Raw genomic sequence first — 57,671 nt, 5'->3', positions numbered from 1 at the left:
TGCAACCCGCGAGTTGGAGAGTGGCTGCGGTCAGCACCGAGCCGCCCACATTGTGCGGTGCGATCAGCGTGTAGTGGGTCTCGGCGGTCGCGGCGAGCTTGCGGGTCTCCAGGATGCCGCCGATGTGTCCGACGTCCGGCTGGATGATGTCGGCCGCCTGCGACTCGAAGAGCTCACGGAACTCGATCCGGTCATGAATTCGTTCACCGGTCGCGATCGGCAGATCGACCTTGTCGGCGACCTTGCTCAGCGCCTTGAGGTTCTCCGGCGGCACCGGTTCCTCCAGCCAGGCCGGCCGGAACGGCGCCATCTCGTGGGCGATCCGTACGGCGGTCGCCGGGCTGAACCGGCCGTGCATCTCCAGCATCAGCTCGGTGTCGGGGCCGATGGCGTCCCGCACGGCCTCGATCAGCGACACCGCGTACCGGGTCTCCTGCTGACCCAGCTCGAAGTGGCCGGTCCCGAACGGGTCGATCTTCAGGGCGCGGTAGCCGCGCTCGACGACTGCCCGGGCCGCCTTGTGGTACGCCTCCGGGGTGCGCTCGGTCGTGTACCAGCCGTTCGCGTACGCCTTGACCCGGTCGGTGACCTTTCCGCCGAGCAGCTGCCAGACGGGGACGCCGAGCGCCTTGCCCTTGATGTCCCAGCAGGCCATCTCGACGACCGCGATGCCGGACATCACGATCTCTCCGGCCCGCCCGTAGTCGCCGTACTTCATCCGGCGTACGAGGTCCTCCACGGCGAACGGGTCGGAACCGGCGATGTGATTGGCCTCCGCCTCGCGCAGGTAGCCGAGCAGTGCGTCGGTGCGGCCGAGCATCCGGGTCTCGCCGACACCGGTGAGACCTTCGTCCGTATGGACCTGGACGTAGGTGAGGTTGCGCCAGGGGGTGCCGACGACATGTGTGCTGATTCCGGTGATGCGCACGGGAGTTGCCCCTCGACGTGTTCGATATTTCGTCACTCGTTCGAAATTCTGGCGTGACCGTAATGACGCGGCGGGCCGAGTGTCAATGGGGCCGTCGGGTCCCGGTGCCGTTCCCGGTCGTGAGAGTGCTCCCGGCCGGACGGTCCGGCCGGGACACCCGGGGCGGCCCGTGTGTCGCTCTGCCGGGCGGGCGGTGTCGCTCAAACCTCCGTATAAAGGGCCCTGAGGACGAGACAGGGTGACGGGACGGCAGCGAAGGAGGCCCGGGATGGCGCGGGAGCGGGCCGGGCAGGGCGGGCAGGGCGGCCAGGGCGGGCAGGACAGGGATGCGGGACCGGCCGGGGGTGACGCCGGGCGGGCCGCCGCTCGGACCCTTCGGGAGGACCGCGGGCCCGTTCGGTACGGGCCGCCCGCGCCCGATCCCGGGCTGCCCGTGCTGCGGGAACTGGCCGACGTGCTCGCCGCCGCGGCCGGGCGCAGCGAGACCGAACCGACCGGCGGCGGTGAGGCGCTGCGCGAGGCGGCCGCCGCCTACTGGACCCGGCGCGGACTGCGCTGCGGACCGCAGGACATCGCCGCCGCCCCCGGCGCCTCACCCCTGCTGCTCGCGCTGATCGCCGCACACGGCGGCGATGTCCTCATGCCGCGCCCCTGCCCCGCCACCTGGATCCCGCAGGCCCGGCTGCTGGGCCGGCCCGCCTACCATGTGCCGACCCCGGCCGAGTGCGGTGGCGTGCCCGATCCGTACGCGCTCCTCGAGACCGTACGCAGAGTGCGCGCCGAGGGCGGCAGACCCCGGCTCCTGCTGATCTCCGTCGTCGACGACCCGACGGCCACGGTGGCCCCGCCGGAGCTCGTGCGCGAGGCGTGCGAGGCCGCGGTCGCCGAGGGGATGCACATTGTCAGCGACGAGACCTGGCGCGACACCCTGCACCGGCCGCACGACACCGTCCTGCTCAGCCCCGCCGAGATGTGCCCCGAGGACGTCACCGTCGTCTGTGATCTGGCCGGTGCGCTGACCCCGTCCACCTGGCCGGTCGCGGTCGCCAGATTCCCGGGCACCGAACGCGCGGCGGCGCGCCACGCCCGTACCCTCGACATCCTCACCGCGCTCGGCGCCCACGTCGTGGGCCCGGTCGCAGCCGCGGCCGCCCATGCGCTGCGCGAACCGGAGCCCGTCACGGCCCGGGTCCGCCGGGCTGCCGAGCTGCAGGCGCAGGTCGCGGCCGCGGCCCACCGGGCGGTGCTCGCCTCGGGGGCGCTGGCCAGACCCCCGCAGGCCGGCCGTCACCTCTACGCCGACCTCGGCCCTCTCCGGTCCCGGCTCGCCACCCGCGGTGTCACGGACTCCCTGGAACTGGAGGAGTACCTCACCGAACGCCTCGGCGCGCCCGCCCCGGGAGGCCACCGCTTCGGCGACGAACTGGGTGCGCTGCGGGTGCGGCTGGGTACCGGACCACTGCTGGGCTCGACCCCGGAGCAGCAGATGGAGTCCCTCACTGCGGTGGAGCCCCTTGAATTGCCGCATGTCGCCCGAGCGCTGAGCATTTTCGCAACAGCTCTCGGCGAACTCCGCTGACGACGGCGTATCCGATGGCCTGTGCGGCGACGCACACGCGGCGACGCACCCGCGATGCCCTACTCGACGACGCACTCCGAGACGGGAGTCCTTCGATGACGGAACGGACCGAGCGCTCCCTCGCCGGGCCTGCGCGCCCGGCTCCCCTCGGCCGGATCGTGTCACCACGCCCCCTCGGCGAGGTGCGGGTCTGGCCGGACACGTTCGCCGACCGGCTCACCGCCCCGCTCCCGAGTGTCAGGGGCATGACGAAACTCGCCCGTGAGCGCGCCGTGCGGCCCAGCGCGGAGGGGCTGGGCGGCATCCACCGGCTGCCGTACGCCCCCGAACCGCTACCCGCTGCCGACGCGGGTTCGACCACCGTGACCTGGGTCGGACATGCCAGCTGGATCGTCCGGACCGGCGGGCTGACCATCCTCACCGACCCTGTCTGGTCCCGCCGTATCTTCGGCACACCTGCCAGGATCACGCCCGTCGGCGTCCGCTGGGAGGATCTGCCGACCGTCGACGCGGTGGTCATCAGCCACAACCACTACGACCATCTGGACGCCCCCACCCTGCGCAGACTGCCTGAGGACACCCCGCTGTTCGTCCCCGCGGGACTCGGTCGCTGGTTCCGTCGCCGCCGCTTCTCCTGCGTCACCGAGCTCGACTGGTGGGAATCGGCGGTGCTGAACGGCGTCCGCTTCGATTTCGTGCCCTCCCACCACTGGTCCAAGCGGACCCTCACCGACACCTGCCGCTCCCTGTGGGGCGGCTGGATCATCAACGGCATCGGCGGTGGCGACGGGCAGCGGGTCTACTTCGCCGGGGACAGCGGCTACGGGCACTGGTTCACGGAGATCGGCCGCCGCCACCCCGGGATCGATCTGGCCCTGCTGCCGATCGGGGCGTACGAACCGCGCTGGTGGCTCGGCGACGTACACACCGATCCGGAGGAGGCCGTGCAGGCGTACGAGGATCTCGGAGCCCGCGCGATGGCGCCGATGCACTGGGCGACGTTCCTGCTCTCCGCAGAGCCGGTACTCGAACCGCTCATCCGGGTCCGTACCGCCTGGCAGCTGGCCGGCCACCCGCGTGAACACCTCTGGGACCTGCCGATCGGTGGCACCCGGGTGCTGCACGGGGCCCGCACCCCGCACCCACCGCAGGCGCCGCGCGGTATCAGTGGCTGAACCGGGCCCGCGCCCTGCGCCACACCGCGGGCGCCCCGCTGATCAGCAGCGTCAGTCCGACCGCCGCGACCACGCCCTGCCACGGCTCGGGGAACAGCGAACCGCCCAGAATGCCGATCAGCTGATACGTCGCCGCCCACGCCAGGCAGGCCGGCACATCCCCCCGGGCGAACCGGCGCATCGGCATCCGGCCCAGCAGACACGCCAGCATCACCGGAATCCGTCCGGCCGGCACCAGCCGCGACAGCACGAGCACCACCGAACCGTGCTCGTCCAGCTTCGCCTGCGCCTGCGCCAGCCGCTCCGGCGCCGCCCGGCCGCTGATCGCCTGCAGCCACTTCGAACCGTTCCTGGAGCCCACCCCGCGCTGCCCCAGCCAGTACAGACAGATGTCTCCGAGGAACGCCGCCGACGACGCCACCGCGAACACCACCAGCAGCGCGAACGGGTCCGTCTGATGGAACGCCACCACGGCCGCCGAACTCACCAGTGCCCCGGTCGGCACCACCGGCACCAGAGCACCCAGTGCCACCAGCAGGAACAGGGACGGATAGCCGACGGCCTGCTGCGTCGACTCAGGGGGCAGCTGCCCCACGACCTCCTGGATCACCTGGCGGCCTCCGGCCGCACATGCTCCCCGTGGGCCAGCCGGTGCACTGTCACGTCCGGTGCCAGCAGAGCCGCCTGACGAACGAACTCGTCACCCGGTGAGTGGAACTCGTGGGGCCGGACCCCGTCCATTCCGATCGGCCAGTACGTGCCGTAGTGCACCGGCACGGCCGAGCGCGGCGCCAGCCGGGCCAGGGCCTGGGCTGCGCGGCCCGCGTCCAGATGGCTGTGGCCGAGATACGGGCCCCAGCCGCCGACCGGCAGCAGCGCCACATCCACCGGGCCGACCGCCTCCGCCATCTCGTCGAACAGCCCGGTGTCCCCGGCGAAGTACGTGCGCGCCTCGCCCTCGACGACATAGCCCAGCGCGGGCGAGCGGTGCGGGCCCACCGGCAGCCGCCGCCCGTCGTGGTGTGCGGGGACGGCCCGTATCCGCACGCTCCCGACCCGCACCTCGTCCCCGACTGCCACCTCGGTGATCCGCAGCCCGCGCACCCGGCGCAGCATCCGCAGCCCCGGTACGGAACGGACGGCGCCGAGCGGCACGATCAGCCTGCTGCCGGGGGCGAGGCGGGCCAGCGAGGGCAGATGCAGATGGTCGGAGTGCAGATGGGAGATGAGGACGACATCGGCGACGGTGGCCTCGGGACCCGGGAGTGCGCCGCGGCGGCGGCGCAGGTGGGCGAGGCGGCGTACGAAGAGGGGGTCGGTCAGGACACGGACTCCGGAGTCCTCGATGGTGCAGGTGGCATGACCCCACCAAGTGACTTCCACCGGCACCGTCTGCCTCCTCGCCCGTGGTTCTCGCTGTCCGGCCCTGGCCATGAGCGTAATGCCGGAGCGGGGCAGGGGGCCCGGGTACGTCCGGCTGCCGCTGTGCCCGGCGACAGGAGATCTCAGTCCGTGAGCCCCAGCGCCCCCGCCGCCTGGATCGCCAGCCAGACCTCCGCCAGCGCTCCCGTCGACGCCAGATCGCGGTCGGTCAGCGCGCCGAATCTGCGCAGCCGGTAGGCGAGGGTGTTCGGGTGGATGTGGAGGGCGGCAGCCGCCGTCTCCGTGCGGCGGTCGCGCTCCATCCAGGTGCGGGCGGAGACCAGCAGCTGCGAGTCGTGCGCCTCGTCGTAACGCAGCACCGCACCGAGGACATGCTCGACCAGCGCCGTCAGCATCGCCGGGTCGTCGGGAAGCCAGCGGCCCATCGAATCGTCCCCGTAACGGATCACCGGGCGGCCCGACTCGACGGCCTTGGAGACCGCCCAGAGCGCCTCGCGCTGCGCCACCCGCAGCGCGGCGCCCGGCAGGAACGGGCGGCTCATCCCCGCCGCCACGTCCGGCAGCTCACCGATCCGGTCGGCCAGCTGCGGCGCGCCCAGCACATAGCGGTCCTCGCCCCAGGTGAGCAGGAGATGCGGATGGTCCTCGAGACACCGCAGGAGTGCCTCGTCCGTGGTCCGCCGGACCACGATCAGCACGGTGTCGCCCTCGATCGCGTGCCGGGCGAGCCTGCGCCGTGCCGCTTCCGGATCGAGGACCTCCTGCAGCAGCTCGGCGAGGGTCTCTGCGCCCTCCCGGCGCAGCGTCTCGCGTTCGTTGCGGACCATCGCCACCCGCAGCGCCGCCACCGTGGCGATGTGCTGGACGACGGCGAGCCCGGCCGGCTGGGCGCCCTCCCGTTCGTACGCGACGAGGAACCCCGCCGGCCCGCCGGGCGCCGGCACGGGCAGCACGAACCCGCCGGGCACGGTCGGCGGGGCATCGACGGAGGCGGGCAGGACGCCCGGATCGGGCACGGGCACGCCGGGCAGCAGGGGGCGCCCCTGCGGCGTACAGAGGTAGACGTCGTAACCCGAGAGGCGTACAGAGGTAGACGTCGTAACCCGAGAGGCGTTCGAGGCGGCGCAGCAGCGTAGGCGTGTCGAGGTCCTCGGCGACCAGCCAGCGCAGTGAACCGAAGACCTGCAGCTGGGCGCCGAGCCGGTGCCGGGCATCCTCCTGGACCGACGCGGCGACCTCCTGGGACACCGCGATGAACGGGACGGCGAGCGGCACCTCGAGGACCGGGACGGCCCGCTCCTCGGCCGCGCGGAAGAAGGCGTCGTGCAAGGGGGGCATGTGCAGCTGTGCCGAGAGGGCCAGCGCGGACACCCCGGCGTCGTCGAGCCGCTCCAGATACGCGCGCTGTCCGGCGGCGTTGCGCGGGATCGCCAGGCCCGTCGTCATGATCACCTCGGCGCCGAGCAACCAAGGCGTCGGATCGGCCAGTTCGCTCGCGTGCGCCCAGGAGACCGAGCGGCCCAGACCGCTGCTGCCCGCCTTCACGGTGAGCTGGAGCGCGGGGTAGGAAAGAAGATCCTCAACGGTGAGTTTGTCGCTGGCCACAGACAACAGCGCATCCCTTTGTGACTTTCACAATTGCCGCGGACGGTCCGGGACCACAGACTGAGGGATCAGTCCCCGCGTATGAACAGTAGGTGGAGCGTCCGTGACTTCCTCGATCACCGAAGTCGAGACCAACGGGGTCGAGCGGATACCCGAAGCGGACCGCACCGCCCGTCCCCTCGACCTCTTCCGGCTCGCCTTCGGCGGCGCCAACACCTTCGCCACCTGTGTGCTCGGTGCGTTCCCCATCCTGTTCGGGCTCTCCTTCTGGCAGGGCCTGGCGGCGACCGTGCTGGGTCTGCTCGTCGGCGCCCTGCTGCTCGCCCCGATGGCGCTCTTCGGCCCGGCCAACGGCACCAACAACGCCGTCTCCTCCTCCGCCCACCTGGGCGTGCACGGCAGGATCGTCGGCTCGTTCCTCTCGCTGCTCACCGCGGTCGCGTTCTTCTCGATCTCCGTGTGGTCCTCCGGTGACGCACTCGTCGGCGGAGCCCACCGACTCGCCGGTCTCCCCGAGTCCGATGCGAGCTACGGCGTCGCCTACGCGATCTTCGCCGGGCTGGTGCTCGTCGTCTGTGTCTACGGCTTCCGGTTCATGCTGCTGGTCAACAAGATCGCGGTCATCGCGGCCTCGGCGCTCTTCGTCCTCGGCGCCTTTGCCTTCGCCGGAGACTTCGACCCGGGGTACGCGGGAGCCTTCGCTTCGACCGCCGACCCGCTCTTCTGGCCGGCCTTCATCGGCTCCGCGCTGATCGTCCTGTCCAACCCGGTCTCGTTCGGCGCCTTCCTCGGCGACTGGTCCCGCTACATCCCGACCGCTACGCCGCGCCGCCGGGTCATGGGCGCCGCGTTCCTGGCCCAGATCGCCACCCTGCTGCCGTTCCTCTTCGGCCTGGCCACCGCCTCGATCATCGCCGCCAAGGCCGCGAAGTACGTGGACCCGGCCGCCCCCAACTACGTCGGCGGACTGCTCGCCATCTCGCCCGGCTGGTACTTCCTGCCGCTCTGCCTGATCGCCCTGATCGGTGGCCTCTCCACCGGCACGACCGCGCTGTACGGCACCGGGCTCGACGTCTCCAGCGTGTTCACGCGCTTCAGCCGGGTCCAGTCGACGTTCTTCATCGGGGCCCTGTCGATCGCCTTCATCTTCGTCGGCCGGTTCGCGCTCAACCTCGCGCAGTCCATCTCCACCTTCGCCACCCTGATCATCACGTGCACGGCCCCGTGGATGATCGTCATGGCTCTCGGCTACCTCACCCGGCGCGGCTGGTACGACGCGGACGCCCTCCAGGTCTTCAACCGCCGCCAGACTGGTGGACGCTACTGGTTCAACCACGGCTGGAACTGGCGCGGCATGTCCACCTGGGTCATCTCCGCCGTCGTGGCGCTGCTCTTCACCAACCTGCCCGGTCAGTTCGTCGGCCCGCTCGGCAACCTTGCGAACGGCGCGGACATCTCCCTGCCGGTCGGCCTCGCCCTGGCAGCCGTGCTGTACCTCACCCTGCTCACCGTGTTCCCGGAGCCGCGCGGGGTGTACGGGCCGGGCGGACCCCGGTTCGTCCGGGCGTCGGACACCGAGGTCCCGCCGATCACCGGCGGTACGGACGAGCCTCTCGCCGCCGAACCCGCCGCCGCTCACTGAGCGCCCGCCCCACCCGTAACCAGGAGCCACCCATGAGCACGCCCGAGAGCACCCCCGTCCAGGAGATCCAGGCCGCCGCCGATGCGCTCGTCGCCGCCTTCGCCGAGGGGCGCCTCGACGACTACTTCGGTGCCTTCGCCCCCGATGCCACCTTCGTCTTCCACTCCACGCCGCAGCGGCTCGCCTCCACGGCCGAGTACCGCGCGCTGTGGCAGCAGTGGGTGGACGAGGACGACTTCCGGATCCTGGGCTGCACCTCCACGGGACAGCTGATCCAGCACCTCGGCTCCACCGCCGTCTTCAGCCACGACGTCGAGACCAGGATCGCAGCCCGGGCCGGTGAGGAGACCGTCCACGAGCGGGAGACGATCGTCTTCGCCCGCGCCGAGGACGGCAGCTGGCCCGCCGTCCACGAGCACCTGTCCGCCCGTACCGCGTGCTGACGGCACCGCCCGGCCAGACGTTCGCCCGCACCACCGGGTGACCACGAGCACCACCCGTACCGCCGACCGACCACGAGAGAGACCGGTTCCATGAGCACCACGTTCCGCAATTACATCGACGGCGCCTTCGCCGACGCCTCGGACGGCCGCACGCTCGATGTCGTGGACCCCAGCACCGGCGATGTCTATGCCACCTCCCCGCTCTCCGGTGCCGCGGACGTCGACGCGGCGATGGCGGCCGCCGCTGCCGCGTTCCCCGTCTGGCGCGACACCACCCCCTCCGTACGCCAGCTGGCCCTGCTGAAGATCGCCGACGCGATGGAGGCGCGGGCCGACGAGCTGGTGGCGGCGGAGAGCCGGGACACCGGCAAGCCGCTCCACCTCACCCGCAGCGAGGAACTGGCCCCGGCCATCGACCAGGTCCGTTTCTTCGCGGGTGCGGCGCGGATGCTCGAAGGCCGCTCGGCCGGCGAGTACATGGAGGGGATGACCTCGATCATTCGCCGCGAGCCCGTCGGTGTCTGTGCACAGGTCGCGCCGTGGAACTACCCGCTGCTGATGGCGGTCTGGAAGTTCGCCCCGGCGCTTGCGGCGGGCAACGCCGTGGTCCTCAAGCCCTCGGACACCACCCCGGCCTCCACCGTGCTGATCGCCGAGATCATCGGCGGCGTACTGGAGGCGCTGGAGCTGCCCCGCGGCATCTTCAACGTCATCTGCGGCGACCGTGAGACCGGCCGGCTGATGGTCGAGCACCCGACTCCGGCGATGGCCTCCATCACCGGTTCCGTCCGGGCCGGCATCCAGGTCGCGCAGAGCGCGGCCAAGGACGTCAAGCGGGTCCACCTGGAGCTCGGCGGCAAGGCCCCGGCCGTCGTCTTCGAGGACGCGGACCTGGAGAAGGCGGTCGAGGACCTGATCGTCGGCGGCTTCTTCAATGCGGGCCAGGACTGTACGGCCGCGACCCGCGTCCTCGTCCACGAGTCGGTCCACGACGAGTTCGTCGCCGCGCTCGCCAAGGCCGCCGCCGACACGAAGACGGGGCAGCCGGACGACGAGGACGTGCTGTACGGCCCGCTCAACAACGCCAACCAGCTGAAGCAGGTCAGCGGCTTCATCGAGCGGCTCCCGGAGCACGCCAGGGTCGAGGCGGGCGGCCACCGGGTCGGCGACAAGGGCTACTTCTACGCCCCGACCGTCGTCTCCGGCCTGCGCCAGGACGACGAGATCATCCAGAACGAGGTCTTCGGCCCCGTCATGACCGTCCAGTCGTTCACCGACGAGGCCCAGGCGGTCGCGTACGCCAACGGCGTCGACTACGCCCTCGCCTCCTCCGTATGGACCAAGGACCACGCGCGCGCGATGCGGATGTCCAAGAACCTCGACTTCGGCTGCGTGTGGATCAACACGCACATGGCGCTCGTCGCCGAGATGCCGCACGGCGGCTACAAGCAGTCGGGCTACGGCAAGGACCTCTCCGCTTACGGCTTCGAGGACTACACGCGCATCAAGCACGTCATGACGTCGCTCTGACGCCCGCCCCTCCCGCGCCCCCGCTCCGGGTTTCCCCCGGCACGGGGGCGGCGGCGCGCTCCCGTCCGTACGCCTCCCGTCCTGACATGCGCCTTTTTGTACGGGAGTCGGAGAGGTAGGGTCGCCGGTACGCCTAGCACGGGGGGGAACGCCCATGGGGGACGTACGGGTGGCGGCCATCGCCAGTCTCACGCCGCTCGAAGAACTCGACAGCGACCCGTTCCTCGTGGACACCCGCAGCCAGCACGCCATGTGCGCCCAGTGGGCCGCCGACAAGGGCTATGTCGTCACGCGGCAACTGCGGTTCTACGGTCTGCGCCCCGACCACCATGCACTGTGGGCGGATGTCGAGGGCGGCGACATCGAACTGTTCGTGGCCCCCAACGACCGGGTGCTCGCCCGGGCACTGACGTCGGTGCCGCAGTTCGCCGCGGAGTGCGAGCGGCGTGGCGTACGGCTGGAGTTCGCCGGTCTCGACGAGCCGTCGTACAGCAGCCGCACGAAGGCGAGTGTGCACCGCAGGCTCTCCATGCCGACCGCCGGATACGACGGCTGCTGACCGCCGCCCGGAGCTCCGCGCCGTACGGGCCTCCTGTGAAAGGCTGGGACCGGGCCCCCAGCGGCAGGGCCCGGACGTGTGAGGTGGGAACGGCGTGAGTGACGGGCGATGGCGAACGGCCGGCAGCGCCCTCATGCGAGTGATCGTGGTGTGGGCCGTCTCGACCCTCACCATGCTGGTACTCGCCGGGATTCTGCCCGACTTCCAGCTCCAGTCCGACAACGGTGACAGCATCACCAGGATCGCGTTCACGGCAGCCTGGGGCGCGGGCGCGTTCGGTCTGCTCTCCGCGCTGGTCTGGCCGGCGCTCGTACGGGCGCTGCTCATCGTGCCCGCCCTGGTCCTCGGGATGCTGGTCTTCTTCCTCAACGGCTCGCTGCTGCTGCTCGCCCTGCGGCTCACCCCGGACGGCCGCGGCGTCGCCAACCCCGAGACCGCGGTCGTCGTCGCCGCCGTGATGTCCGCCGTGGCCTCCGCGACGTCCACCGCGCTCGCCGTCCGCGACGACAACGCCTACCGCCGCAGACTCTCGCGCCTCGCCGACCGGCGCCGCCGGCGCACCGGCACGGGCAGCGGCGAGGACGGCGGCCGCAGCGGTCCGCCCGGAACAGTCTTCATCCAGCTCGACGGAGTCGGCCACGACGTCCTTGCGCAGGCCGCCGCCGACGGTCTGATGCCCACCGTCGCGCACTGGCTCGGCGACCGGTCGAGCCACCGGCTCACCCCGTGGCGCACCGACTGGTCCAGCCAGACCGGCGCCAGCCAGCTGGGCATTCTGCACGGCAGCAACTACGACATCCCCGCCTTCCGCTGGTACGAGAAGGAGACCGGCGACGTCATGGTCTCCAGCAGACCCGCGAGCGCCCTCGAACTGCAGCGGCGCGCCATCGTGCGCACCCATGACGGCGGGCTGCTGACCCTCGACGGCGCCAGCCGCGGCAATCTCTTCAGCGGCGGCGCCGACCAGCTCGCGCTCGTGCTGTCGATGGCCGCGAGGCGCGGCAAGGGGCGCCGCTCACGGGCCGGTTACTTCGCCTACTTCTCCGACCCGGCCAACGCCGTCCGTACCGCGCTGTCGTTCGTCGCCGAAGTCGTGCGGGAGATCGTCCAGTCGACCCGGGCACGGCTACGGAAGGACACGCCCCGGATCAAGCGCGGCGGGCTCTACCCCTTCATCCGCGCCTTCGCGACGGTCGTCGAACGCGATGTGGTGGTTGCCGCGGTCATCGGCGACATGTTCGCCGGACGCACTGCCGTCTATGCCGACCTGGTCGCGTACGACGAAGTGGCGCACCACTCCGGGCCGCACAGCCGTGACGCGGAGAAGGTCCTGGCACGGCTGGACCGTTCGCTCGCCCTGATCGTCAAGGTCGCCGAACACACCCCGCGCATCTACCGGATCGTGCTGCTCTCCGACCACGGACAGAGCCCGGGGGAGACCTTCGAGGGGGTGTACGGGCTGACGCTCAAGGACCTGGTACGGGCGGGCTGCGGGCTGCCCGTACCGCGCCGGGCGCGGCATACGAAGAGCGCCTCGGAGGCGCGTGACGCGGTACGGATCGCCCTGCACCGGCCCGTCGACGAGGGCGCGGCGGAACACACCGGAACCCCGTCCGACCCGATTGTCCTGGCCTCCGGCAACCTCGGCCTGATCTCCTTCCCCGACATCGACGGACGCGCGGCCCGCGAACAGCTCGACCGCCGACACCCCGCGCTGCTCGGCACCCTCGCCGACCATCCCGGCATCGGCTTCCTGCTGGTGCGCAGCGAGCGGCACGGATCGGTCGTGCTGGGGCGTGGCGGCGCCGAGGTCCCGGTGTCGGAACTGAAGGACGGGGAAGGCCCGCTGGCCCCGTTCGGCCCGGGCGCGGCGGCCGCGGTGCGGCGCACCGACACCTTCCCGCACGTCGCCGATGTGATGATCAACTCGATGTACGACCCGGACACGGGGTGTGTGCATGCCTTCGAGGAACAGATCGGCTCGCACGGCGGGCTGGGGGGCCGGCAGTCGCGGCCGTTCCTGCTCTGGCCCCGATCCCTGTCGGATCCGGTGGCTTCTCACGCATCGGCGGAGCCGGACACGGAGTTGGTGGGGGCCGAGCAGGTGCACGAGGTACTGCGGCGCTGGCTGCGGGAGTGCTCCGGGCCGCAGATACCGCTGACATCCGACGGTGCGGATGAAGCCGACGAGGCGGACGGGACGGGGCAGAAGGCCGGCTGAGGGGCATTGTCAGTGGTGGGCGGCAGGATGGGGGCCATGACGAACTCAGCCGTTGTGCTCGCCGATGCCGCCGCCTACGCCGCCGCGGTCGAAGACGCCTCGGCGGCCGCCGCCGCGTACTACGCCACGGGCGAGAGCACGCTCGACGACGACGCGTACGACCGGCTGGTGCGCGGGATCGCCGGGTACGAGGAGGCGCATCCGCAGGACGTGCTGGCCGCCTCGCCGACCGGCAAGGTCGCCGGCGGCGCCGCGGGCGGGGACGTGCCGCACACGGTGCCGATGCTCTCCCTGGACAATGTGTTCTCCGCCGAGCAGTTCGTCACCTGGACGGCGTCCCTGGAGCGCCGGATCGGCAGACCGGTGGCCGCCTGGTCGGTGGAGCCGAAGCTCGACGGACTCGCGGTCGCCGCCCGCTACCGGTCGGGCCGGCTGGAGCGCCTGATCACCCGGGGCGACGGCACCGCGGGAGAGGACGTGTCGCACGCGATCGGCACCGTCGTCGGGCTTCCGGAACAGCTCGGCGAGCCGGTGACGATCGAGCTGCGCGGCGAGATCCTGATGACGAACGAGCAGTTCGAACAGGCCAACACCGTGCGCACCGAGCACGGCGGCGCCCCCTTCGCCAATCCGAGGAACGGCGCGGCGGGCACCCTCCGGGCCAAGGACCGCCCCTACACGGTCGAGATGACGTTCTTCGCGTACGGTGCCCTGCCGCTGCCCGAGTCCGGTGAGCTGACCGGCACTCTGGCCGAACTCCCGCACAGCGAGATCCTGGAGTACGTCGCCGGGCTCGGCGTGCACACCGCGGCGGACACGGACGTGGCGCCGCGCACCGTCACCACCGTCGAGGAGGTACTGGCCCGGGTCGAGGGAGTCGCCGCGCTGCGCGCCTCGTTGCCGTTCGGCATCGACGGCATCGTGATCAAGGCGGATCTCGCGGCCGACCAGCGCGAGGCCGGTTCGGGGACCCGGGCGCCGCGCTGGGCCATCGCGTACAAGCTCCCGGCCGTCGAGAAGGTCACCCGGCTCCTCGGCGTGGAGTGGAACGTCGGCAGGACCGGCATCATCGCGCCGCGCGCCGTCCTGGAGCCGGTCGAGATCGACGGATCGACCGTCAGCTACGCCACGCTGCACAACCCGGCCGACATCACCCGCCGCGATCTCCGCCTGGGCGACCGGGTGATGGTCTACAAGGCGGGCGACATCATCCCCCGCATCGAAGCACCCGTCGCCCATCTGCGGACCGGTGACGAGAAGCCGATCGTCTTCCCGGAGGCCTGCCCGCAGTGCGGCTCCGAGATCGACGCCAGTGAGCAGCGCTGGCGTTGTGTCCGGGGCCGGGACTGCCGGCTGGTCGCCTCCATCTCGTACGCGGCGGGACGCGACCAGCTCGACATCGAAGGGCTCGGTGCGACCCGGGTCGTCCAGCTCGTCGACGCCGGTTTGGTCGCCGACTTCGCCGATCTCTTCACGCTGGAGCGCGAGCAGCTGCTGGGCCTGGAGCGGATGGGCGAGACCAGCACCGACAATCTGCTGGCCGCCATCGAGACGGCGCGCACCCGGCCGCTCTCCCGGGTCTTCTGCGCGCTGGGGGTACGGGGCACCGGGCGTTCCATGTCGCGGCGGATCGCCCGCTACTTCGCGACCATGGACCGGATCCGGGCCGCCGATGCCGATGCGCTCCAGCAGGTCGACGGCATCGGCACGGAGAAGGCCGCGGCCGTGGTCGCGGAGCTGGTGGAGCTCGCCCCGCTGATCGAGAAGCTGGTCGCCGCCCAGGTCAACATGGCCGAGCCCGGTGCGACGCCGCCGCCGGAGCCCGGCGCGGAGACCCCGGATGCGGCCGCTGTCCCCGCGGACGGCGAGGCGGCGGCCGAACGGCCGTTGAACGGGATGACGGTGGTGGTCACCGGAGCCATGACCGGGGCGCTGGAGAAGCTCTCGCGGAACCAGATGAACGAGCTGATCGAGCGGGCCGGCGGGAAGTCCTCGTCCAGCGTCTCCAAGCGCACCACGCTGCTGGTTGCCGGGGAGAAGGCCGGGTCCAAGCGCACCAAGGCGGCGGATCTCGGTGTACGGATCGCCGCACCGGACGAGTTCGCCGAGCTGATCGCCGAGTTCCTGCCGTCGGAGGTGTGAGGGGTGGAACACTCGGGCGCCCGTCCGTGCGGGTGGACGGACGGGCACGCCGATCCCTTGGATTTTACCTAAGAGTGGCTTTCTTTGCCTTCCTATTGCATAGTGAGGGCTCGGTCGTGCCTCGCTATCAGCGGGTCGACGTGTGTGTGAACGGCTGCTGCGGCAAGCCGGGGGATGAGGGACGGTGCATTCTCCGCACGACGGACGGCGACACGGCCGGTCCATCCGCAAGGGATACCGCGGTGTCACCCGCGGACTCGCCCTCGACCTCGGCAGTTCTCGCACCCGTGCCTGGATCCCCGGACTCGGCACGGTCACCGACGCCGAGTCCATTGGCGATCCCGAGGGTGGGCCCGGTCACGGCCGTCCGGTCCGGCGCGGGCGCATCGTCGACCCCGAGTCCTGCGGCCGGATGCTCAGCCGCATCGCCGACACGGCTCTGGGCGCCGACCGGAGCGAGACCCTGATCGTCCTCAGCCACCCGGTCCTCGCCGGGCCCGAACACCGGGCCGAGGTGCGGGAGATGCTCGCCGCACTCGGGCCGACGCGCATCATCGTGCTGGACAGCGCCAGAGCCGCCGCCGCATACGCCGGACCGCAGGACGGCGGTCCGCTGCTCGTCGTCGACATCGGGGCCGAGCTGACCGAAGTCACCCTCCTGGTCGACGGAATGGTCCGTGACGCCCACCAGGCCGAGACCGGGCTCAGTGACTTCGGACCCGCCGAGCCGCCCACCGCCGTCGTCCGCACCGCACTGGACATGATCATGGAGATGTGGCAGCAGGACCGGCACGGCGCGGTCCTCGGAGCCCTGCGCAAGGGGCCGCTGCTCGCCGGAGGCGGTGCGCTGCGCCCCGACATCACCCACCGGATCGCGGTCCGCCTCGGGGTTCCGGTGCGGCTCGCCGACGACCCGGCCACCACGGTGGTCCGCGGAGCGGGACTGATCCTCAGTTCCGCGCTCCGGCACGCCGGCGCGGCGCCGGCCCTGCCCGGCCCGGCGAGGTGACCGCCTTCCCGGGGCCGTCCCCGGGGAAGACACCCCCGAGAGGGCGACCGGACAGCCCGGTCCGCCGTACGGCACGCCGAGGGCGCGCGACGGCGGCCCGTCAGGCCCTGGTCGTGCTCCTGCTCGTCGTGCTCACCGTCGTCGGCGGCGCGTCCGCAGCCGTCGCGGCCGCCGGAGGCGTCACCCCGCCAGGCTCCGTGTCCGGTGCTGCGTCCGCCGCCGCGCACGCGCCCGCCGCCCCGACGCCCGCCCAGCGCACCGACCGGACCGCCCGCCCCGGCCACCCGCACGACACCCGGCGGACCCGCACGGCCACGGCGACCGGCCACGACCGCGCAGGTCTCCCGGCCGTTCCCCGCCCCTGGGTCGCCGGCGACCACATCCGCATCCAGCACCAGCTCCCGCCGCCCGGCCCCGGCGGCGCCCTGTTGCCGGGTTCGCTCGGCATCCCGGTACCGCTTCCCGCTCGGCAACAGGCCCCGGACGTCCCCTCCTTCGCAGCCGACTGCTTCCGCATGGCGCTCCCCGGCGTGCGCGGCCCTCCGTGGACGGACCGTTTCCTCGGCCACCGTTCTGCTCGACAGATCTGACGGCGCGTCCTCGCCGAGGTGAGGGCGGCCGGCGTCCCTCGGAGGATTTCCATGACTCGCGCCACCACGGTGCGAGCGGTCCTGGCTGCGGCCGTGCTGCTCGTCTCCGTGCTCATCACGCTGACCATGTCACCCAGACTCGGCCTGGATCTTCAGGGCGGCACCAGGATGGTGCTCCAGGCCAAGGACTCCGCCACCACGAAGGCGGACCGGGAGAGCACCGACCGAACCCTTGAGGTGCTCCGCCGGCGCATCGACTCGCTCGGCGTCTCCGAACCGACCCTGACCCGGTCAGGAGAGGACCGGATCATCGTCGAACTGCCCGACGTCCAGGACCCGCGCAAGGCAGCCGAAGTCATCGGCAGGACCGCCCAGCTCAGCTTCCACGCCGTCCAGGGTCCCGGCACGGAACAGGAGAAGGACAAGGCCGCCGGGCTGACCCTGCCCGACGAGGAGGGCCGTCCCCTCGCCCTCGGCCCGGCCCGGCTCACCGGCGCGGGCGTCAAGGACGCCGGGGCCTCTTTCGACGCCCAGCAGGGCGCCGGCTGGTCCGTCGCCCTCGACTTCCACAAGGGCGCGGGCCGGGACTGGACCCGGCTGACCGGCGAAGCCGCCTGCCATCCCGCCCAGGACGAACGACGGCGGGTCGCGATCGTCCTCGACGACCAGGTCATCTCCTCCCCCCAGGTCGCCCCGTCCGTCGGCTGCAACGTGGGCCTCCCGTCCGGCTCCACGCAGATCACCGGCTCCTTCGGCGCCGACGAGGCCCGCGATCTCGCCCTGCTCATCAAGGGCGGTGCGCTGCCTCTCCCCGTCGAGATCGTCGAACAGCGGACCGTCGGCCCGACGCTCGGCGCCGCCGCCATCGACGCCAGCGCCCGGGCCGCCCTCATCGGCGCCGCCGCCACCGCCCTCTTCATCACGTTCGTCTACCGGCTCTTCGGCGCCCTCGCCGCGGTCGCCCTGGCCGCGTACGGAGTCATCTCGTACGCCGCGCTGGTCGCTCTCGGCGTCACCCTCACCCTCCCCGGACTCGCCGGATTCGTCCTCGCCATCGGGATGGCGGTCGACGCGAACGTGCTGGTCTTCGAACGCGCCAGAGAGGAGTACACGGCACGCCCCGGCCGCTCCGTGCGCTCCGCGATGACCGCCGGGTTCCGTAACGCCTGGAGCGCGGTCGCCGACTCCAACGTGACCACACTGATCGCGGCCGGTCTGCTCTTCTTCCTCGGCTCGGGACCGGTCAAGGGCTTCGGGGTCACGCTCGCCATCGGTGTGCTCGCGTCGATGTTCTCGGCGCTCGTCATCGCTCGCGCCCTCACCGAGATCGCGTCCCGCTCGCGGTTCGTCAGCGACTACCGGGGCGTCAACGGCATCGCACGCCCCGGACGCGTACGGACCTGGCTGGCCCGCCGTGATCCACAGCTGTTCCGGTCCCCCCGCCGCTGGCTGCTGATCTCGACGGCACTGATCGCCGTGGCGGTCCTCGGCATCGTCGTACGGGGTGTCAACCTGGGCGTGGAGTTCACCGGCGGCCGGCTCGTCGAGTACTCGACCAGCCGGCCCGTCGACGTGGAGACCGCTCGCACCGCCCTGGCCGGCGCGGGGTTCGGCGACGCCGAGGTCACCACGGCGGGCGCCGGCGACCTCTCCGTACGCACGGGAGAGCTCGACAACCACGAGGAGCATGCGCTGCGTGCCGCCCTTGCCGAGGAGGGCGGCCACACCACCAAGGTCCGCGACGAACTCATCGGCCCCAGCCTCGGCGACGAACTGCGGCGCAACGAGCTGATCGCGCTCGCCGTCGTCGTCCTCGTACAACTCGCGTATCTGGCAGCCCGGTTCCGCTGGACGTTCGCCCTGGCATCGGTCGCCGCGCTCGTCCACGACGTCATCCTGCTGGTCGGCGCGTTCGCCTGGCTCGGCCGCACCGTCGACGGCATCTTCCTGGCCGCGCTCCTCACCGTCATCGGCTACTCCGTCAATGACTCGGTGGTCGTCTTCGACCGGGTCCGCGAACTGTGGGCGAAGGCACGCCGCGTACCCGTGACGACCATCGCCAACCGTGCCGTCCTGCAGACCGTGCCCAGAACCGTCAACACCGGCATGGGCGCCCTCTTCATCCTGGCCGCCCTCGCCGTGCTGGGCGGCGACTCCCTCGCGGACTTCGCGCTCGCACTGCTCATCGGTATCTGCGTCGGCACGTACTCCTCCGTCCTGACTGCCGTACCGGTCGCACTCACCCTGGAGAAGAGCAGCAAGGCCCCGCCGCCCGCCCGCAAGCGCGCCCCCGGACGCACGTCGGGCGCCGGAGCGAAACGCCGGGACCCGCTCGACAACGGCGCGCGCGTATAACCGCTTCGCGCTCCCGCAGCGTGTGCCGCCCCCGCCCACCGGTGCGGAGGCGGCTCGCGCTGCGGCGGTCCTGCGTTCCGCGCCCCGATCACGGCACAATCCTGATTCCGTCCCGGTGATTGGAGCGTGCCCATGCCCGTCCTGCTGCGTGAGGCATGGGCCACCCTCGTACCGGACATGACGGACCGGCACGGGCCGCTCCCGCCGCTGATGCTCGCCCTGACCGTCGTCACCGGGCTGGTGGACGCCGTCAGCTATCTGCAACTCGGCCGGGTCTTCGTCGCGAACATGACCGGCAATGTGGTCTTCTCCGGGTTCGCGTTCGCCGGAGCCCCCGGCTTCTCGCTCGCCGCCTCGCTCGTCGCGCTCGGCGCCTTCGTCGCCGGGGCGCTGCTCGGCGGCCTGCTCGTGCACCACACCCACGCCCACCGGGGCCGGATGCTCCAGTGCGCGCTCCTCGCCGAGACCGGGTGCGTCGCGGCCGCCGTGATCGTCACGCAGGTGTCCGGCACCCCGTTCGTGGGAGGGGTCCGCTTCACCCTCATCGTGCTGCTGGCCCTGGGTCTCGGTGTGCAGAATGCCGTCTCCCGCTCGCTCGCGGTCCCCGATCTCACCACCACCGTGCTGACCCTCACCATCACGGGCATCGCCGCCGACAGCCGTCTCACCGGAGGAGCCGGCAACAAGGCCGGACGACGGGTGATCTCGGCCTGTGCCATGCTGCTCGGCGCCGTCGCCGGAGCCCTGGCCGTCCTGAACGGACACCCGACGCTGCCCCTGCTGCTCGCCGCGGTCATCCTGGCCGCTGCGAGCGTGACCGCGACCGTCCTGGCGCGCACCGACGCCCCCTGGACCCGCCCCCTCGCCAAGAAATGACACCCCTCGCCGGGGCTGCACGGGACGCCCGGCCGTCAGGAGGCGAGCGACCGCAGATACGAGGCGGTCTCCTGATCGGCGGGCAGGAACGTCTCGATCGCCAACTCGGCCACCGTCACATCCATCGGCGTATTGAACGTCGCGATGGAGGAGACGAACGACAGCACCCGCCCGTGGTGCTCGATCGCCAGCGGCAGCGCGAACGGCAGGGCCGAAGGCAGCCCTGTCGGCGCGTCCTGACCGTCGGCGCCCTCCGGTACCGGATAGCCGGCGACCTCTTCGTACAGTGCACGCAGGTCCGCCGAACGAGCCAGCGCGATCTGTCGCTCCATCTGCGCCAGCAGATCGGCCCGCCACGCCCGCAGATTGCGGATGCGCGGAGCCAGACCCTCCGGATGCAGCGTGAGCCGCATGGCGTTCAGCGGCGGGGCGAGCAGATGCTCCGCCACCCCTTCCAGCAGCATCGCGATACCCCGATTGGCCGCCACCACGGTGTAGGTGCCGTCGACGACGAGCGCCGGATACGGGTCGTATCCCTGCAACAGCTGTTCCATGCCGTCGCGCAGCGCGTCCATCGCAGGGTCGTCGAGCGAGGTCTCCGCGTAACGGGGCGCGTAACCGGCCACCACCAGCAGGGCGTTGCGTTCCCTGACCGGGATGTCGAGATGATCGGCCAGCCGCAGGATCATCTCCTCACTGGGACGCGAACGGCCCGTCTCGATGAAGGAGATGTGACGGGCCGCGGAGTCGGCGCGCAGCGCCAGCTCCAGCTGGCTGATCCGCCGCTGCTGACGCCAGCTGCGCAGCAGTGGCCCTACCCCCGTGTCAAGCGCGACAGTTGTCATACGGAGACCGTAACGTCACCGCCACCGCCCATCAGCAACCGACCTCGTGAGGGAGCCGCCCCGTGCCCACCGCACCGCTGTCGCAGAAAGAGATCGAGGACCGGCTGAGCGAGCTGCCCGGATGGGCGCTGGAGGGTGACCGGATCACCCGCACGTACCGGCTCGCCTCGCACTTCGCCGCCGCCGCAATGACCATTCATGTCGCCCAGATCCAGGACGAGCTGAACCACCACTCCGATCTGACGCTCGGCTACAACACCGTTGCCCTGGCGGTGCACACGCACGATGCGGGCGGCGTGGTCACCGAGAAGGATCTGACCCTGGCGGCGCGGGTCGAGGCGGTCGCCACGGGACACGGCGCGCACTGACGGAATGCGGGTACCGCCAGTGCCGGAACGGGGGCGCCGGGCAGGACCCGACGGCGCGCCGGCACTGTGTGGTGACCGGGCGGAGACGGTTCGGTCCGCCGCTGTCGACGGACTCAGGGCCGTCGGGGGGAGGGAGAGCGGTCAGGAGCGCGGTCAGCGAGCCTGGTCGCCCTTCTCCGCGTTCTTCTCCTTGATGCGGACTGCTTCCTTCCGGACCTCGGCCTGGGTGGCGCGTTCCTTCTGCAGCCACTCGGGAAGGTCCTTCTTCAGCGCCTCGATCTGTTCCGTGGTGAGGGCGTCCATGATGCCGCCCCGCGCGAGACCCGAAATGGAGATGCCGAGCTTCGCCGCGACCACCGGGCGGGGGTGCGGGCCGTTGCGCCGCAGCTCCTGCAGCCACTCGGGCGGATCGGCCTGCAGCGCGTCGAGCTCGCTGCGCGAGACGACACCCTCCTGGAACTCGGCGGGGGTGGCCTCGAGGTACACACCCAGTTTCTTCGCCGCGGTTGCGGGCTTCATGGTCTGGGTGGTCTGGTGCGACGTCATGGTGTCCAGAGTAGCGAGCATGTGCGATGCCTCCGACCACGACCGGTAACCTGGTGGGGTGACAGGCGCCGAGGTTCCCCCTTCTTTCCGGCTCGCGTACGTGCCAGGCGTGACGCCGACCAAGTGGGTGCGTATCTGGAACGAGCGACTGCCCGAGATCCGACTGACCCTCGTCGCGGTGACCGCCGCCGAGGCAGCCGACGTGTTGCGGGGCGGCGGTGCCGACGCGGGTTTCGTGCGGCTGCCGATCGACCGGACGGACCTCAGCGCGATCCCGCTGTACACCGAGACGACGGTGGTAGTGATCCCGAAGGACCACATCGCGGCAGCGCTCGACGAGGTGTCCGCCGAGGATCTGGCCGACGAGATCGTGCTGCATCCCCTCGACGACACGCTCGACTGGGAGCGTCCGCCGGGACAGCCCGCGAACGAGCGCCCCGCCACGACGGCGGACGCCATCGAACTGGTGGCGGCAGGAGTGGGGCTGCTGGTCGTCCCGCAGTCGCTGGCCCGCCTGCACCACCGCAAGGACCTCACCTACCGGCCGGTCACCGGCGCTCCCGAGTCGCGCGTCGCGCTGTCGTGGCCGGAGGACGCAACCACCGACATGGTGGAGGACTTCATCGGGATCGTCCGCGGGCGGACCGTGAACAGTTCCCGGGGCCGCACCGCCACCCCGGCCCAGCCGAAGCAGCGCAAGCGCCCCGACGCGGGCGACGCGCGACGGAAGCCCGCCGCCGGCAGGTCGGGTGGCAAGAGCCCACGGGGTGGCGCCGGCGGCCCGAAGGGCGGCAAGCAGGGCAAGCCTCGCCGTAGGTCGTAGCCCCGGCTTCGTGCATCCGCAGTCTCCCGGAAGCGCCCACCCGGGGTCCGGCCGGTGTCCTACAGTCGTCCACATGCTCGATTACGACGCCGAGGCGGCTGTCTACGACGCGACCCGCGGTGGCGTGCCCAGGGCCGAGTCCGCAGCCCGCGCCGTGCTGAGTCTGGTCCCGGAGTCCGTGCGCACGCTGGTGGACATCGGCTGCGGTACGGGGCTGGTCACGCAGCGGATCGCGGTTGCCCGGCCCGGACTGAAGGTGTTGGGCACCGATGCCTCGTACGGCATGGCGCGGATCGCCCGGGAGCGGATCGGAGCGGTGGCGCTTGCCGACGCACGGCGGTTGCCGCTGGGCGCCGCGACGGTCGACGCGGTCGGTGCGATCTGGCTGCTGCATCTGCTGCGGGGAGCGGGGGAGGTGCGGGCGGTGGTGTCCGAGGCGGCCCGGGTACTGCGGCCGGGCGGGGTGTTCATCACCACGGTCGACAAGGACGCGGCGCACGACGTGGGCAGCGACATCGACGAGGCGTTCGCCCCCTACCTGAGGCAGAAGCCGTCCGACCGCGAGGAACTGGTCGTCGCGTACGGGGCGGACGCCGGGCTGGACGTCCTGGGAGAGGCACGTTTCCTCGGCCACGGACAGGGGCGGACACCGCAGGCGGCGGCGCAAAGTGTGCGCAAGGGCGGCTTCGTCTCGCGTCTGGAGCTGCCGGGGGCGGCCGCCGATCGGCTCGCGGCGGCGCTGTCGGCCCTGCCCGACCCCGACCGGGCGCGCAGCGACCCGGAGTACCGGCTGCTGGTATTCCGCCGCCGGGGCTGATGCCGGGCCGAACATGCCCATGCCGTTGACGATCGCGTCCTCCGCGGCACCGGAGCGGCGGTGGCTTGCCGAACCGGCAACAAAGCTTTGCCGGACACCACACACAGGGCGAGTCTTGTCCGCATGACCAAGCGCGCCGATCACGGCCCTCACCACGACACCGCCCACGGTCAGCACGACCGCGCGGCGCACAGCCATCACCACGACACCACCGACTTCGACTGGGACGTCATGGGCCCGCTTCTGGAGCAGAACGCCGAGCTCAGCAGCCCGCAGTACCAGGAGGCCGCCCGTTGGATCGCCGGTCTTCCCACCGCCCCGCGGGTACGCCGGGTCCTCGACATCGGCAGTGGCCCCGGTGTGATCGCGTGCCTGCTCGCCGAGGTTTTCCCGGAAGCCGAAGTCGTCGCCGTGGACGGTACCCCGGCACTCCTGGAGCGCACCCGGTCCCGCGCCGAACGGCTCGGCCTCGGTGACCGCGTCCGTACGCTGCACGCGGAGATCCCGGACGAGCTGGCGAAGCTGGGGGAAGCGGACCTGATCTGGGCGGGCAACGCACTTCACCACATGGGCGACCAGCGCGCCGTCCTCGCCGGTTTCGCCGGGCTGCTGCGCCCCGGTGGCACCGTCGCCCTCGTCGAGGGCGGGCTGCCGCCGCGTCAGCTGCCGCGCGACATCGGGATCGGCCGGCCGGGCCTGGAGGCGAGGCTCGATGCGGTGACCGCGGACTGGTTCGAGGAGATGCGGGCGGCCCTGCCGGACGCCAAGCAGGAGATCGAGGACTGGAGCGCCCTGTTCACCGCGGTGGGGCTGGCCCCGCAGGGCACCCGCAGCTTCCTGCTCGACCTGCCCGCACCACTCTCCGACCAGGCCCGCGATCATGTCATTGCCGAATTTGCCCGGCGGCGCGACATGTTCACCGACGCGCTCACCGCCGACGACCTCGCCGTGATCGACCGGCTGCTCGACCCCGAAGACCCGGCCGGACTGCGCAATCGCCCGGACGTCTTCCTGCTGACGGCGCGCACAGTCCACCTGGCCCGACGCGCATAGGCCCCTCAGGACATCAGGACACCGGTTCCAGCTGCCACCACTGGCCGGGGGAGTCGGTGTCCTCCCACTGCTGGACGTTGGCGCCGTCCACCGTGCTGCCGTCGGCCACTTCGAGGACGAGTCCGCTGATGAAGCTGACCAGGGTCACGGTGCCCGGCGCCTCCAGGTGCTGTTCGATCAGCCATTCCTGGGCGCCGTAGTTGTTGGCCTTCCACTGCTGGACGTTGGCGCCGTTCTCCGTGGAGGCGTTGGCGACGTCCAGCCGTTTGCCGCTGTGCGCGTTGGTCAGGTGGTAAAGGGCGGCGCCCTCGTGCACCGGGGAGAGCTGCCAGTGCTGGGCGCCCGCCCCGTCCCGCTTGTCGCTGCCCTGCTGCACGTTGGCGCCGCTGCCCTTGGCGGAGCCGTACACCTCCAGCAGCAGCCCGCTGCCCACATTGCGCAGCCGGTACAGGCCCGGTTCGACGACGGGTGCGGTCTCCCCGCTCATGATGCGGTCCTCCAGGTTCGGGCATGCAGACGCCGCCCGGCGGGAAGCCGGGCGGCGGGTCTGCGTGATTCGGTGGAGCGGCGGGGCTCAGGCGCTGACGTTGAACTCGCCCGGGTTCGGGCCGAGGCGCTTGCCCTCGTCCAGCGCGGCGAACGCGGCGAGGTCGTCGGCGTCCAGCTCGAAGCCGAACACATCGATGTTCTCCGCGATCCGCGACGGCGTCACGGACTTCGGGATCACCACGTTGCCCGTCTGGAGGTGCCAGCGGAGCACTGCCTGCGCGGGCGTGCGACCGTGCTTCTGGGCGATCGCGACGACCGTCGGAACCTCCAGGAGGCCCCGGCCCGAACCCAGCGGCGACCACGCCTCGGTCGCGATGTCGTGCTGGGCGTGGAAGGCGCGCGACTCGGCCTGCTGGAGCTGCGGGTGCAGTTCGATCTGGTTGATCACGGGGACCACGGAGGTCTCACCGAGCAGCCGCTCCAGGTGCTCGGGCAGGAAGTTCGAGACACCGATGGCCTTCGCGCGGCCGTCGGCGTAGATCTTCTCGAAGGCCTTGTACGTGTCGATGTACGCGTCCTTGGCCGGCACCGGCCAGTGGATCAGGTACAGGTCGACATAGTCGAGACCCAGCTTGTCGAGCGAGGCGTCGAAGGCCCGCAGGGTGGCGTCGTAACCCTGCTCGCTGTTCCACAGCTTTGTGGTGACGAACAGTTCGTCACGGGCGACACCGGACGCGGCGACGGCCTTGCCGGTGCCCTGCTCGTTCCCGTAGATCGCGGCGGTGTCGATGCTCCGGTACCCGGACTCGATGGCTGTCCTGACCGCCGTGGCGGCCTCGTCGTCCGGCACCTGCCAGACACCGAAACCGAGCTGCGGCATCTCGACGCCATTGTTGAGGGTGATGGAGGGGACCTGGCTCACGAGCGGTCGATCCTTACGTCGTCGGTTTGGTACTCCCAGGGTCAACGATCAAGGGCCGTGATGCATTCCCGTCGGGATGTATTTCAGGATTGCGCCGCCGGGCACGCCTCAGCGGTACAGCGCGTCCACCTCGGCCGCGTACGCCGTCTCGATCGCCTTGCGCTTCAGCTTCAGCGACGGGGTCAGCATGCCGTGCTCCTCGGTGAACTGATGCGCCAGGATCCGGAACGTACGGATCGACTCGGCCTGCGACACCGCTGTATTGGCGGCCACGACCGCCCGTCGGACCTCCATCTCCAGATCCGGGTCGCGCACCAGGTCCGCCGCCCTCATCGGCGGCCGCCCCTGCATGGAGAGCCAGTGGTCCACTGACTCCTGGTCCACGGTCACCAGCGCCGCGATGTACGGCCGGTCGTTGCCGACCACGATGCACTGCGCGACCAGTGGATGCGCCCGCACCCGCTCCTCCAGACCGGCCGGTGCCACGCTCTTGCCGCCCGACGTCACCAGGATCTCCTTCTTCCGCCCGGTGATGGTCAGATAGCCGTCCTCGTCGAGCGCGCCCAGGTCGCCGGTGGCCAGCCAGCCGTCGTGTAGCACCGCGTCGGTGGCCTTCGGGTCGCTCAGATAGCCGCCGAAGACATTTGCGCCGTACACCCACACCTCGCCGTCGTCGGCGATGTGCACGGTGGTGCCGGGGATCGGCTGCCCGACCGTGCCGTACCGGGTGCGCTCCGGCGGATTGGCGGTGGCCGCAGCCGTCGACTCGGTCAGTCCGTACCCCTCGTACACCGTGATCCCGACGCCCTCGAAGAACAGGCCGAGCTGCCGCTCCATCCCGGAGCCGCCGGACATGGCGTGCCGCATCCGGCCGCCCATCGCCTCGCGGACCTTCCTGTACACGACCTTGTCGAAGAACTGGTGCTGCATCCGCAGCCCCGGCGACGGCCCGGGGCCGGTGCCGAACGCCTTGTGCTCCATCGCGTCCGCGTACTTCACCGCGATGTCGAAGGCCTTGTCGAACGGCCCGAGCTTGCCCTCCGCCTCGGCCTTGCGCCGGGCGCCGTTGAGGACCTTCTCGAAGATGTACGGCACCGCCAGGATGAATGTCGGCCGGAATGTCACCAGGTCCGGCATCAGCGCCTTCGCCGACAGCTCCGGCTGGTGGCCCAGCTTCACCCGGCCGCGGATCGCCGTGACCTCGACGATCCGGCCGAAGACATGCGCCAGCGGCAGGAAGAGGAGTGTGGCGGCCTCGTCGCCCGGCTTGGAGTGGAAGACCGACTCCCAGCGGGAGGCCATCGTGTCCGTCTCGAACATGAAGTTGGCGTGGGTGAGCACACAGCCCTTGGGCCGGCCCGTCGTTCCGGAGGTGTAGATGATGGTCGCCACGGATTCGGGCGTCACCGCCCGCCGGTGCCGGTGCACCACCTCCTCCTCGACGTGGGTGCCCGCGTCGACGAGCTCGGCCACCGCGTCGGCGTCCAGCTGCCACAGCCGCTTCAGCCCGGGCAGCCGGTCGATCACGGAGGCGACCGTCATCGCATGGTCCTCGTGCTCGACCACGATGGCGGACACATCGGCGTCGTGCAGCATCCAGAGGACCTGCTCGGCCGAGGACGTCGGATAGATCGGCACGGTCTGGACACCGACCGTCCACAGCGCGAAGTCGAAGAGTGTCCACTCGTAGCGGGTACGGGACATCAGGGCGACCCGGTCGCCGAACCGGACACCCTGGGCGATCAACCCCTTGGCGAGGGCCAGTACCTCGTCACGGAACGTCGCCGCAGTGATGTCGCGCCAATGCCCGTCCGCGTCCTTCCGGCCGAGTGCAACCCGGTACGGGTCCTCCTCCGCGTAGTCGAAGACGACATCGGCCAGACCGCCGACGTGGGGCGCGGCCGCCATGGGTGGGACCGTGAACTCGCGCAATGAACTGCTCCTTGTGGCGCTCCGCACAGCGCCGTGACGCTACCCGATCGGGCGCCGGGGCGGGAGGGCCCGGAGGCTGCGGAACGTGTGGCATCTGCACAGGTCAGCCACAGAAATCCGGCCAGATGGGCAAGGCTCGGGCGTACATCTGACGGATGAGTAAGTAGCTCGCGCCGGAATCTCCACCGAATCTGTACGCCTCGGTCACGCGCCTTCGCGGCCGCTGATCGCGTTGATCCCGCCGACGGAGCGGATCAGCCGGTCGCCCCCCGCCAGGATCGCCGCCGCGAGCGCGTCCGCAGCCTCCTGCGCCGCGTCCCGGCGGCGGCCGTGCAGCAGCACGAAGTCCACGTCGCCGAGCTCCGGCAGGCCGGCCCTGGCCGGCACCGGGGTCAGTCCCGGCGGGATCAGGCCGCGGGTGTGCGCCATCACGCCCAGCCCGGCATGGGCCGCCGCGATCAGTCCGCTCAGGCTCGTACTCGTACAGGCGACCCGCCAGGACCGGCCGTGCTCCTCCAGCACCTCCAGGGCGCGGGCCCGGGTGATGCCCGGCGGCGGGAAGAGGACCAGCGGAACCGGGCGGTCCGGATCGACCCGCACGTTTGGTGCGCCGATCCAGGTCAGCGCGTCCTGCCAGACCAGCTCACCGTGCGTGTCGCCGGCCCGCCGCTTGGCGAGGACCAGATCGAGCCGGCCCGCCGCCAGCTGCCGGTGCAGCGTGCCGGACAGCTCCACGGTCAGTTCCAGCTCGACCTCCGGGTGATCGCGGCGGAACGACTCCAGGATCTCCGGCAGCCGGGTCAGCACGAAGTCCTCCGAGGCCCCGAACCGCAGCCGGCCGCGCAGCCGGGTCCCGGTGAAGAACGCCGCGGCCCGCTCATGGGCCTGCAGGATCGTCCGGGCGAAGCCGAGCATCGCCTCACCGTCCGCGGTGAGATCGACCCGGTGCGTGTCCCGGGTGAACAGCTGGCGTCCCGTCGCGTCCTCCAGCCGCCGCACATGCTGGCTCACCGTGGACTGCCGCACGCCCAGTCGGCGGGCGGCCTGAGTGAAACTCAGCGTCTGGGCGACGGCGAGAAAGGTACGGAGCTGTGCAGGGTCGTACATAGTGCTCAGGCTATCGCGAAACATGATGACAGTGAGAGCAGTATGCGGGATTCCCGATTGCGGTGATCAAGAGCAAAATGGAGAGGGCACAACCTGAACGAGAGACACGTGGAGCACATGAGCCGCCGCACCCTGAAGCTGCCGTCCTGGCTGCCGATCGACCCGTACATCCTGGCGCTGATCGGCACCGTCGCGCTTGCGGCGCTGCTGCCGGCATCGGGGGCCGCCGCTGACGTGGCGGGCGGCGCATCGACCGGTGCGGTCGCTCTTCTCTTCTTCCTGTACGGCGCTCGCCTCTCGACCGCCGAGGCGCTCGACGGACTCAAGCACTGGCGGCTCCATCTCACCGTTCTGATCTGCACATTCGTGGCGTTCCCGCTGCTGGGCCTGGCCGGCGAGGGCCTGGTTCCGTACGTCCTGACGCCCCAGCTCTACAGCGGCTTCCTCTTCCTCTGCCTCGTCCCGTCGACCATCCAGTCGTCGATCGCCTTCACCTCGATCGCCCGCGGCAACGTGCCGGCGGCGATCTGCGCGGGTTCCTTCTCCTCGCTCGCCGGGATCTTCCTCACCCCGCTGCTCGCCGCCGCGCTGCTCGGCAGCAGTGGTGGCGGCTTCTCGGCGGACGCACTGCTGAAGATCGGGGTCCAGCTGCTCCTGCCGTTCGTCGCCGGGCAGCTGCTGCGCCGCTGGATCGGCGGGTTCATCACCCGTCACAAGAAGGTGCTCGGCTATGTCGACCGGGGCTCGATCCTGCTGGTCGTCTACGCCGCGTTCAGCGAGGGCATGGTCGCCGGCATCTGGCACCAGGTCACCCCGGCCCGGCTCGGTGCGCTGCTCGCCGCCGAGGCGGTGCTGCTCGCGCTGATGCTCACTTTGACCTGGCACGGGGCGAAGCGGCTCGGCTTCGACCGGGGGGACCGGATCGCCATCCAGTTCGCCGGTTCGAAGAAGAGCCTGGCCTCGGGCCTGCCGATGGCGAGCGTGCTCTTCGGGGCGCACGCGAGCCTGGCCGTCCTGCCGCTGATGCTCTTCCACCAGATGCAGCTGATGGTGTGCGCGGTGATCGCGAAGCGTCGCTCGCACGAACCGCTCGACTCGCAGGCTCCGCAGGAGGGACGCTGGGAGCGGGCCTGGACTCCGGCGAGCGGTGCAGCGGCGGAAGAACCGGTCGCGGTGGGCTGACCGGCTCGCCTGTGGCGTGAGCCACGGACAGCCGGCGTGGGCCGACGGCCCATTCCGCCGCCCCCGAAAGGACCGGCGGTGAACCTCACGGGGGCGGGACCGGCCGGCGCAGGGGGCGCTCCCCGCCGGCCGGATCCCTGACCCGTGTTGCGGGCCGGGCGGCTCAGCCCTGGCCGACCGTCGCCTCCAGGGCGATGCGGTGGTCACCCGCGTACACGTTCATGGACGGACCCCGCAGAAAGCCGACCAGGGTCAGTCCGGTCTCGGCCGCCAGATCGACGGCGAGCGACGACGGCGCCGAGACCGCGGCGAGCACCGGGATCCCGGCCATCACCGCCTTCTGGGCCAGCTCGAACGAGGCCCGCCCCGACACCAGCAGAATCGCCCGGGACAGCGGCAGCCGGTGGTCGGTCAGGGCGCGGCCGACGAGCTTGTCGACCGCGTTGTGCCGGCCGACGTCCTCCCGGATGTCGAGGAGTTCGCCCGTCTCGGAGAACAGCGCCGCAGCGTGCAGACCCCCGGTCCGGTCGAAGACCCGCTGCGACTCGCGCAACCGGTCGGGGAGGGCCGAGAGCAATGCGGGCTCGACCCGGACCGGGGGAGTGTCGGCGATCGGGTGCCGGGTCGTGGTGCGGACCGCGTCGAGGCTCGCCTTGCCGCACAGCCCGCAGGACGACGTCGTGTAGACGTTGCGCTCCAGAGTGATGTCGGGGACCTCTACGCCGGGCGCGAGCTTCACATCCACCACGTTGTAGGTGTTCACGCCGTCCGCCGTCGCCCCCGCGCAGTACACGATCGACTGCACCTCGGAGCCGTCACCGATCACGCCCTCGCTGACGAGGAAGCCCGCCGCCAGAGCGAAGTCGTCGCCCGGCGTACGCATCGTGATCGCCAGCGGCCGGCCGTTCAGCCGGATCTCCAGCGGCTCCTCGGCGACAAGTGTGTCGGGGCGGGTGGAGACCACCCCGTCCCGGATGCGGATGGTGCGGCGGCGCTCGGTGACCCGTCCCATGGCGGTTAAACCCGATTCTGTGCGTGTTGGAAGCCGAAACGGCCCTTGATGCAGAGGTTGCCGTGGGTCACTGGGGTTGTCGTGCGGCGAGGTGACCTTGACGATCTCATTGTCCTGCACATGGAGTGTGACGTTGCATCCCACGCCGCAGTAGGCGCAGACAGTCGTGGTCTCTGTCTGGCACGGCTCGTCCCAGGTCCCGGCGGCCACTGCAGACCCTGGTGCTCCTCCAGCCGGTCGTACGAAGTGGTGCAGCTCGTTGCGACTTTCACGGGGGCTCTCCGTTCGGTAAGGCACCGAGCGAGGGGACAGGAGACGATGTCAAGTCGACAGAATATTGTCTACAGTATGTGTTCAGGGGGGTCAAGGGTGTCGTCAAGCCTCCAAGCCTCGGCCGGTAATCCTGTGGGATCACGTGCCCCCGTACCGGGCGGTAGCCACCAAGACTGGATAGTTCCTGCCATACGTAGCGAGGGGAACCTCTACATGACCGGCTCACGTGTCGTGGCGCTCGGCCACTATCAGCCCGCCAAGGTGCTCACCAACGACGACCTGGCGGCCATGGTCGACACCAGCGACGAGTGGATCACCAGTCGCGTCGGGATCAAGACCCGCCATGTGGGAGGCCCTGACGAGCCGGTGGACGAGATGGCCGCGCACGCGGCGGCCAAGGCGCTCGCCACGGCCGGTCTGCTCCCCACCGACATCGATCTGGTCCTCGTCGCGACCTCCACCGCCATGGACCGTTCGCCGAGCATGTCGGCGCGGGTCGCATCCCGCCTCGGTATGGGTTCGCCGGCCGTGATGGACATCAATGTGGTCTGCTCCGGCTTCACCCATGCCCTCGCCACCGCGGATCACGCCATCCGGGCGGGCGCCGCGACCCGTGCGCTCGTGATCGGTGCCGACAAGATGGCCGACATCGCCGACTGGACCGACCGTTCCACCTGCGTCCTGCTCGGCGACGGTGCGGGCGCCGCGGTCGTGGTCGCGGACCCGCGGGGCGATGCGGACGGCGCGGTCGGGATCGGCCCCGTGCTGTGGGGTTCGGTGCCGGAGATGGGACGTGCGGTGCGGATCGAGGGGACACCGCCGCGCTTCGCCCAGGAAGGGCAGTCCGTCTATCGCTGGGCCACCACGCAGCTGCCGCCCATCGCGCGCAAAGTGTGCGAAAGGGCCGGAGTCGCCCCCGAGGATCTCGCTGCGGTGGTACTGCATCAGGCCAATTTGCGGATCATCGAACCGGTCGCCCGGAAGATCGGTGCGGTCAATGCGGTCATCGCCCGGGATGTGGTGGATTCGGGCAATACGTCCGCCGCTTCCATCCCGATGGCGTTGTCGAAACTGATCGAACGGGGCGAGGTCGAGAGCGGCGCCCCGGCGCTGCTTTTCGGGTTCGGCGGGAATCTCTCGTACGCGGGTCAGGTGATCCGCTGTCCCTGAGCCCCATTGCGCTCGGTAGACTGTAGACGATAAGCAATTGCTCGTCGCCCGGAGGGGGACTGCGATGTTGTCCACAGGACTGCCACAAGGGGCTGTGCCGAAGCTGGAACGGCCCGGTCCGCTGCGCGAGCGTGTCTATGAGGCGCTGCTCGAACTGATCACCACGCGTGCGCTCCTCCCCGGCCAGCATCTGGTCGAGAGCGAGCTCGCGGGACACCTCGGCGTGTCCCGGCAGCCGGTACGCGAGGCGTTGCAGCGGTTGAACACCGAGGGCTGGGTCGATCTGCGGCCCGCGCAAGGCGCGTTCGTCCATGAACCCACCGAGGAGGAAGCGGACCAGCTGCTGTCGGTCCGTACGCTCCTGGAGGCCGAGGCCGCCCGGCTGGCCGCGGCCAACTCGGGCACGGCCGGCATCGCCGCGCTCGAAGCGCTCTGCGTCAAGGGCGAGCAGGCCGTCGCCGACGACGATGTGGATCTCGCTGTGGCCACCAATGCCGAGTTCCACGCCAAGGTCATGGAGCTGGCGGGCAATGTCGTCCTCGCCGAACTCGCCGGGCAGGTCGACCGCAGGGTCCGCTGGTACTACACGCCGGTGGCACGCCAGCGCGGCACCCAGTCCTGGATCGAGCACCGCGCACTGATCGCGGCGATCTCCTCGCGGGACGAACAGCGGGCCACGGAGATCATGCGGGCGCACACGGAACACACGCGCAAGACGTACCACCAGCGCGAAGAGGGCTAGCGCGCGGCGAGCCGGACCGTTCGCACGGTTCGTCAAGGTGCGGACGGATCGCGGTCGCAACGGGTCGTAGTCGTAACGGGGTCGTAAGGGAAGGGTCGGGGCTCCGAGCCCCGGCCCCCTTCTGCTTTCCGCTTTCCGCACCGGATCGCCGCCCTGCCCGTGGACCCGGCCCGTCGGCGTTCAGTGCGGTGGCGGCGTGGGCTGTACGAGGCCGGACTGGTAGGCGATGACGACCAGTTGGGCGCGGTCCCGCGCGTGGAGCTTGGCCATGGCGCGCTGGACGTGGGTGCGTACGGTCAGCGGGCTGAGGACGAGCATGCCGGCGATCTCGGCGTTGGACTTCCCCTCGGCGGCCAGGGCCATCACCTCGCGCTCGCGGGCGGTGAGCACGGCGAGGCGTTCGGGCGGCACCAGGTGGCTGCCGGGTTCGGGTGTGGCGAGGAAGCGGGTGATGAGGGAGCGCGTGGCCAGCGGGGAGAGCAGGGAGTCACCGGAGGTCACGGTGCGGATGCCGGCGAGGAGTCCGTCCGCGTCCACGTCCTTACCGAGAAAGCCGCTCGCGCCGGCGCGGAGTGCCCGGGCGACGTACTCGTCGGTTTCGAACGTGGTGAGGATGAGGACGCGAGTGCCGGACAGGTCCGGATCGGCGCAGAGCGCGGTGGTCGCGGCCAGGCCGTCGATGCCGGGCATGCGGATGTCCATGAGGACGAGGTCGGGACGGTGGGTGCGGGTGAGCTCGACCGCTTCCCGGCCGTCGGCGGCTTCGGCGACCACGTCCATGTCGTCACAGGAGTCGATCAGCATGCGGAAGGTCGCCCGGAGGAGGGCTTGGTCGTCGGCGAGCAGGACGCGGATGGTCATGCGATGAAGCCCTCTTCCGGGTTCCGGGGGTGCAGTGGCAGTTGGGCGGTGACGTGGAAGCCGCCTTCGGGCCGGTGGCCGGCGTGCAGGTGACCGCCGACGGAATGGGCGCGTTCACGCATGCCGATGAGACCGAATCCGCCGCTCCGGGCCGTAGTGGTTCGGGCTGTGGCCTCTCCTTCGTCGGTGATCGTGACGGTCAGCCTGTCGCGGGTGTAGTCGAGTTGTACGTGCGCTGCGTTCGCGCCGGCGTGTTTGGTGACGTTGGTGAGTGCTTCCTGCACGATCCGGAACGCCGTCAGGTCCACTGCCGGTGAGAGCCGCTGTTCCTTGCCCTCGGTGGTGACGGTGACGGTGACGGTGAGCCCGGCGGATGCGAACGAGTCGGTGAGATCGGTGAGCTGCGCGAGCCCGGGGGCCGGTGCCAGTGCGTCGGTGTCGTCCGCCTGGCGCAGGAGGCCGACGGTGGCCTTGAGTTCGCGCAGCGCCGATGAGGTGGTGCCGACGAGGTCGGCAAGGATCGTCTGCGCCTGATCGGGGTGGATACGCGCCAGGTGCGCGGCCGTACCTGCCTGGGCGTGGGCCAGAGTCAAGTGGTGGGCGACGACATCGTGCAGTTCGCGGGCAATGCGCATGCGCTCGGCGTGTGCGGCACGGGTCTGTACGACCTCCAGATAGGCGCGCCGCAGCTGGACGGCACTGCCGAGCACCGCCGACAGCAGAATCCAGGCGGTGGGGTTGACCGTCCTGAGGATGAGCGGCTGGTCACGTCGTCGCCGTCAGCAGCGCGGCGACGGTGAGCGTGTAGGTGCGGGTGGTCGTCCGGTCGGCGCCGACGGCCAGCCGATAGAGCGCCACCATGACCGGTCCGAGCAGCAGGGGGGTGAGCAGGAATCCCGGCACGCCCGTGGCCACGGCGCAGGCCGCGGTCACCGCGACGACGGTGCGGGGGTGGCTGCGGTGCCACAGCAGGGCTGTGCAGCCGACGGCCGAGAACAGCACGGCGATCCACCACTCTGCCCGGATCGCGGGCTCCATGCCGCTGATCACGCTTCCCGGGACGGAGACGACGAACAGCAGCAGGGCCACAGCCGCGTCGACGCGGCGGGGATGGTCCTCTGCATATCGCTGCCAGCTGGTCATCATCGAATTCTCCGGTCCGGTAGATCCATGGTGGGCGACGTGGGCGCCGAGCAGCCAACGAGGGCCGCCCGTGTTCTCCACGGGCGGCCCTGGGGCGGGTACGGCGGTCAGACGCGAACCGACTCCAGGTCGGCCGCCTCGGTCCGCGCCGGGGCGGCGGACCGTCGGCTGAGAGCCTCCCCTTCCACGTCGACGCGGGGCAGCAGCTTGTCCAGCGGGCGCGGCAGCCACCATGCCGCCTTGCCGAGCAGGGCGAGCACGGCGGGGACGAACGCCATGCGGACGACGAACGCGTCGAACAGGACGGCTGTGGCCAGACCGAACCCGATCGTCTTGATCATGGATTCGCCGGCGCCGATGAACCCCGAGAAGACAGCCATCATGATGAGCGCGGCCGCCACCACGACGCGGGCGCTGTACCTAAAGCCGGTGACGACCGCCTCCTGGGGTGCGTGTCCCTTGGCCCGCTCCTCCCGGTAGCGGGAGACGATGAACACGGCGTAGTCGATGCCGCACGCGAGGCCGAGCATCGTGGCCAGGGTGCCGGTCGTCGCGGACAGACCCAGGGCACTGCCCAGGGCGAGAATCGACGCCATGCTGACGCCGACGCCGATGATCGCGGTCAGCAGCGGCAGCCCCGCGGCAGCCAGTGAACCGAAGGTCATCAGCAACACCACGGCAGCGATGGCGATGCCAATCCCCTCGGCCCCGCCACCCGCCGCCGGCTGGGTCGCCAGTGCGGTTCCGCCGACCTCGACGGACAGGCCCGCGTCCCGGGCCTCCTGTATGGCGTCCTCCAGCGTCTGCTTGCTCGCGTCGGTGAGATCGTCGGCCTTCACCTTGTAGGTGACGGTCGCGTACGCCGTGGAGGCGTCCTTGCTCACCGACTGCGCCTGGAAGGGGCTCACCGCACCGGCGACCTGAGTCCCGTCGGCCGCCTCGTCCACGGTCTTCTCGATGGCCGACCGGTTCCCGGCCGCGGTGACCTTCTGTCCATCGGGAGCGACGAAGACGATCCGGGCGCTCGCCCCGTCGGCCATCGACCCGGGGAAGCGCTGCTCCATCAGGTCGAATGCCTTCTGGGACTCGATGCCCGGCATGGAGGACCCCTCATCGGGGGCGGCGGGAGCTGTGACAGCGCTGAAGCCGACAGCGCCCAGCACCGCCGCCCACAGCAGGGCGACGTACCAGCGCCGCCGGAAGGCCAGACGGCCCAGTCGATAGAGAAAAGCAGCCACGGGCAGGGGTCTCCACATCTGAATCTCGGGTACCTCCCCAGGTTCTCCGGGCATGGCCCGTCCCGTCGTCGTGCGCCTGCCGACACTCCCGCTACTGAAAACGCAGTACATGTACTCCGGCACGTCCCCCACGGGCATGACAGGGCACTGCTCCTGCCACCCGCCGGTGCCCTCCTCCGGGGTACATCGATGGGCACGCGCCGCCGCACCGTCCTGCCGACCCGCCAGTTCCGGCTGCCCACCTGCGTCAACGGGCACCACGACGGGATGCTGATCGGGACCGCCGCCGGGCTGCTCGACGGCGACAGCCCCGAGGAGGCCATCCGCAGGGAAGCGGCCGAGGGGACCGGGCACCTCGTCGGCGCCCCCGAGCGAGTTCGACGTGTACATGAGCCCCGGCTCGGTCACCGAACCGCTGACTTCCCCGCCCCGCCCCGCCGCACCGCGGCGCGGGCGACGAAGGCGTCCGCGCCGACGGCCGGCTCGCGAGCCGGCCAACGGCTTTGTCCTCGGTGTGGAGAAAGTTGGAGTGGATTCCTGCGCAACTTCTTCCCACTCCCGGCAACCGCTGCTACGTTCCCCTCGAAAGCCCGACGGATAAGCCGATGTGGCGGGGAGGGGCGCGTGAGACGTATGACGGCACGACCCGCAAATGCGCATCAGGCGCGACTGCTCCGGCTGTTGCGCGACGGCGGGCCCAACTCACGGGCACAGCTGGGGGATCAGATCGATCTCTCCCGCTCCAAGCTCGCCGTCGAGGTGGACCGGCTGCTGGAGACCGGACTTGTCGTGGCCGACGGACTCGCCGCCTCCCGCGGCGGGCGTCGCTCGCACAACATCCGGCTCGCTCCCGCACTGCGCTTTCTCGGCGTCGACATCGGCGCCACATCGATCGATGTGGCGGTCACCAACGCGGAGCTGGAGGTCCTGGGTCATCTCAACCACCCCATGGACGTACGCGAAGGACCCGTCGCCGTCTTCGAGCAGGTGCTGTCCATGGCGGCAAAGCTCCGGGCCTCCGGGCTCGCGGAAGGCTTCGACGGCGCGGGCATCGGCGTACCCGGACCGGTCCGTTTCCCCGAAGGCGTTCCGGTCGCACCCCCGATCATGCCCGGCTGGGACGGCTTCCCGGTCCGCGAGGCGCTCAGCCAGGAACTGGGCTGCCCCGTAATGGTCGACAACGATGTGAACCTGATGGCGATGGGGGAGCAGCACGCGGGCGTCGCGCGCTCCGTGGGCGACTTCCTCTGCATCAAGATCGGTACCGGCATCGGCTGCGGCATCGTCGTCGGCGGCGACGTCTACCGCGGTACGACGGGCAGCGCGGGCGACATCGGCCATATCCAGGTCGAACCCGACGGGCGCGCCTGCGCCTGCGGCAACCGGGGCTGCCTGGAGGCCCACTTCAGCGGCGCGGCGCTGGCTCACGACGCCGAGGACGCGGCGCGCGCGGGACAGTCGCAGGAGCTCGCGGCCCGGCTGGAAGCGGCCGGCAGGCTCACCGCCGTCGATGTGGCGGCCGCCGCGGCCGCCGGTGACGCGACCTCGCTCGACCTGATTCGCGAGGGCGGCAACCGGGTCGGCCAGGTCATCGCCGGACTCGTCAGTTTCTTCAACCCCGGACTGGTGGTGATCGGGGGCGGAGTGACCGGCCTCGGCCACACACTCCTCGCCAGTGTCCGGACCCAGGTCTACCGGCAGTCCCTGCCGCTGGCCACCGGCAATCTCCCCATCGTGCTGGGCGAGTTGGGACCGGCCGCCGGAGTCATCGGCGCCGCCCGGCTCATCAGCGACCACCTGTTCTCACCGGCCTGATCCTCGGCCGGCAGTACGGCACCAGCGATACATCGGCAACTGAGCACCACCCGCACCTGGCACAGCCCTGCCCGCTCACCGGCCCTTCCCCGAGCTCTTGGCTTCGCTCGAGCAGGGGAGACCCCATTTCGCCGAGGGGATTTGTCATGGCATCAGAACCACCCCTGCTCACCATGTCCGGCATCACCAAGTCGTTCCCCGGTGTGCGCGCTCTCGACGGCGTGGACCTGGAGGTCCAGGCAGGCGAGGTCCACTGTCTCCTCGGACAGAACGGCGCCGGCAAGTCCACTCTCATCAAGGTGCTCGCCGGAGCCCACCAGCCCGACGACGGCGAGATCGCCTGGCGTGGCGCACCCGTCGCGCTGAAGTCACCGATCGCCGCCATGCGCCTGGGCATCGCCACGATCTACCAGGAACTCGACCTGGTCGAGGGTCTCTCGGTCGCCGAGAACATCTTCCTCGGCCATGAACCCACCACCGCCCGCTTCGTCGTCCGCACCCGCGAGGGCCGGACGGCCGCCGCCGCACTGCTGAAGCGCCTCGGCCACCCCGAGATCGATCCCGCCCGCCCGGTCGGCGCGCTCTCAGCGGCCCAGCAGCAGATCGTCTCCATGGCGCGGGCACTCTCCCACGACGTGCGGCTCATCGTGATGGACGAGCCCTCCGCCGCCCTCGACCCCGACGAGGTCGACAACCTCTTCCGGATCGTGGCCTCACTCACCGCCGATGGCGTCGCCGTCGTCTACATCTCCCACCGGCTGGAGGAGATCCGCCGGATCGGCGACCGGGTGACCGTGCTGAAGGACGGACGGGCCGTCGCGGTCGGTCTGCCCGCCAAGTCCACCCCGACACGGGACATCGTTGCCATGATGACCGGCCGCAACGTCGAGTACGTCTTCCCGCAGCGCCCCGCGGTCTCGGCAGAGGTCGCGGAGACCGGTCGGCGGGAACCCGTACTCACCGTCGAAGGACTCGCCAGGGAAGGGGAGTTCGCACCGCTCGACCTCGCGCTGCGGCCCGGCGAGATCGTCGGCCTCGCCGGCCTGGTCGGCTCCGGGCGCTCCGAGATCCTGGAGACGATCTACGGTGCCCGCAGGCCGAGCGCGGGCCGGGTACTCGTCGGAGGGCGGCCGGTGCGCCCCGGCAGCGTCCGCTCCGCCGTCGCCGCAGGCATCGGGCTCGCCCCCGAGGAGCGCAAGGCACAGGCCCTGCTGATGCTCGAATCCGTCACCCGCAATGTCTCCGTCTCCTCCATGTCCCGCTTCTCCAGGGCAGGCTGGCTCGACCGGGGGGCCGAGCGCCGGGCGGCCCGCACCGCCACCCGCGAACTGTCGCTGCGCCCCGACAACCCGGACACCCCCGTCCGTACTCTCTCCGGCGGCAACCAGCAGAAGGCCGTCCTGGCCCGCTGGCTGCTGCGCGGCTGCCGGGTGCTGCTGCTCGACGAACCGACCCGCGGTGTCGACGTCGGCGCCCGCGCCGAGCTCTACGCCGTGATCCGACGGCTGGCCGACGAAGGCCTCGCCGTCCTGCTGGTCTCCAGCGAAGTGCCCGAAGTTCTGGGCCTCGCCGACCGGGTGCTGGTGCTCTGCGAGGGCCGCGTCGTGCATACGGCGGACGCCCGGGAGCTCGACGAGCACCGTGTACTCGACCTCGTGATGGAAGGGAGCCCGACGTCATGACACAGCCCGTCTCCTCGGCGCAGCACGGTGGGCCGGACAAGGCGGCCCCGGCCGCCCCCGCCTCGGTGCCGCCCTCGAAGGGCGGCGGACTGCGCGCTCTCGGGGGGCGCGCGGACGTCCGTAACCTGTCGCTGCTCGGCGTCCTCGCCGTACTGATCGCCGTCGGCGGGTTCACCGAGCCCGACGCCTTCCTGGACACCGGGAACCTGCAGCTGATCCTGACCCAGTCGTCCGTCATCGGCGTCGTCACCGTCGGTATGACGTTCGTCATCACCAGCGGCGGCATCGATCTGTCGGTCGGTGCGATGGTCGCGCTCGCCTCGGTCTGGGCGACCACGCTCGCCACCCAGGAGTACGGCTTCGCGGGCATCCTCTTCACCGCCGTGCTCGTCGGACTCGGCGCCGGACTCGTCAACGGGCTGTTGATCGCGTACGGGAGGATGGTGCCGTTCATCGCGACGCTGGCCATGCTCGCCTCGGCCCGCGGTCTCGCCCTGCTGATCACCGACGGCAAGACGCAGATCGTCACCGTGCAGTCGGTCCTGGACCTGGGGCTGCCCGACTCGTACATCCTCGGCATCCCGCCCCTGGTGATGGTCTTCGCCGCGGCCACCGTCATCGGCTGGCTGGTGCTGAACCGCACGACGTTCGGGCGCCGCACGGTCGCGGTCGGCGGCAACGCGGAAGCGGCCCGGCTCGCCGGAATCGACGTAACCAGGCAGCGGCTCTATCTGTACCTGCTCTCCGGGCTGTGCTGCGGCATCGCCGCCTTCATGCTGATCATCCTGTCCGGCTCGGGACAGAACACCAACGGCAACCTGTACGAGCTCGACGCCATCGCCGCCGCGATCATCGGCGGCACTCTGCTCAGCGGCGGACGCGGCACGATCGTCGGATCCGTCCTCGGCGTCCTCGTCTTCACCACCATCACCAATATCTTCGCTCTCAACAATCTGCAGAGCGATGTCCAGCAGATCGCCAAGGGCGCGATCATCGTCGCCGCCGTCCTGGTCCAGGGCCGAACCTCGGCCCACGGGGAGACCTGAGCCCCCGAGCTCTCCCCACCTCACCCCATCCCGCCCCACCCACAGTTCCGCATGCCACCCACGCACCGGATGAAGGGTTCCACAGCCATGCCAGAAACCAGCCGCAGAGGACTGCTCTTCGGCACCGCAGCCGTCTCCGCGGGCGCCCTCCTCACCGCCTGCACCAGCAATGAGCCCAAGAAGTCGCAGACTGCGCAGAGCAATCAACCGGCCGCCGACAACAAGCCCGGCAAGTCCGTCACCATCGGCTTCGCCGGCCCGCAGGCCGACCACGGATGGCTCAACGCCATCAATGAGAACGCCAAGTCGCGGGCGGAGAAGTACTCCGAGGTGACCCTGGAGATCACCGAGGGCTCCAACGACACCGCCGTCCAGATCGGCCAGGTCAAGACCCTCATCAACAAGAAGGTCGACGTCCTCGTCATCCTCCCCGCCGACGGCAAGGCGCTCACCCAGGTCGGTCTGGAAGCGATGAAGGCGGGCATCCCCGTCATCAACCTGGACCGCATCTTCGCCTCACCGCAGGCCTACCGCTGCTGGGTCGGCGGCGACAACTACGGCATGGGCCTCAACGCCGGTACGTACATCGGCGAGAAGCTCAAGGACAAGCCGAACGCCAAGGTCGTCGAGCTCGCGGGCATCGACAACCTGGAGCTCACCAAGCAGCGCAGCCAGGGCTTCGCCGACGCGCTCAAGAACTACCCCAACGTCAAGTTGGTCGCCCGGCAGGCCGCCGAGTTCACCGTCGAGTCCGGCCAGGCGAAGATGGCCCAACTTCTACAGGCCCAGAAGAAGTTCGATGCCCTGTGGAACCACGACGACGACCAGGGTGTCGGCGCGCTGCGCGCCATCCAGCAGGCCGGCCGGGACGAATTCCTGATGGTCGGCGGTGCGGGCGCCAAGTCCGCCATGGACGCCATCAAGGCCGACAACAGCGTCCTGAAGGCCACCGTCCTCTACCCGCCGACGATGGCCGCGTCCGCCATCGACCTGGCGCGCGCGCTCGGCCAGAGCAAGGGCATCGGCGGCCTCTCCGAACTGGAGATCCCGACCAGTCTCACGCTCTACTCCGCCGTCGTCACCAAGGACAACATCGACCAGTACCTGCCGACGGGCTTCAGCTGATCCGCAGTCCAGGAGGGTGCTGACCCTCCTGCCGCCCCCACCGAACGACCGACGAGGAGGAAGCCCGTATGGCCCGTAGGGAAGAGACGGAGCAGGAAGCCGCAGCGCCGCCGTCGACAAAGCCGGAGGCGACGCTCGGGGTCGGCATGGTCGGATACGCGTTCATGGGTGCCGCCCACTCCCAGGGGTGGCGCACCGCGGGACACGTTTTCGACCTGCCGATGAGGCCGGCTCTCGCCGCGATCTGCGGACGCGACCGTACGGCGGTCACCGCCGCCGCCGACCGGCACGGCTGGACGGCGGCGGAGACCGACTGGCGCGCCCTGATCGCCAGGGACGACGTCCAGCTCGTCGACATCTGCACCCCCGGCGACAGTCATGCGGAGATCGCCATCGCCGCCCTGGAGGCCGGCAAACACGTGCTGTGCGAGAAGCCGCTCGCCAACACGGTTGCCGAGGCGGAGGCCATGACCGAGGCCGCGGAACGGGCCAGGGCCCGCGGTCAGGTGGCGATGGTCGGCTTCAACTACCGCAAGGTGCCGGCGATCGCGTACGCACGGAAGCTGATCGCCGAGGGCAGGCTCGGCGCCCTGCGGCACGTACGGGCCACCTACCTCCAGGACTGGCTGGTCGACCCCGAGTCGCCCCTCACCTGGCGGCTCGAGCGCGAACACGCCGGGTCCGGTGCGCTCGGCGACCTCGGGGCGCACATCATCGACCTCGCCCAGTATCTGGCGGGGGAGCTGCTGGTGGGGGTGTCGGCGGTGTCCGAGACGTTCGTACGGGAGCGGCCCCTGCTCGCCGGAGCGTCGGCGGGACTCTCGGGCGTCGCGAGCAGCGAGGCCCGAGGGGCGGTCACCGTCGACGACGCGGCCGTGTTCACCGGCAGGCTCGCCTCCGGAGCGCTGGCCTCGTTCGAGGCGACCCGGATGGCGGCGGGCCGCAAGAACGCGCTGCGGCTGGAGCTCAACGGGGAGTGCGGCTCCCTCGCCTTCGATCTGGAGCGGCTCAACGAACTGTCCTTCCACGACCACACCGAACCCGCCGCCACCGCCGGATTCCGCCGCATCCTCGTCACCGAGCCCGAACATCCGTACCTGGAGGCATGGTGGCCGCCGGGCCATGCCCTCGGCTACGAGCACACCTTCATCCACCAGGCCCGCGACCTCGTCCGGACGATCGCCGAAGGGACGGACCCCGTGCCGTCGTTCGCCGACGGGCTCCAGGTGCAGCGGGTGCTCGCCGCCGTGGAGGAGAGCGCCGAGAAGAACTCCGTACACACCCCCGTACAGCTCTAGGAGGTTCCGCGCATGCCCCGTCCCTTCACTCTCTTTACCGGCCAGTGGGCCGACCTGCCGCTGGAGGAGGTCTGCCGGCTCGCCCGTGACTTCGGCTACGACGGGCTCGAACTCGCCTGCTGGGGCGACCACTTCGAGGTAGACAAGGCTCTCAACGACCCGGGCTATCTGGCCGGGCGGCACCAGCTGCTCGACAAGTACGGGCTGAAGTGCTGGGCGATCTCCAACCATCTCGTCGGCCAGGCCGTCTGCGACAACCCGATCGACGAACGGCACCAGGGCATTCTGCCCGCCAGGATCTGGGGCGACGGTGAGCCCGAAGGGGTACGGCGCAGGGCCGCCGAAGAGATCAAGAACACCGCCCGCGCGGCCGCGGCCTTCGGGGTCCGTACCGTCATCGGCTTCACCGGTTCGTCGATCTGGCACCTGGTGGCGATGTTCCCGCCGGTGCCGCCGCGGATGATCGAGCGGGGGTACGAAGACTTCGCCGAACGCTGGAACCCGATCCTCGACGTGTTCGACGCGGAGGGCGTGCGGTTCGCCCACGAGGTGCACCCGAGCGAGATCGCGTACGACTACTGGACCACGCATCGCGCCCTGGAGGCCGTCGACCACCGGGCCGCGTTCGGGCTGAACTTCGACCCGAGCCACTTCGTCTGGCAGGACCTCGATCCGGTCGGCTTCCTCTACGACTTCCGGGACCGGATCTACCACGTGGACTGCAAGGAGGCGCGCAAACGCCTCGACGGACGCAACGGCCGGCTCGGCTCGCACCTCCCCTGGGGCGATCCCCGGCGCGGCTGGGACTTCGTCTCCGGCGGGCACGGTGACGTGCCGTGGGAGGACGTGTTCCGGATGCTCCGGTCGATCGGCTACGAGGGCCCGATCTCGGTGGAGTGGGAGGACGCCGGGATGGACCGGCTGACGGGTGCGCCGGAAGCGCTTGCCACGATGAAGCGGTACGACTTCGATCCGCCGGCGGCGTCGTTCGACGCGGCGTTCGGGGGCGGCGACTGACGGTTCCCGGGGGCTGTGCCCCCGGATCCCCGCTCCTCAATCGCCGGAGGGCTGGATTTTCGGAGTCGGCTCCGGTAGCCCGCTCAGGCGGCAGAACCCAAGCCCGCCCGGCGATTGAGGGCATCTTGTTCACCCCGTCCGGCGATTGAGGACCGCGTGGTCCGGGGCAGAGCCCCGGTTCGGGCAGGGGGAAGACCCGGTGGCAGCAAGCGGGCCGTCGGGGCGGTCCCGGCTGCCCTCATCCCTCTTTGTCCTGCAGCAGGAAAAAGTTTAACTCAACTGCTGTGCAAGGGCTTTCCGCTCCGGACGAACAGGTCTACCGTCCCTGTGGTGTACACGAAATGACTCGCGTCGCTGGGGCCCCACCGGGCCCCGGGCGACCTGCGCGGCAGTCCCCGCGCGGAACGGCCCGGCTCCACCCGCCCGTACAACCGGCACTCTCCGGAGGACACTCGTGCACAGAACCAGAACCCGGCCCCGACTCCGCAAGTCCCTCGCCCTGCTCACCGGCGGCCTGATCACCGCGGCCACCCTCGCCCTGGGCGCCCCCGGCGCCTCCGCGTCGGGCCCGGCCTCACCGGCCGCCACCGACGCCGCGGCGGCCGCGGCCGAGGACTTCCAGCAGGTCACTCTCGCGAAGGGCGTCGCCGAAACCGGCGAACCCATGTCGCTGGCCGTGCTCCCGGACCGCAGCATCCTGCACACCTCACGCAGCGGCGAGCTGCGGATCACCGACAGCGCCGGCAACACCACGGTCTCCGGCGTCCTTCCCGTCTACTCGCACGACGAGGAAGGCCTCCAGGGCGTCGGTATCGACCCGGACTTCGACAAGAACCGGGCGATCTACCTCTACTACGCGCCCCCGCTGGACACCCCGGCCGGCGACGCCCCGGAGACCGGCACCGCCGCCGACTTCGCCAAGTTCGACGGCGTCAACCGGCTCTCCCGCTTCGTCCTCGAGGAGGACGGCACCCTCGACCTGAGCAGCGAGAAGAAGGTCCTCGACGTCAAGACGTCGCGCGGCATCTGCTGCCACGTCGGCGGCGACATCGACTTCGACGCACAGGGCAACCTGTACCTGTCGACCGGTGACGACTCCAACCCCTTCGCCTCCGACGGCTACACGCCGATCGACGAACGCCCGGACCGCAACCCGGCGTTCGACGCCCGGCGCACCTCGGGCAACACCAACGACCTGCGCGGCAAGATCCTCCGGATCAAGGTCGCCGACGACGGCTCGTACACCATCCCCGAGGGCAACCTCTTCGCCCCGGGCACGGACAAGACCCGGCCCGAGATCTACGCGATGGGATTCCGCAACCCGTTCCGCTTCAGCGTCGACAAGGCCACCGGCATTGCGTACGTCGGCGACTACGGTCCCGACGCGGGCGCGGCCGACCCGAAGCGCGGACCGGGCGGGCAGGTCGAGTTCGCCCGCGTGACCAAGGCGGGCAACTTCGGCTGGCCGTTCTGCACCGGGAAGAACGACCCCTTCGTCGACTACGACTTCGCGACGAAGACGTCCGGGGCGGCCTTCGACTGCGCCGCCCCGAAGAACACCTCGCCGCACAACACCGGCCTGGTCGACCTGCCCCCGGCGCAGCCTGCCTGGATCCCGTACGACGGCGGATCCGTGCCCGAGTTCGGCACCGGCTCCGAGTCACCGATGGGCGGCCCCGTCTATCACTACGACGCCGACCTCGACTCGCCAGTGAAGTTCCCCGAGGCGTACGACGGAGACTTCTTCGCCGGTGAGTTCGGCCGGCAGTGGATCAAGCGCATCGAGCAGGACGGCGACGGCGCCGTCCAGTCCATCAACAACATCCCGTGGTCCGGGACCCAGGTGATGGACATGGCCTTCGGCCCGGACGGCGCGCTGTACGTCCTGGACTACGGCGTCTCCTGGTTCGGCGGCGACGAGCACTCCGCGCTCTACCGCATCGAGAACGCCACCGGCGGCCACTCGCCGGTCGCCGAAGCCACCTCCAACAAGACGTCCGGCACCGCACCGCTGAAGGTGCAGTTCTCCTCCGCGGGCACCACGGACTCCGACAATGACGCGCTCACCTACGCCTGGGACTTCGGCGACGGCGGTACGTCGACCGCCGCGAACCCCACGTACACGTACAAGAAGAACGGCACCTACACCGCGACCGTCACCGCCAAGGACCCCACCGGCCGCACCGGTTCGGCGAGTGTCCATGTGACCGTCGGCAACACCGCACCCAAGGTGAACCTGCAACTCCCCGGCGACGGACAGCTGTTCAGCTTCGGCGACGACATCCCGTTCAAGGTGACCGTCACCGACCCCGAGGACGGCGCGATCGACTGCTCCAAGGTCCAGGTCAGCTTCGTACTCGGCCATGACAGCCACGGCCACCCGATCACCACGGAGCACGGCTGCTCCGGCACCATCAAGACCGAGGTGGACGGCGGACACGACCCGAACGCCAACATCTTCGGAGTCATCGACGCCTCGTACACCGACGGCGGGGGCGGCGGCCAGGCCGCACTCTCCGGCCACGACCAGTCGCAGCTCCAGCCCCGTCACCGGCAGGCCGAGCACTTCACCGACTCGTCCGGCATCAAGACGTACGACAAGGCGAACGCGGAGGGCGGCAAGACGGTCGGCGACATCAACAACGACGACTGGATCGCCTTCAAGCCGTACATCCTGGGCGACTCCACCAAGCTCACCGCCCGGATCTCGTCCGGCGGCGCGGGGGGCTTCCTCGAGGTACGGACCGGCTCCGCGACCGGCAAGATCCTCGGCTCCGCACCGGTGCCGGTGACCGGCGGCTGGGAGACCTTCCAGGAGATCGACGTACCGCTGCGCGGCGTCCCGAAGCAGGCCACCGAACTCTTCCTGGTCTTCAAGGGCGGCGACGGGGCGCTCTACGACATCGACGACTTCGAGCTCTCCAACAGCGCCCCCGACCGGACCGCCAAGCGGGTCCTGGTCTTCTCGAAGACGGCCGGTTTCCGCCACGACGCGATCCCCGCGGGCGTCGCCGCACTGAAGGAACTCGGCAAGACCAGCAACATCACCGTCGACTCCACCGAGGAAGCAGGCCAGTTCACCACCAGCAACCTGGCCCGCTACGACGCCGTGGTCTTCCTCTCCACGACCGGTGACGTCCTCAACGCCGACCAGCAGAAAGCGTTCGAGAACTACATCGCCACCGGCGGTGGCTACATGGGCGTGCACGCCGCCGCGGACACCGAGTACGACTGGGCGTTCTACGGCGGACTGGTCGGCGCGTACTTCGCCGGGCACCCCGCGATCCAGCCCGTCACCGTCCGCGTCGAGGACCACAAGCACCCGGCCACCGCCCACCTCGACGATGCCTGGGACCGCACCGACGAGCTGTACAACTACCGCACCAACCCGCGGGACAAGGTGAAGGTCCTCGCCACGCTCGACGAGACGACCTACACCGGCGGCACCATGAAGGGCGATCACCCGATCACCTGGTGCCAGGCCTACCAGGGCGGCCGGTCCTTCTACACCGGCCTCGGCCACACCAAGGAGTCGTACGCCGAACCGGCCTTCCGCCAGCTCCTCCTCGGCGGCGTCCGCTACGCGGCCGGACAGGTCAAGGCCGACTGCAAGCCGGACACCGGCTACCGGTCGATCTTCAACGGCAAGACGCTCGAAGGCTGGAAGCAGGCCGGCCCCGGGAAGTTCGACGTCGTCGACGGTGAACTCCGCTCCGAGGGCGGCATGGGGCTCCTCACCTACCAGGCCAAGGAGCTCAAGTCGTACTCGCTGAAGCTCGACTGGAAGATGGCGGGCGACGACAACTCCGGTGTCTTCGTCGGCTTCCCGGAGTCCAATGACCCCTGGTCCGCAGTGAACAACGGCTACGAGGTCCAGATCGACGCCACCGACGCGCCCGACCGCACCACGGGCTCCGTCTACACCTTCAAGGCGGCGAACATCAAGGCCCGCGACCAGGTCCTGCGGCCGCCCGGCCAGTGGAACAGCTACGAGATCAAGGTCCAGGGTGAACGGCTCCAGGTCTTCCTGAACGGGGTCAAGATCAACGACTTCACCAACACCGATCCCGCACGCAGCCTGAAGGACGGCTACATCGGTCTCCAGAACCACGGAGCCGATGACCAGGCGTCCTTCCGCAACATCCAGTTGAAGGAACTGCCCGCCGCGTAGGGCGACAGCCACAGTCCGACGGCGGGCGGGGCAAAGGCCCTACCTCGCCCGCCGTCTCCACCTCTTTCCTGCCCACCCCGAACTGATCAGCGCCGCTCTCTTCGTACTGCCCAGCCAGGATCCCCAGCCAGGGAGGCAGCCCGTGTCAGCACATGCCGTTCGTACCGGAGTCTGGTTCATCGGAGCACGCGGCTCCGTCGCCACCACCGCCACGGCGGGCTGCGCAGCCGTCACGGCGGGGCTCCACCCGGCGGCGGGCATGGTCACCGAGACCGCGCCGTTCGCCGACAGCGGGCTGCCGGCGCTGAACTCCCTGGTCTTCGGCGGACACGACACCGTCGGCTGTCCGCTGCCCAAACGGGCTGAGGCACTGGCCGCCGGGGGAGTGCTGCCGCACGGGCTGCCGTCGGCGGTACGGTCCGAACTCGCCGCCGCCGATGCGGAGATACGCGCTGGCGGGCCGCTGCCCGGCGACACCCGTACGGACGAGGAACTCATCGCCGCGTTCACCGCCGACCTCACCGACTTCGGCCGCCGCAACGAACTGGCCCGCACCGTCGTGGTCAACGTCGCGTCGACGGAGCCGGTCCCGGCACCCGGGCAGCACCGGCTGCCGGCCAGCTCGCTCTACGCCGCCGCGGCGCTCCGGGCCGGCTGCCCCTACACCAACTTCACCCCGTCAACCGGGCTGCGCACCCCCGCGCTCCAGGACGCCGTCGCGGACTGCGGACTTCCTCACGCAGGCCGCGACGGCAAGACGGGCCAGACGCTGCTCCGCTCCGTACTCGCCCCGATGTTCGTGCAACGCGCCCTGCCCGTACGGGCCTGGTCCGGCACGAATCTGCTGGGCGGCGGGGACGGGGCGGCGCTGGCCGACCCGGGCGCGGCGGCGGCCAAGAACGCGGGCAAGGAACGCGTTCTCGCCGACACGCTGGGCGTCACCCCCGAGGGCGAGGTCCACATCGACGACGTACCGGCCCTCGGCGACTGGAAGACGGCCTGGGACCACATCGCGTTCGACGGCTTCCTCGGAGCGCGCATGGTCCTCCAGACGACCTGGCAGGGCTGCGACTCGGCGCTGGCCGCCCCGCTTGTGCTGGACCTCGCGCGACTGCTGGCCCGCGCCCACGAAGCGGGTCTGACGGGCGCGCGGCCCGAACTCGGCTTCTACTTCAAGGACCCGGACGGCGGCCCCGCCGCACTCTCCGAGCAGTACCTGCAGCTCCTGGCCTTCGCCGAACGCCTGCGGGGGCAGAAGTGAAAGCCGCAGTACGGGCCTGGGCCGAACTGCTCAGGGTCTCGGCGCTGTTCACCGTCCCCGGGGACGCGCTCGCCGGGGCGGCGGCCATCGGCCGGCGACCCGGCCGAGGCACCGCGCTGGCGGTCGGCGCCTCCCTCTGTCTGTACGAGGCGGGCATGGCCCTCAACGACTGGGCCGACCGCGACGAGGACGCCATCGACCGTCCGCACCGCCCGATTCCCTCGGGCCGGATCGCCCCCGGCGCAGCCCTCGCGGCAGCCGGGGCCCTGACAGTTACCGGTCTGACCCTGGCCGCCCGCGCGGGCCGCCCGGCGCTGACGGTGGCCACCGGCCTGGCGGCAACGGTCTGGGCCTACGACCTCCACCTCAAGCACACCAAGGCGGGGCCGGCAGCGATGGCGGGGGCCCGCGCACTGGACCTCCTCCTGGGCGCCACGGCGACGGCAGGGGCGGGGGCAGGAGCAGGGGCGGGCTACGGAGGCGTCAACCTCCCGACGGACGCGACCGGCACGTCACGCGCCGGTCGCACCGTGGGCCCCGGTCGCATGACCCACCCCATCGTCCGTACCGCCGTCCCCGCCGCCGCCCTGCTCGGGGCGCACACCTATGCGGTCACCGCCGTCTCGCGCCACGAGGCGCAGGGCGGCTCCACCGCCGCGCCCCTCGGCGCACTCGCGGCGATGGTTGCGCTCGCCGCCGCCGCCATGCGGGAGCGGCGGGAGTCCGGGGGCCCGCCTCCGATGCCGGGAAGGGGCGGGCCAGGGGACAACCACGGGCCAGGGGACCACCACCGGCCCCGACCCGGAGCGCTCGCCCCCCGCCTCCTCCTCACCGCACTCACCGCCGCCTACCTGCGTACCGCCGCCAAGCCTCTCCTCCACGCCACCCTCAACCCGTCCGCGCCCCTCACTCAGCGCGCCGTCGGCAGCGGTATCCGGGCGATGATCCCGCTTCAGGCCGTGCTCGCCGCCCGCGCCGGAGCAGTCGGCACCGGGCTCGCCGTCATGGGGCTCGTTCCCCTTGCCCGCACCCTCGCCCGGAAGGTGAGCCTCACATGACGATCCGCTTCGGCTACGGCACCAACGGGCTCACCGACCTCCGCCTGGACGACGCCCTGGGACTCCTCGCGGACCTCGGCTACGACGGCGTCGGTCTCACCCTCGACCACATGCACCTCGACCCCTTGGCCCCGGATCTCGCCGCCCGCACCCGGTACGTGGCGGACAGGCTCGGCCGGCTGGGGCTCGGCGTGACCGTCGAGACGGGGGCCCGCTATGTCCTCGACCCGCGCCGCAAGCACGGCCCGTCCCTCCTCGACCCGGACCCGGAGGCCCGCGCCGCCCGCACCCGGCTGCTGCTGCGGGCCGTCGACGTCGCCGCCGACCTCGGCGCCCACGCCGTGCACTGCTTCAGCGGCATCACCCCACCCGAGACCCCACCGGACACGGCCTGGCAGCGGCTGACCGACGCCCTCGCACCCGTGCTCGACGCCGCAGCCCGTACCGGCGTCCCGCTCGCCATCGAGCCCGAACCCGGCCATCTCCTCGCCACCCTCTCGGACTTCCACCACCTCCGCGTCCTCAGCGGCGACCCCGACCCTCTCGGGCTCACCCTCGACATCGGGCACTGCCAGTGCCTCGAACCGGCCGCACCCGTCGACTGTGTCCGGGCCGCCGCCCCCTGGCTGCGGCACGTCCAGATCGAGGACATGAGCCGGGGCGTCCACGAGCACCTCCCGTTCGGCGACGGCGAGATCGACTTCCCGCCCGTACTCGACGCGCTCGACGCCCTCGGCAACACCGGATATCGCGGCCTCACCGTCGTCGAACTGCCCCGCCACTCCCACGCGGGCCCCGAACTGGCCAGGATCTCCCTCGAGTTCCTGCGCGACCACACCCCGTCGAAGTCCTCGAAGGGAGCAGCACCGTGCCGATGACCCGCAAGCAACTCGACGCACAGCTCGCCGGCGCCGCACGCGCCTGGCTCGACGAGGCCCTCGCCGAGGCCGCCCACACCGCCTGCCACGAGGACACCGCGCCCGGCAGTCCCTACGCCGTCCCCCCTTGGGAACTGCGGTTCGCCGCCGCCGGCCGGCACTGCGGACTCGAGTACGCCGACTCCGTACGCGCCCTGCTGCTCCTCGAGGCCCGTGCCGGCGTGCCCGCCGTGACCAGACTCTACGAACAGGGCACCGCCGCCGAACGACGCGCCGTCCTCCTCACCCTGCACCGACTGGACCTCGGCCCCACCGCCCTTCCGCTCGTCGAGGACGCTCTGCGCACCAACGACACCCGGCTGGTTGCCGCCGCCGTGGGCCCGTACGCCGCCGCCCATCTCGACGGGCACCACTGGCGGCACGCCATCCTCAAGTGCCTCTTCACCGGCGTCCCCGTCGACGCCGTCGACGCACTGGCCCGGCGCGCCCGCGGCGACGCGGAACTCGCCCGCATGCTCGGCGACTTCGCGGCCGAACGCACGGCGGCCGGCCGCACCGTCCCCGACGACCTGCACCGCGTCCTCGCCCTCACGGCCCCCGCACCCTTCCCCGAGCCCTCGAACATTCGCGAGCAGGGGCGACCCCATCCCCCCACGGAGGAGTCCTGATGCGCATCTTCGACCCCCACATCCATATGACTTCCCGCACCACGGACGACTACCAGGCGATGTACGACGCAGGTGTCCGCGCCCTCGTCGAACCCTCCTTCTGGCTCGGCCAGCCCCGCACCTCGCCCGCCAGCTTCTTCGACTACTTCGACGCCCTGCTCGGCTGGGAGCCCTTCCGCGCCGCCCAGTACGGCATCGCCCACCACTGCACGCTCGCTCTCAACCCCAAAGAGGCGAACGACCCCCGCTGCACCCCCGTCCTGGACGCCCTGCCCCGCTACCTCGTCAAGGACTCCGTCGTCGCCGTCGGAGAGATCGGCTACGACTCCATGACTCCGGCCGAGGACACAGCCCTCGCCGCCCAGCTCCAGCTGGCCGCCGACCACGGGCTGCCCGCCCTCGTCCACACCCCGCACCGAGACAAGCTCGCCGGTCTGCACCGCACCATCGACGTCATCCGCGAGTCCCACCTCCCCCCGGAGCGGGTCCTGCTCGATCACCTCAATGAGACGACCGTGAAGGACGCCACCGACAGCGGCTGCTGGGCCGGTTTCTCGATCTACCCCGACACCAAGATGGACGAGGACCGCATGATCGCGATCCTCAAGACCCACGGTACGGAGAAAATCCTGGTCAACTCGGCTGCCGACTGGGGCAGGAGCGACCCCCTCAAGACCCGCAAGGTCGGCGATGCCATGCTCGCCGCCGGGTTCAGCGACGACGACGTCGACCAGGTGCTCTGGCGCAACCCCGTCGCCTTCTACGGCCAGAGCGGCCGACTCCAGCTCGACCTCACCACCCCCGATCAGCTCCACGAGGGGAACTCCATCCTCCGCGGCGGGGAGTGACCCGATGCGCTTCCGCCACCCCGACGGATCCACCGTCCACCTCGCGTACTGCACCAACGTCCACCCCGCCGAGACCCTGGACGGGGTCCGCGCCCAGCTGCGCGACCACTGCGAACCCGTCCGCAAACGCCTCGGCCGCGACCGCCTCGGCATCGGGCTCTGGCTCGCCAAGGACGCCGCGCGCACGCTGATCAACGACCCCGCCCAGCTGCGCTCCCTGCGCGCCGAGCTCGACCGCCGCGGCCTCGAAGTCGTCACCCTGAACGGCTTCCCGTACGAAGGCTTCGGCGCCGAAGAGGTCAGGTACCGGGTGTACAAGCCCGACTGGACGGACCCCGAACGGCTGGCCCACACCACCGATCTCGCCCGGCTGCTCGCCACGCTGCTCCCCGACGACGTCACCGAAGGCACCATCTCCACCCTGCCGATCGCCTGGCGCACCCCGTACACCGGCGACCCCGAAGCCGCCCGCACGGCGCACACCGCGCTGACCACCCTCGCCGAACGTCTCGACGCCCTCGCCGAGCTGACCGGCAAGTCCATCCGGATCGGGCTCGAACCCGAACCGGGCTGCACGGTCGAGACCACCGCCGACGCGATCGCACCTCTCACCGCCGTCGGACACCACCGCATCGGCATCTGCATCGACACCTGCCACCTCGCCACCTCGTTCGAGGACCCGGGCACCGCCCTCGACGCGCTCGCCGCAGCCGGCATCCCGGTCGCCAAGGCCCAGCTCTCCGCCGCACTCCATGCCGAACACCCGCACCTGCCCGAGGTGCGCACCGCGCTCGCCGCCTTCGCCGAACCCCGCTTCCTCCACCAGACCCGCACCCGCACCACCCACGGACTGCGCGGCACCGACGACCTCGACGAGGCGGTCACCGGCCAGGCACTGCCCGACGGCACCCCGTGGCGCGCCCACTTCCACGTACCGCTGCACGCACCGCCCGCCCCACCGCTCACCTCCACCCTTCCAGTGCTCAGGGCCGCGCTGACCCGCGTGGTCGGCGGAGCCCGGCCGCTGACCCGTCACCTGGAGGTCGAGACGTACACGTGGCAGGCGCTCCCCGCCGCGCTGCGCCCCCGCACCCGCCCCCAGCTCGCCGACGGCATCGCCGCCGAACTCACCCTCGCCCGCGACCTCCTGGTCGACCTCGGCCTCAAGGAGCTCCCATGACCGCAGCCGAAACGGGTACGTCCGCCGGTTCCACCGCCACTCCCACCCCGCTTCTCGTCCTCGATGTAGTCGGCCTCACCCCCCGGCTCCTCGACCACATGCCGCACCTCAAGTCCCTGGGGCAGTCCGGCACCCACGCCCCCCTCGGCACCGTGCTGCCCGCCGTCACCTGCGCCGCGCAGTCCACCTTCCTCACCGGCACCACCCCCGCCGAGCACGGCATCGTCGCCAACGGCTGGTACTTCCGCGAGCTCGGCGACGTCCTCCTCTGGCGCCAGCACAACGGACTCGTCGCCGGCGACAAGCTCTGGGACGCCGCCCGCCGTGCCCACCCCGGCTACACCGTCGCCAACATCTGCTGGTGGTACGCCATGGGCGCCGACACCGACATCACCGTCACCCCGCGCCCCGTCTACTACGCCGACGGCCGCAAGGAACCCGACTGCTACACGCGGCCGCCCGCCCTCCACGACGAACTCACCGAGAAGCTCGGCACCTTCCCCCTCTTCCACTTCTGGGGCCCCGGCGCCGACCTGGTCTCCTCGCAGTGGATCATCGACGCGACCCGGCACATCCTCGACACCCGCCACCCCGACCTGGCCCTCTGCTACCTCCCGCACCTCGACTACGACCTGCAGCGCTACGGCCCCGACGACCCCCGCGCCTTCCGGGCAGCGGCCGACCTCGACCGGGCCGTGGCCCCGCTCCTCGACGACGCGCGCCGCGAGGGCCGCACCGTCGTAGCCCTCTCCGAGTACGGCATCACCCGCGTCGACCGCCCGGTCGACATCAACCGGGCCCTGCGCCGCGCCGGCCTGCTGGAGGTCCACACCCAGGACGGCATGGAGTACCTGGACCCGATGGCCTCCCGGGCCTTCGCCGTCGCCGATCACCAGCTCGCCCACATCTACGTACGCCGCCCCGAGGACCTCGACGCCACCCGCGAAGCCCTCGCGGAGCTGCCAGGCATCGAGCAGCTCCTCGACGACGAGGGCAAGAAGGCACACCGCCTCGACCACCCGCGCTCCGGCGAACTCGTCGCCGTCGCCGATCCGGACGCCTGGTTCACGTACTACTACTGGCTCGACGACGCGCGCGCCCCCGACTTCGCGCAGCTCGTCGAGATCCACCGCAAACCCGGCTACGACCCGGTCGAACTCTTCCTGGACCCGCAGGACCCGTACGTGCGGATCAAGGCGGCCACCGCCGTGGCCCGCAAGAAGCTCGGCATGCGCTACCGCATGGCGGTCGTGCCCCTCGACCCCTCACCTATTCGCGGCAGCCACGGCCGCCTCCCCGCGAGCGACGAAGAAGGCCCGCTCATCCTGTGCTCCACCCCCCACGCGTTCACCGGCCCCGTCGGGGCCACCGAAGTGAAGTCCCTGCTCCTTACGCTTGCCGGCCTCGCATGAGATCGGTCCGTGCACAGCGTTTCGAGCATCTTCGAGAAAGAGAGAGACCGTGACCGCGTACAACGACGAATCCGGAACGGACGGCGCCCTGCGCCGCAGCCTCGGCGTCAGTCGCCGCCGCTTTCTGAGCACCTGCACGGCCGCTGCGGCAGCGGCGATCGCCGCGCCCGCCTTCGGCGCGCCGCCGGCCCTCGCCCAGACCGCGTCCGGCAAGGGGCAGGGCGTCGGCCAGGCTCTGGTCCCGGCGGCGAGACGAGGAATCATCCTGTACACCGTGCGTGACGCCACGGGCCGGGATCCGCTCACCACCGACCTTCCCTCGGGCTTCCGTGAGGTCTTCAGGGAGCTGGCACGCTACGGCTACCAGCAGGCCGAGTTCGCCGGGTACGGCCAGCACGCCAACGCACCCGGCGGAAGCAACCTCGAATCGGTGGAAGGCGCGAAGCTGCTGCGCTCGTGGCTGGACGAGTACGGTCTGCGCGCCCAGGGCAACCACGGCTACATCCCGTCGTCCTGGCCGCTGAACCAGAGCGACCTGGACCAGTTCAAGCGCCACCTTGAGATAGCGAACATCCTCGGCATGGAACACATGGGCACCGGTGGCGACCCCACCGGCAGCTCCTACCGTGCCGACTGGGACGTGGCCGCCGACAAGTGGAACACGCTGGGACGGATCGCTCAGGGTGCGGGCATCAAGCTGTACACCCACAACCACGACGCGGCATACGGCTTCCTGCTCGACGGCGGTCCGCTGGACGCACAGGGGCGCCCCACCCGCAGCTCCGGCACCCGCAAGCTCGAGTACTTCCTTCAGGTCACCGACCCGAAATCCGTATGGCTGGAGATGGACATCTTCTGGGCGCACGTCGCTCAGTACAAGTTCCACACTTACACTGCGCACGACGGATCGCAGCAGGAGAACATCTTCGACCCGGCGGCACTGGTCAGCTGCAACACCAAGCGCTACCCGCTGTTCCACGCCAAGGACGGCATCGTCAACACAACCAGCGGCAACGGCTACGACATGGTCCCCTTCGGCACCGGGGTCATCGACTACCGGACGTTCTTCCGCCGTGTCGGGGCGAAGAACTACCACAACCCGATGGTCGAGCAGGACAACGCACCGAGTTCGACCGTCCCCGCGCAGTCCCTGAACCATGCGCGGATCGGCTACGACAACTTGGCGGCGCTGCGCAAGTAGGACCGTCGGCGGCACCGGAGGGGCGGTCCGCGCCTCACCCCGAATTCCTGACATCGGGGAACAGCGCAAACGCCCGTCCGGTGACGTCAGGCACCGTGCGCTCCACGGCCGTCACCAGGAGCGTACGGTGCCTGACCAGTACCCCGAACTGCGTGACCAACCCCGGGGTTGGCCGAGGATCCGCCGGTCGTTCCAGCCGATGCGGTAGACGTCGCCACGCGCGTCCGTGATCTCGCGGAAGCCCGCGCCCGCCGTGGTGGCCGGCGCGGACTCCGTTACGTGAGGTTCCGCTGCCGTATCAGGAGATCTCCCGGCTGATCGGATACGGATTGGGTTCGATGCGCTTGGCGTTCGGCCGGCCCGGCGCCTTGAGGAAGCACGCGAGGACCGCCGAGCCGAGACCGATGCTGCCCGCCAGGGCGAAGGCACCGCCGTAGCCCCAGGCATGGAC

General features: G+C 70.8%; 49 protein-coding genes and 3 pseudogenes (1 of these 52 running past the window's edge). 34 read left to right on the top strand and 18 right to left on the bottom strand.

Features of this window, described 5'->3' with window-relative positions; genetic code table 11:
• On the bottom strand, positions 1–928 hold the 5' portion of the coding sequence (locus ABZV38_RS21310) for a mandelate racemase/muconate lactonizing enzyme family protein (RefSeq protein ID WP_356329157.1). It extends 227 nt beyond the left edge of the window; 928 of the gene's 1,155 nt are visible here — the first part of the coding sequence; the start codon lies at positions 926–928; the stop codon falls past the left edge of the window.
• A 268-nt stretch (positions 929–1,196) separates the two neighbouring features.
• Here ABZV38_RS21310 and ABZV38_RS21305 point away from each other — a divergent pair, with 268 nt between their 5' ends.
• Together ABZV38_RS21305 and ABZV38_RS21300 are read left to right on the top strand one after the other, a co-directional pair.
• On the top strand, positions 1,197–2,507 hold the full coding sequence (locus ABZV38_RS21305; protein WP_356329156.1) for an aminotransferase class I/II-fold pyridoxal phosphate-dependent enzyme: 1,311 nt from the start codon (positions 1,197–1,199) through the stop codon (positions 2,505–2,507).
• A gap of 95 nt (positions 2,508–2,602) precedes the next feature.
• Positions 2,603–3,682: an MBL fold metallo-hydrolase gene (locus ABZV38_RS21300; protein WP_356329155.1), complete on the top strand. Its 1,080-nt coding sequence runs from the start codon at positions 2,603–2,605 to the stop codon at positions 3,680–3,682.
• Here the strand turns inward: ABZV38_RS21300 and ABZV38_RS21295 are convergent.
• From ABZV38_RS21295 to ABZV38_RS21280, 4 genes and pseudogenes are all read right to left on the bottom strand, one after another.
• Positions 3,672–4,292: a VTT domain-containing protein gene (locus tag ABZV38_RS21295; RefSeq protein WP_356329153.1), complete on the bottom strand. Its 621-nt coding sequence runs from the start codon at positions 4,290–4,292 to the stop codon at positions 3,672–3,674. The genes ABZV38_RS21300 and ABZV38_RS21295 overlap by 11 nt on opposite strands.
• Positions 4,289–5,071, bottom strand: coding sequence for an MBL fold metallo-hydrolase (locus ABZV38_RS21290; RefSeq protein ID WP_356329151.1), 783 nt, complete (start codon positions 5,069–5,071; stop codon positions 4,289–4,291). The genes ABZV38_RS21295 and ABZV38_RS21290 overlap by 4 nt, the downstream gene beginning before the upstream one ends.
• 116 nt (positions 5,072–5,187) lie before the next feature.
• Entirely contained in the window at positions 5,188–6,087 is a 900-nt protein-coding gene (locus ABZV38_RS21285) for a helix-turn-helix domain-containing protein (protein ID WP_356329149.1), read from the bottom strand.
• A gap of 265 nt (positions 6,088–6,352) precedes the next feature.
• Positions 6,353–6,610, bottom strand: a pseudogene (locus tag ABZV38_RS21280) (PucR family transcriptional regulator ligand-binding domain-containing protein); the annotation flags it as partial.
• 163 nt (positions 6,611–6,773) lie between these two features.
• On the opposite strand from ABZV38_RS21280, the gene ABZV38_RS21275 reads away from it, so the two are divergent.
• The 10 genes from ABZV38_RS21275 (at position 6,774) to ABZV38_RS21230 (ending at position 20,037) form a co-directional block, all read left to right on the top strand.
• Positions 6,774–8,312 carry a cytosine permease gene (locus tag ABZV38_RS21275; protein WP_356329148.1) on the top strand — a complete coding sequence of 513 codons (1,539 nt, stop codon included), beginning with the start codon at positions 6,774–6,776 and terminating at the stop codon, positions 8,310–8,312.
• Between the two features lie 32 nt (positions 8,313–8,344).
• Complete coding sequence (locus ABZV38_RS21270; protein WP_356329147.1) at positions 8,345–8,755, top strand: nuclear transport factor 2 family protein; 411 nt, start codon at positions 8,345–8,347, stop codon at positions 8,753–8,755.
• Between the two features lie 90 nt (positions 8,756–8,845).
• Positions 8,846–10,285 (top strand): gamma-aminobutyraldehyde dehydrogenase, encoded by a 1,440-nt coding sequence (locus ABZV38_RS21265; protein ID WP_356329145.1) that lies wholly within the window; start codon positions 8,846–8,848, stop codon positions 10,283–10,285.
• Positions 10,286–10,439: 154 nt separating this feature from the next.
• Positions 10,440–10,844 (top strand): hypothetical protein, encoded by a 405-nt coding sequence (locus ABZV38_RS21260; RefSeq protein WP_356329143.1) that lies wholly within the window; start codon positions 10,440–10,442, stop codon positions 10,842–10,844.
• A gap of 94 nt (positions 10,845–10,938) precedes the next feature.
• Positions 10,939–13,065, top strand: a complete 2,127-nt coding sequence (locus tag ABZV38_RS21255) for a phage holin family protein (protein ID WP_356329141.1) — start codon at positions 10,939–10,941, stop codon at positions 13,063–13,065.
• 27 nt (positions 13,066–13,092) lie between these two features.
• A complete protein-coding gene (gene ligA, locus ABZV38_RS21250; protein ID WP_356329140.1) occupies positions 13,093–15,207 on the top strand; it encodes an NAD-dependent DNA ligase LigA in 2,115 nt (704 codons plus the stop codon).
• Between the two features lie 184 nt (positions 15,208–15,391).
• Positions 15,392–16,216 (top strand): rod shape-determining protein, encoded by an 825-nt coding sequence (locus ABZV38_RS21245; RefSeq protein WP_356329138.1) that lies wholly within the window; start codon positions 15,392–15,394, stop codon positions 16,214–16,216.
• A 113-nt stretch (positions 16,217–16,329) separates the two neighbouring features.
• Positions 16,330–16,806, top strand: a complete 477-nt coding sequence (locus ABZV38_RS21240) for a hypothetical protein (protein ID WP_356329136.1) — start codon at positions 16,330–16,332, stop codon at positions 16,804–16,806.
• A 51-nt stretch (positions 16,807–16,857) separates the two neighbouring features.
• The gene (secD, locus tag ABZV38_RS21235) at positions 16,858–19,161 is read left to right on the top strand and encodes a protein translocase subunit SecD (protein ID WP_356329135.1); all 2,304 of its coding nucleotides are present in this window, start codon (positions 16,858–16,860) and stop codon (positions 19,159–19,161) included.
• Positions 19,162–19,293: 132 nt separating this feature from the next.
• Positions 19,294–20,037 (top strand): YoaK family protein, encoded by a 744-nt coding sequence (locus ABZV38_RS21230; protein WP_356329133.1) that lies wholly within the window; start codon positions 19,294–19,296, stop codon positions 20,035–20,037.
• Positions 20,038–20,072: 35 nt separating this feature from the next.
• Here the strand turns inward: ABZV38_RS21230 and ABZV38_RS21225 are convergent, their stop codons facing one another.
• A complete protein-coding gene (locus ABZV38_RS21225; RefSeq protein ID WP_356329131.1) occupies positions 20,073–20,882 on the bottom strand; it encodes a helix-turn-helix transcriptional regulator in 810 nt (269 codons plus the stop codon).
• 62 nt (positions 20,883–20,944) lie between these two features.
• On the opposite strand from ABZV38_RS21225, the gene ABZV38_RS21220 reads away from it, so the two are divergent.
• Complete coding sequence (locus ABZV38_RS21220) at positions 20,945–21,250, top strand: 4a-hydroxytetrahydrobiopterin dehydratase (RefSeq protein ID WP_356329129.1); 306 nt, start codon at positions 20,945–20,947, stop codon at positions 21,248–21,250.
• A gap of 153 nt (positions 21,251–21,403) precedes the next feature.
• Here ABZV38_RS21220 and ABZV38_RS21215 read toward each other — a convergent pair whose 3' ends face one another.
• Positions 21,404–21,796 carry a DUF5997 family protein gene (locus ABZV38_RS21215; RefSeq protein ID WP_356329127.1) on the bottom strand — a complete coding sequence of 131 codons (393 nt, stop codon included), beginning with the start codon at positions 21,794–21,796 and terminating at the stop codon, positions 21,404–21,406.
• Positions 21,797–21,854: 58 nt separating this feature from the next.
• Here ABZV38_RS21215 and ABZV38_RS21210 point away from each other — a divergent pair, with 58 nt between their 5' ends.
• The 3 genes from ABZV38_RS21210 to ABZV38_RS21200 all read left to right on the top strand — a co-directional run bounded on the left by ABZV38_RS21210 (position 21,855) and on the right by ABZV38_RS21200 (position 24,489).
• Positions 21,855–22,619, top strand: coding sequence for a LysR family substrate-binding domain-containing protein (locus tag ABZV38_RS21210; RefSeq protein ID WP_356329126.1), 765 nt, complete (start codon positions 21,855–21,857; stop codon positions 22,617–22,619).
• Positions 22,620–22,692: 73 nt separating this feature from the next.
• Positions 22,693–23,436, top strand: coding sequence for a class I SAM-dependent methyltransferase (locus ABZV38_RS21205; protein WP_356329124.1), 744 nt, complete (start codon positions 22,693–22,695; stop codon positions 23,434–23,436).
• Positions 23,437–23,559: 123 nt separating this feature from the next.
• Complete coding sequence (locus ABZV38_RS21200; RefSeq protein WP_356329123.1) at positions 23,560–24,489, top strand: class I SAM-dependent methyltransferase; 930 nt, start codon at positions 23,560–23,562, stop codon at positions 24,487–24,489.
• A gap of 13 nt (positions 24,490–24,502) precedes the next feature.
• Here the strand turns inward: ABZV38_RS21200 and ABZV38_RS21195 are convergent, their stop codons facing one another.
• From ABZV38_RS21195 to ABZV38_RS21180, 4 genes are all read right to left on the bottom strand, one after another.
• Positions 24,503–24,976, bottom strand: a complete 474-nt coding sequence (locus ABZV38_RS21195; RefSeq protein ID WP_356329122.1) for an RICIN domain-containing protein — start codon at positions 24,974–24,976, stop codon at positions 24,503–24,505.
• Positions 24,977–25,063: 87 nt separating this feature from the next.
• Entirely contained in the window at positions 25,064–25,900 is an 837-nt protein-coding gene (locus ABZV38_RS21190) for an aldo/keto reductase (RefSeq protein WP_356329120.1), read from the bottom strand.
• A 108-nt stretch (positions 25,901–26,008) separates the two neighbouring features.
• Complete coding sequence (locus ABZV38_RS21185; protein ID WP_356329118.1) at positions 26,009–27,808, bottom strand: long-chain fatty acid--CoA ligase; 1,800 nt, start codon at positions 27,806–27,808, stop codon at positions 26,009–26,011.
• A 228-nt stretch (positions 27,809–28,036) separates the two neighbouring features.
• Entirely contained in the window at positions 28,037–28,939 is a 903-nt protein-coding gene (locus tag ABZV38_RS21180; RefSeq protein WP_356329116.1) for a LysR substrate-binding domain-containing protein, read from the bottom strand.
• 117 nt (positions 28,940–29,056) lie between these two features.
• Here ABZV38_RS21180 and ABZV38_RS21175 point away from each other — a divergent pair, with 117 nt between their 5' ends.
• On the top strand, positions 29,057–30,121 hold the full coding sequence (locus ABZV38_RS21175; protein ID WP_356329115.1) for a bile acid:sodium symporter family protein: 1,065 nt from the start codon (positions 29,057–29,059) through the stop codon (positions 30,119–30,121).
• 163 nt (positions 30,122–30,284) lie between these two features.
• On the opposite strand, the gene fdhD is transcribed toward ABZV38_RS21175, so the two are convergent.
• Both fdhD and ABZV38_RS21165 read right to left on the bottom strand, forming a co-directional pair.
• Positions 30,285–31,133, bottom strand: coding sequence for a formate dehydrogenase accessory sulfurtransferase FdhD (gene fdhD / locus ABZV38_RS21170; RefSeq protein WP_356329113.1), 849 nt, complete (start codon positions 31,131–31,133; stop codon positions 30,285–30,287).
• Between the two features lie 5 nt (positions 31,134–31,138).
• A pseudogene (locus ABZV38_RS21165) lies at positions 31,139–31,340 on the bottom strand (Fe-S-binding domain-containing protein); the annotation flags it as partial.
• Between the two features lie 279 nt (positions 31,341–31,619).
• On the opposite strand from ABZV38_RS21165, the gene ABZV38_RS21160 reads away from it, so the two are divergent.
• Together ABZV38_RS21160 and ABZV38_RS21155 are read left to right on the top strand one after the other, a co-directional pair.
• On the top strand, positions 31,620–32,576 hold the full coding sequence (locus ABZV38_RS21160) for a beta-ketoacyl-ACP synthase III (protein WP_356329111.1): 957 nt from the start codon (positions 31,620–31,622) through the stop codon (positions 32,574–32,576).
• A gap of 64 nt (positions 32,577–32,640) precedes the next feature.
• A complete protein-coding gene (locus ABZV38_RS21155) occupies positions 32,641–33,318 on the top strand; it encodes a GntR family transcriptional regulator (RefSeq protein WP_356329109.1) in 678 nt (225 codons plus the stop codon).
• A gap of 180 nt (positions 33,319–33,498) precedes the next feature.
• On the opposite strand, the gene ABZV38_RS21150 is transcribed toward ABZV38_RS21155, so the two are convergent.
• From ABZV38_RS21150 to ABZV38_RS21135, 4 genes are read right to left on the bottom strand one after another with little or no spacing between them, the layout of a single operon-like run.
• The gene (locus tag ABZV38_RS21150; RefSeq protein ID WP_356329107.1) at positions 33,499–34,179 is read right to left on the bottom strand and encodes a response regulator transcription factor; all 681 of its coding nucleotides are present in this window, start codon (positions 34,177–34,179) and stop codon (positions 33,499–33,501) included.
• Positions 34,176–34,889, bottom strand: a complete 714-nt coding sequence (locus tag ABZV38_RS21145) for a sensor histidine kinase (protein ID WP_356329105.1) — start codon at positions 34,887–34,889, stop codon at positions 34,176–34,178. The genes ABZV38_RS21150 and ABZV38_RS21145 overlap by 4 nt, the downstream gene beginning before the upstream one ends.
• Positions 34,890–34,944: 55 nt before the next feature.
• Entirely contained in the window at positions 34,945–35,403 is a 459-nt protein-coding gene (locus ABZV38_RS21140) for a hypothetical protein (RefSeq protein ID WP_356329103.1), read from the bottom strand.
• A 26-nt stretch (positions 35,404–35,429) separates the two neighbouring features.
• On the bottom strand, positions 35,430–36,560 hold the full coding sequence (locus ABZV38_RS21135) for an MMPL family transporter (protein ID WP_356329102.1): 1,131 nt from the start codon (positions 36,558–36,560) through the stop codon (positions 35,430–35,432).
• 633 nt (positions 36,561–37,193) lie between these two features.
• Between ABZV38_RS21135 and ABZV38_RS21130 the strand changes: the two genes are divergently transcribed.
• The 15 genes from ABZV38_RS21130 (at position 37,194) to ABZV38_RS21060 (ending at position 57,220) form a co-directional block, all read left to right on the top strand.
• Positions 37,194–38,375, top strand: coding sequence for an ROK family transcriptional regulator (locus tag ABZV38_RS21130; protein ID WP_356329100.1), 1,182 nt, complete (start codon positions 37,194–37,196; stop codon positions 38,373–38,375).
• Between the two features lie 146 nt (positions 38,376–38,521).
• Entirely contained in the window at positions 38,522–40,057 is a 1,536-nt protein-coding gene (locus tag ABZV38_RS21125) for a sugar ABC transporter ATP-binding protein (protein WP_356329098.1), read from the top strand.
• Positions 40,054–41,103, top strand: a complete 1,050-nt coding sequence (locus tag ABZV38_RS21120) for an ABC transporter permease (protein ID WP_356329096.1) — start codon at positions 40,054–40,056, stop codon at positions 41,101–41,103. Before ABZV38_RS21125 ends, ABZV38_RS21120 begins: the two co-directional genes overlap by 4 nt.
• Before the next feature lie 87 nt (positions 41,104–41,190).
• Positions 41,191–42,228 (top strand): substrate-binding domain-containing protein, encoded by a 1,038-nt coding sequence (locus ABZV38_RS21115; RefSeq protein WP_356329094.1) that lies wholly within the window; start codon positions 41,191–41,193, stop codon positions 42,226–42,228.
• A 68-nt stretch (positions 42,229–42,296) separates the two neighbouring features.
• Positions 42,297–43,526, top strand: coding sequence for a Gfo/Idh/MocA family oxidoreductase (locus ABZV38_RS21110; protein ID WP_356329092.1), 1,230 nt, complete (start codon positions 42,297–42,299; stop codon positions 43,524–43,526).
• A gap of 12 nt (positions 43,527–43,538) precedes the next feature.
• On the top strand, positions 43,539–44,543 hold the full coding sequence (locus tag ABZV38_RS21105) for a sugar phosphate isomerase/epimerase family protein (protein WP_356329091.1): 1,005 nt from the start codon (positions 43,539–43,541) through the stop codon (positions 44,541–44,543).
• Positions 44,544–44,997: 454 nt separating this feature from the next.
• Positions 44,998–48,714 carry a ThuA domain-containing protein gene (locus ABZV38_RS21100; RefSeq protein WP_356329089.1) on the top strand — a complete coding sequence of 1,239 codons (3,717 nt, stop codon included), beginning with the start codon at positions 44,998–45,000 and terminating at the stop codon, positions 48,712–48,714.
• A gap of 142 nt (positions 48,715–48,856) precedes the next feature.
• The gene (locus ABZV38_RS21095; protein ID WP_356329087.1) at positions 48,857–49,975 is read left to right on the top strand and encodes an inositol-3-phosphate synthase; all 1,119 of its coding nucleotides are present in this window, start codon (positions 48,857–48,859) and stop codon (positions 49,973–49,975) included.
• Positions 49,972–51,033, top strand: a complete 1,062-nt coding sequence (locus ABZV38_RS21090) for an SCO3242 family prenyltransferase (RefSeq protein WP_356329085.1) — start codon at positions 49,972–49,974, stop codon at positions 51,031–51,033. Before ABZV38_RS21095 ends, ABZV38_RS21090 begins: the two co-directional genes overlap by 4 nt.
• The gene (locus ABZV38_RS21085; protein ID WP_356329084.1) at positions 51,030–51,911 is read left to right on the top strand and encodes a sugar phosphate isomerase/epimerase family protein; all 882 of its coding nucleotides are present in this window, start codon (positions 51,030–51,032) and stop codon (positions 51,909–51,911) included. Before ABZV38_RS21090 ends, ABZV38_RS21085 begins: the two co-directional genes overlap by 4 nt.
• Positions 51,902–52,579, top strand: a complete 678-nt coding sequence (locus ABZV38_RS21080; RefSeq protein WP_356329082.1) for an EboA domain-containing protein — start codon at positions 51,902–51,904, stop codon at positions 52,577–52,579. The genes ABZV38_RS21085 and ABZV38_RS21080 overlap by 10 nt, the downstream gene beginning before the upstream one ends.
• Positions 52,579–53,427 carry a TatD family hydrolase gene (locus tag ABZV38_RS21075; protein WP_356329081.1) on the top strand — a complete coding sequence of 283 codons (849 nt, stop codon included), beginning with the start codon at positions 52,579–52,581 and terminating at the stop codon, positions 53,425–53,427. The genes ABZV38_RS21080 and ABZV38_RS21075 overlap by 1 nt, the downstream gene beginning before the upstream one ends.
• A gap of 4 nt (positions 53,428–53,431) precedes the next feature.
• Positions 53,432–54,607 carry a metabolite traffic protein EboE gene (gene eboE / locus ABZV38_RS21070; RefSeq protein WP_356329079.1) on the top strand — a complete coding sequence of 392 codons (1,176 nt, stop codon included), beginning with the start codon at positions 53,432–53,434 and terminating at the stop codon, positions 54,605–54,607.
• Positions 54,604–56,019: a nucleotide pyrophosphatase/phosphodiesterase family protein gene (locus ABZV38_RS21065; RefSeq protein WP_356329077.1), complete on the top strand. Its 1,416-nt coding sequence runs from the start codon at positions 54,604–54,606 to the stop codon at positions 56,017–56,019. The genes eboE and ABZV38_RS21065 overlap by 4 nt, the downstream gene beginning before the upstream one ends.
• A gap of 49 nt (positions 56,020–56,068) precedes the next feature.
• Positions 56,069–57,220 carry a sugar phosphate isomerase/epimerase family protein gene (locus ABZV38_RS21060; protein WP_356329075.1) on the top strand — a complete coding sequence of 384 codons (1,152 nt, stop codon included), beginning with the start codon at positions 56,069–56,071 and terminating at the stop codon, positions 57,218–57,220.
• Positions 57,221–57,518: 298 nt separating this feature from the next.
• On the opposite strand, the pseudogene ABZV38_RS21055 reads toward ABZV38_RS21060, so the two are convergent.
• Positions 57,519–57,671 (bottom strand): annotated as a pseudogene (locus tag ABZV38_RS21055) (MFS transporter); the annotation flags it as partial.

Source organism: Streptomyces sp. NPDC005181, assembly GCF_040608395.1.
In the GTDB taxonomy this organism is placed as follows: Bacteria; Actinomycetota; Actinomycetes; order Streptomycetales; family Streptomycetaceae; genus Streptomyces.
This window is presented reverse-complemented; position numbering and strand designations above follow the sequence as displayed.

Coding starts and splice junctions, on each gene's coding strand:
- ABZV38_RS21305 (WP_356329156.1), top strand. CDS start 1,197: ATGGCGCGGGAGCGGGCCGGGCAGGGCGGGCAGGGCGGCCAGGGCGGG.
- ABZV38_RS21300 (WP_356329155.1), top strand. CDS start 2,603: ATGACGGAACGGACCGAGCGCTCCCTCGCCGGGCCTGCGCGCCCGGCT.
- ABZV38_RS21270 (WP_356329147.1), top strand. CDS start 8,345: ATGAGCACGCCCGAGAGCACCCCCGTCCAGGAGATCCAGGCCGCCGCC.
- ABZV38_RS21265 (WP_356329145.1), top strand. CDS start 8,846: ATGAGCACCACGTTCCGCAATTACATCGACGGCGCCTTCGCCGACGCC.
- ABZV38_RS21260 (WP_356329143.1), top strand. CDS start 10,440: ATGGGGGACGTACGGGTGGCGGCCATCGCCAGTCTCACGCCGCTCGAA.
- ligA (WP_356329140.1), top strand. CDS start 13,093: ATGGGGGCCATGACGAACTCAGCCGTTGTGCTCGCCGATGCCGCCGCC.
- secD (WP_356329135.1), top strand. CDS start 16,858: ATGACTCGCGCCACCACGGTGCGAGCGGTCCTGGCTGCGGCCGTGCTG.
- ABZV38_RS21230 (WP_356329133.1), top strand. CDS start 19,294: ATGCCCGTCCTGCTGCGTGAGGCATGGGCCACCCTCGTACCGGACATG.
- ABZV38_RS21225 (WP_356329131.1), bottom strand. CDS start 20,882: ATGACAACTGTCGCGCTTGACACGGGGGTAGGGCCACTGCTGCGCAGC.
- ABZV38_RS21215 (WP_356329127.1), bottom strand. CDS start 21,796: ATGACGTCGCACCAGACCACCCAGACCATGAAGCCCGCAACCGCGGCG.
- ABZV38_RS21205 (WP_356329124.1), top strand. CDS start 22,693: ATGCTCGATTACGACGCCGAGGCGGCTGTCTACGACGCGACCCGCGGT.
- ABZV38_RS21200 (WP_356329123.1), top strand. CDS start 23,560: ATGACCAAGCGCGCCGATCACGGCCCTCACCACGACACCGCCCACGGT.
- ABZV38_RS21195 (WP_356329122.1), bottom strand. CDS start 24,976: ATGAGCGGGGAGACCGCACCCGTCGTCGAACCGGGCCTGTACCGGCTG.
- ABZV38_RS21185 (WP_356329118.1), bottom strand. CDS start 27,808: ATGGCGGCCGCGCCCCACGTCGGCGGTCTGGCCGATGTCGTCTTCGAC.
- ABZV38_RS21180 (WP_356329116.1), bottom strand. CDS start 28,939: ATGTACGACCCTGCACAGCTCCGTACCTTTCTCGCCGTCGCCCAGACG.
- ABZV38_RS21175 (WP_356329115.1), top strand. CDS start 29,057: ATGAGCCGCCGCACCCTGAAGCTGCCGTCCTGGCTGCCGATCGACCCG.
- fdhD (WP_356329113.1), bottom strand. CDS start 31,133: ATGGGACGGGTCACCGAGCGCCGCCGCACCATCCGCATCCGGGACGGG.
- ABZV38_RS21160 (WP_356329111.1), top strand. CDS start 31,620: ATGACCGGCTCACGTGTCGTGGCGCTCGGCCACTATCAGCCCGCCAAG.
- ABZV38_RS21155 (WP_356329109.1), top strand. CDS start 32,641: ATGTTGTCCACAGGACTGCCACAAGGGGCTGTGCCGAAGCTGGAACGG.
- ABZV38_RS21150 (WP_356329107.1), bottom strand. CDS start 34,179: ATGACCATCCGCGTCCTGCTCGCCGACGACCAAGCCCTCCTCCGGGCG.
- ABZV38_RS21130 (WP_356329100.1), top strand. CDS start 37,194: ATGACGGCACGACCCGCAAATGCGCATCAGGCGCGACTGCTCCGGCTG.
- ABZV38_RS21125 (WP_356329098.1), top strand. CDS start 38,522: ATGGCATCAGAACCACCCCTGCTCACCATGTCCGGCATCACCAAGTCG.
- ABZV38_RS21120 (WP_356329096.1), top strand. CDS start 40,054: ATGACACAGCCCGTCTCCTCGGCGCAGCACGGTGGGCCGGACAAGGCG.
- ABZV38_RS21115 (WP_356329094.1), top strand. CDS start 41,191: ATGCCAGAAACCAGCCGCAGAGGACTGCTCTTCGGCACCGCAGCCGTC.
- ABZV38_RS21110 (WP_356329092.1), top strand. CDS start 42,297: ATGGCCCGTAGGGAAGAGACGGAGCAGGAAGCCGCAGCGCCGCCGTCG.
- ABZV38_RS21105 (WP_356329091.1), top strand. CDS start 43,539: ATGCCCCGTCCCTTCACTCTCTTTACCGGCCAGTGGGCCGACCTGCCG.
- ABZV38_RS21085 (WP_356329084.1), top strand. CDS start 51,030: ATGACGATCCGCTTCGGCTACGGCACCAACGGGCTCACCGACCTCCGC.
- ABZV38_RS21075 (WP_356329081.1), top strand. CDS start 52,579: ATGCGCATCTTCGACCCCCACATCCATATGACTTCCCGCACCACGGAC.
- eboE (WP_356329079.1), top strand. CDS start 53,432: ATGCGCTTCCGCCACCCCGACGGATCCACCGTCCACCTCGCGTACTGC.
- ABZV38_RS21065 (WP_356329077.1), top strand. CDS start 54,604: ATGACCGCAGCCGAAACGGGTACGTCCGCCGGTTCCACCGCCACTCCC.